Origin of the sequence: Lactiplantibacillus sp. B652, from assembly GCF_023806745.1 — a bacterium.
Taxonomy (GTDB): domain Bacteria; phylum Bacillota; class Bacilli; order Lactobacillales; family Lactobacillaceae; genus Lactiplantibacillus; species Lactiplantibacillus pentosus.
Map to the genome: position 1 here is coordinate 346,029 of NZ_JAMSKY010000002.1, position 57,671 is coordinate 403,699.

At 47.1% G+C, this 57,671-nt stretch carries 35 protein-coding genes, 4 tRNA genes, 1 pseudogene and 1 other annotated feature (1 of these 41 only partly in view); of the genes and pseudogenes, 13 read left to right on the forward strand and 27 right to left on the reverse strand.

Annotation, left to right across the window (positions count from 1 at the left end; genetic code table 11):
• Positions 1 to 79 precede the first annotated feature (79 nt).
• The gene (locus tag MZO40_RS04315) at positions 80 to 754 is read left to right on the forward strand and encodes a dihydrofolate reductase family protein (RefSeq protein ID WP_105961898.1); all 675 of its coding nucleotides are present in this window, start codon (positions 80 to 82) and stop codon (positions 752 to 754) included.
• A 185-nt stretch (positions 755 to 939) separates the two neighbouring features.
• Here the strand turns inward: MZO40_RS04315 and MZO40_RS04320 are convergent, their stop codons facing one another.
• From MZO40_RS04320 to MZO40_RS04355, 9 genes are all read right to left on the reverse strand, one after another.
• On the reverse strand, positions 940 to 1,920 hold the full coding sequence (locus MZO40_RS04320; protein WP_021336329.1) for a 3'-5' exoribonuclease YhaM family protein: 981 nt from the start codon (positions 1,918 to 1,920) through the stop codon (positions 940 to 942).
• Between the two features lie 10 nt (positions 1,921 to 1,930).
• Positions 1,931 to 4,426: an AAA family ATPase gene (locus tag MZO40_RS04325; protein ID WP_165861034.1), complete on the reverse strand. Its 2,496-nt coding sequence runs from the start codon at positions 4,424 to 4,426 to the stop codon at positions 1,931 to 1,933.
• Positions 4,413 to 5,633 (reverse strand): DNA repair exonuclease, encoded by a 1,221-nt coding sequence (locus MZO40_RS04330; RefSeq protein ID WP_252133123.1) that lies wholly within the window; start codon positions 5,631 to 5,633, stop codon positions 4,413 to 4,415. Before MZO40_RS04330 ends, MZO40_RS04325 begins: the two co-directional genes overlap by 14 nt.
• Positions 5,634 to 5,701: 68 nt before the next feature.
• Positions 5,702 to 6,046, reverse strand: a complete 345-nt coding sequence (locus MZO40_RS04335; RefSeq protein ID WP_050340010.1) for a YlbF family regulator — start codon at positions 6,044 to 6,046, stop codon at positions 5,702 to 5,704.
• Between the two features lie 90 nt (positions 6,047 to 6,136).
• Positions 6,137 to 8,266, reverse strand: coding sequence for a PBP1A family penicillin-binding protein (locus MZO40_RS04340; RefSeq protein WP_050340009.1), 2,130 nt, complete (start codon positions 8,264 to 8,266; stop codon positions 6,137 to 6,139).
• A 1,335-nt stretch (positions 8,267 to 9,601) separates the two neighbouring features.
• Complete coding sequence (locus MZO40_RS17380; protein ID WP_003638431.1) at positions 9,602 to 9,724, reverse strand: hypothetical protein; 123 nt, start codon at positions 9,722 to 9,724, stop codon at positions 9,602 to 9,604.
• Positions 9,725 to 9,792: 68 nt separating this feature from the next.
• Positions 9,793 to 10,254 carry an arginine repressor gene (gene argR, locus MZO40_RS04345; protein WP_050340008.1) on the reverse strand — a complete coding sequence of 154 codons (462 nt, stop codon included), beginning with the start codon at positions 10,252 to 10,254 and terminating at the stop codon, positions 9,793 to 9,795.
• A gap of 268 nt (positions 10,255 to 10,522) precedes the next feature.
• The gene (locus MZO40_RS04350; RefSeq protein ID WP_105961901.1) at positions 10,523 to 11,644 is read right to left on the reverse strand and encodes an aminotransferase; all 1,122 of its coding nucleotides are present in this window, start codon (positions 11,642 to 11,644) and stop codon (positions 10,523 to 10,525) included.
• Between the two features lie 65 nt (positions 11,645 to 11,709).
• On the reverse strand, positions 11,710 to 12,318 hold the full coding sequence (locus tag MZO40_RS04355; protein ID WP_050340006.1) for a LysE/ArgO family amino acid transporter: 609 nt from the start codon (positions 12,316 to 12,318) through the stop codon (positions 11,710 to 11,712).
• Positions 12,319 to 12,532: 214 nt separating this feature from the next.
• On the opposite strand from MZO40_RS04355, the gene MZO40_RS04360 reads away from it, so the two are divergent.
• From MZO40_RS04360 to MZO40_RS04375, 4 genes are all read left to right on the forward strand, one after another.
• Positions 12,533 to 13,984: a PLP-dependent aminotransferase family protein gene (locus MZO40_RS04360; protein WP_088769703.1), complete on the forward strand. Its 1,452-nt coding sequence runs from the start codon at positions 12,533 to 12,535 to the stop codon at positions 13,982 to 13,984.
• Positions 13,985 to 14,089: 105 nt separating this feature from the next.
• A complete protein-coding gene (gene dltC, locus MZO40_RS04365) occupies positions 14,090 to 14,326 on the forward strand; it encodes a D-alanine--poly(phosphoribitol) ligase subunit DltC (protein WP_003638426.1) in 237 nt (78 codons plus the stop codon).
• A gap of 302 nt (positions 14,327 to 14,628) precedes the next feature.
• Entirely contained in the window at positions 14,629 to 15,240 is a 612-nt protein-coding gene (locus MZO40_RS04370) for a L,D-transpeptidase (RefSeq protein WP_105961902.1), read from the forward strand.
• Entirely contained in the window at positions 15,240 to 16,391 is a 1,152-nt protein-coding gene (locus tag MZO40_RS04375; RefSeq protein ID WP_105961903.1) for an MFS transporter, read from the forward strand. Before MZO40_RS04370 ends, MZO40_RS04375 begins: the two co-directional genes overlap by 1 nt.
• 181 nt (positions 16,392 to 16,572) lie before the next feature.
• On the opposite strand, the gene MZO40_RS04380 is transcribed toward MZO40_RS04375, so the two are convergent.
• Complete coding sequence (locus MZO40_RS04380; protein WP_050340002.1) at positions 16,573 to 17,229, reverse strand: hypothetical protein; 657 nt, start codon at positions 17,227 to 17,229, stop codon at positions 16,573 to 16,575.
• 577 nt (positions 17,230 to 17,806) lie between these two features.
• A complete protein-coding gene (locus MZO40_RS04385) occupies positions 17,807 to 19,855 on the reverse strand; it encodes an ATP-binding cassette domain-containing protein (protein WP_105961904.1) in 2,049 nt (682 codons plus the stop codon).
• A gap of 178 nt (positions 19,856 to 20,033) precedes the next feature.
• Here MZO40_RS04385 and MZO40_RS04390 point away from each other — a divergent pair, with 178 nt between their 5' ends.
• Entirely contained in the window at positions 20,034 to 20,498 is a 465-nt protein-coding gene (locus MZO40_RS04390) for a hypothetical protein (protein ID WP_105961905.1), read from the forward strand.
• A gap of 254 nt (positions 20,499 to 20,752) precedes the next feature.
• On the opposite strand, the gene argS is transcribed toward MZO40_RS04390, so the two are convergent.
• The 13 genes and pseudogenes from argS to MZO40_RS04455 form a co-directional block, all read right to left on the reverse strand.
• Positions 20,753 to 22,441, reverse strand: a complete 1,689-nt coding sequence (argS, locus tag MZO40_RS04395) for an arginine--tRNA ligase (protein WP_105961906.1) — start codon at positions 22,439 to 22,441, stop codon at positions 20,753 to 20,755.
• A 273-nt stretch (positions 22,442 to 22,714) separates the two neighbouring features.
• A complete protein-coding gene (locus tag MZO40_RS04400) occupies positions 22,715 to 23,161 on the reverse strand; it encodes a GNAT family N-acetyltransferase (protein ID WP_088769708.1) in 447 nt (148 codons plus the stop codon).
• 153 nt (positions 23,162 to 23,314) lie between these two features.
• Positions 23,315 to 23,389 (reverse strand) — tRNA-Asp (locus tag MZO40_RS04405).
• Between the two features lie 52 nt (positions 23,390 to 23,441).
• Positions 23,442 to 23,512, reverse strand: a tRNA-Gly gene (locus tag MZO40_RS04410).
• A gap of 63 nt (positions 23,513 to 23,575) precedes the next feature.
• Positions 23,576 to 23,821, reverse strand: a complete 246-nt coding sequence (locus tag MZO40_RS04415; RefSeq protein WP_003638418.1) for a hypothetical protein — start codon at positions 23,819 to 23,821, stop codon at positions 23,576 to 23,578.
• 126 nt (positions 23,822 to 23,947) lie between these two features.
• Positions 23,948 to 25,339, reverse strand: a pseudogene (locus tag MZO40_RS04420) (MATE family efflux transporter).
• Positions 25,340 to 25,793: 454 nt separating this feature from the next.
• Positions 25,794 to 26,798 carry an SLC13 family permease gene (locus tag MZO40_RS04425; protein ID WP_252133124.1) on the reverse strand — a complete coding sequence of 335 codons (1,005 nt, stop codon included), beginning with the start codon at positions 26,796 to 26,798 and terminating at the stop codon, positions 25,794 to 25,796.
• Positions 26,717 to 27,571 carry an SLC13 family permease gene (locus MZO40_RS04430; protein WP_252133125.1) on the reverse strand — a complete coding sequence of 285 codons (855 nt, stop codon included), beginning with the start codon at positions 27,569 to 27,571 and terminating at the stop codon, positions 26,717 to 26,719. Before MZO40_RS04430 ends, MZO40_RS04425 begins: the two co-directional genes overlap by 82 nt.
• A gap of 508 nt (positions 27,572 to 28,079) precedes the next feature.
• Complete coding sequence (locus tag MZO40_RS04435; RefSeq protein ID WP_105961908.1) at positions 28,080 to 29,819, reverse strand: aryl-sulfate sulfotransferase; 1,740 nt, start codon at positions 29,817 to 29,819, stop codon at positions 28,080 to 28,082.
• A gap of 45 nt (positions 29,820 to 29,864) precedes the next feature.
• Positions 29,865 to 30,833, reverse strand: a complete 969-nt coding sequence (locus MZO40_RS04440; RefSeq protein WP_122217869.1) for a bifunctional oligoribonuclease/PAP phosphatase NrnA — start codon at positions 30,831 to 30,833, stop codon at positions 29,865 to 29,867.
• Positions 30,823 to 31,446 carry an adenylyl-sulfate kinase gene (gene cysC, locus MZO40_RS04445; protein ID WP_003638413.1) on the reverse strand — a complete coding sequence of 208 codons (624 nt, stop codon included), beginning with the start codon at positions 31,444 to 31,446 and terminating at the stop codon, positions 30,823 to 30,825. Before cysC ends, MZO40_RS04440 begins: the two co-directional genes overlap by 11 nt.
• Positions 31,447 to 31,449: 3 nt before the next feature.
• Positions 31,450 to 32,625: a sulfate adenylyltransferase gene (gene sat / locus MZO40_RS04450; RefSeq protein WP_003638412.1), complete on the reverse strand. Its 1,176-nt coding sequence runs from the start codon at positions 32,623 to 32,625 to the stop codon at positions 31,450 to 31,452.
• Positions 32,603 to 34,234, reverse strand: coding sequence for a sulfotransferase family protein (locus MZO40_RS04455; RefSeq protein WP_122217868.1), 1,632 nt, complete (start codon positions 34,232 to 34,234; stop codon positions 32,603 to 32,605). The genes sat and MZO40_RS04455 overlap by 23 nt, the downstream gene beginning before the upstream one ends.
• A gap of 1,186 nt (positions 34,235 to 35,420) precedes the next feature.
• Positions 35,421 to 35,660, forward strand: a binding site (T-box leader).
• 61 nt (positions 35,661 to 35,721) lie between these two features.
• On the opposite strand from MZO40_RS04455, the gene metE reads away from it, so the two are divergent.
• From metE to MZO40_RS04470, 3 genes are all read left to right on the forward strand, one after another.
• Entirely contained in the window at positions 35,722 to 38,022 is a 2,301-nt protein-coding gene (gene metE / locus MZO40_RS04460; RefSeq protein WP_252133126.1) for a 5-methyltetrahydropteroyltriglutamate--homocysteine S-methyltransferase, read from the forward strand.
• A gap of 14 nt (positions 38,023 to 38,036) precedes the next feature.
• Positions 38,037 to 39,893, forward strand: a complete 1,857-nt coding sequence (locus tag MZO40_RS04465; RefSeq protein ID WP_105920822.1) for a bifunctional homocysteine S-methyltransferase/methylenetetrahydrofolate reductase — start codon at positions 38,037 to 38,039, stop codon at positions 39,891 to 39,893.
• A gap of 72 nt (positions 39,894 to 39,965) precedes the next feature.
• Positions 39,966 to 40,325, forward strand: a complete 360-nt coding sequence (locus MZO40_RS04470) for a YisL family protein (RefSeq protein WP_181185403.1) — start codon at positions 39,966 to 39,968, stop codon at positions 40,323 to 40,325.
• Between the two features lie 113 nt (positions 40,326 to 40,438).
• Here the strand turns inward: MZO40_RS04470 and MZO40_RS04475 are convergent, their stop codons facing one another.
• The gene (locus MZO40_RS04475) at positions 40,439 to 40,918 is read right to left on the reverse strand and encodes a GtrA family protein (RefSeq protein WP_050339989.1); all 480 of its coding nucleotides are present in this window, start codon (positions 40,916 to 40,918) and stop codon (positions 40,439 to 40,441) included.
• A 146-nt stretch (positions 40,919 to 41,064) separates the two neighbouring features.
• On the opposite strand from MZO40_RS04475, the gene MZO40_RS04480 reads away from it, so the two are divergent.
• The 3 genes from MZO40_RS04480 to MZO40_RS04490 all read left to right on the forward strand — a co-directional run bounded on the left by MZO40_RS04480 (position 41,065) and on the right by MZO40_RS04490 (position 43,016).
• Positions 41,065 to 42,078 carry a hypothetical protein gene (locus tag MZO40_RS04480; protein WP_050339988.1) on the forward strand — a complete coding sequence of 338 codons (1,014 nt, stop codon included), beginning with the start codon at positions 41,065 to 41,067 and terminating at the stop codon, positions 42,076 to 42,078.
• Between the two features lie 159 nt (positions 42,079 to 42,237).
• On the forward strand, positions 42,238 to 42,663 hold the full coding sequence (locus MZO40_RS04485) for a hypothetical protein (RefSeq protein WP_252133127.1): 426 nt from the start codon (positions 42,238 to 42,240) through the stop codon (positions 42,661 to 42,663).
• A gap of 269 nt (positions 42,664 to 42,932) precedes the next feature.
• Positions 42,933 to 43,016: transfer RNA gene (locus MZO40_RS04490), tRNA-Leu, on the forward strand.
• Between the two features lie 338 nt (positions 43,017 to 43,354).
• Here the strand turns inward: MZO40_RS04490 and MZO40_RS04495 are convergent.
• Positions 43,355 to 55,870: a bacterial Ig-like domain-containing protein gene (locus tag MZO40_RS04495; protein WP_252133128.1), complete on the reverse strand. Its 12,516-nt coding sequence runs from the start codon at positions 55,868 to 55,870 to the stop codon at positions 43,355 to 43,357.
• 405 nt (positions 55,871 to 56,275) lie between these two features.
• On the opposite strand from MZO40_RS04495, the gene MZO40_RS04500 reads away from it, so the two are divergent.
• A tRNA-His gene (locus tag MZO40_RS04500) sits at positions 56,276 to 56,348 on the forward strand.
• Positions 56,349 to 56,416: 68 nt separating this feature from the next.
• Here the strand turns inward: MZO40_RS04500 and MZO40_RS04505 are convergent.
• A protein-coding gene (locus tag MZO40_RS04505) for an excinuclease ABC subunit UvrA (RefSeq protein WP_105961912.1) crosses the window boundary here: on the reverse strand, positions 56,417 to 57,671 show its 3' portion. Its footprint extends 1,013 nt past the window's final position; only the last 1,255 of its 2,268 coding nucleotides appear in the window; its start codon lies beyond the right edge, outside the window — the gene reads right to left on this strand; the stop codon is at positions 56,417 to 56,419.

The window sequence follows — 57,671 nt, forward strand, 5'->3', positions numbered from 1 at the left end:
TGACTTGCGTTAAAGTACACTTTAACAGTTATGATGAAAGCAACCTCAGATTTTAACCATGAATGGAGCGAACTTTAACATGAATAAACCTTACATTATTTGCCACATGATGACCTCAGTCGATGGTCGTATCGACTGCAACATGACTGCCCAACTTCGCGGCGTTGAAGACTATAACGCTAGTCTAGCAGCGCTGGATGCGCCCAGCCGTTTGAGTGGACGAATCACTGGTCAATTGGAATTAGCAGCGGGGCCTTTCAAAGCGACAAACGCGCAGGCAATCGGTCACGAAGCTTTTCAGAAAAATCGTGAAGCAGCTGGCTATGAGATTGTTGTTGATACGCATGGCACCTTACGCTGGCACGATGATCGTAATGCTAGTCGACCGCACCTTTTAATCGTCAGCACATCCGCCCCTCAAGAATATGTCGATTATCTTGATTCCAAGCACATCTCTTGGATTGCGACGGGTGAAACTAAAATTGACTTGAAGCGCGCCATGGCCGTAGTGGCAGACGAGTTTAACGTGCGACGGCTCGCAGTCGTTGGCGGCGGTCACATCGATGGCTCGATGCTTGAAGCCGGATTAATCGACGAAGTGAGCCTGCTCATTGGGGCTGGTGTTGATGGCCGTGCGGGGCAAACCGCTGTGTTTGATGGGTTGACTAAGAGTGACCAACCAATCAGCTTACACCTCAAAAGTGTTCGGCAGTTTGACTCCGATGCCGTTTGGCTCAAGTATTCAGTCGACTAACCGTATTGACGTACGCTGAACGGCATCATATTTAAATGTCAGTATGCCACAAAAAAGCGGCTTCCCAGATTTTTAAACAAATCCGAGAAGCCGTTTTATGCTAGTTTGCAATCAATATCAAGCGACAGGCGCCATCTTAACGAGGTGTAAAGAGCGCCCTGGCTAGCAATTAGTCACCGTTAAAATCAGTCATTATCTTCCGACAAATCGCCCTTAGTCTTGTCGCCAGTTGGTCGGTAAAAATTACGGCCATCCATCGCGAAGATGCGCTCCGTATACGTTCCCGGTTCAGCGTGGCCAATGGACGTTTGCATCATTTGAATTGAGGCGTCTAATTCGTCTAAGTCGTGGAGGATTTCAGCTTCCATAATATGCGGTCGTACGGGTGAGCCGTATTCCAATAACCCGTGATGGGCCAAAATCGTGTGGCGTAAGACCAGTACGGATTCTGATTGCTCATCAATTTTGAGTTGCTGGCACGTCTCAACGATTTGTTCATCAATCAACACGATGTGCCCAACCAAGTTGCCGGCCAGCGTATAGGTCGTGGAAACGGGGCCTGACATTTCAATCGTTTTACCCATGTCATGCAGAATCGCACCCGCGTATAGCAAAGCCCGGTTAACGTGTGGATACTGGTCGGCAACGGCCTTCGCCAGCTTCAAAATTGAAAGTGTATGGTACGCCAAGCCACCAGCAAAGGCGTGGTGGTTCTTCTTGGCTGCCGGATAACTAAAGAATTTATCGTGAAATTCAGTCAACATGTGCCGCACGATTCGATTCCAGTTGGGCTCGGTGATGCCAAAGACGAACTGGTTGATTTCATCCGCCATCGTGTCCGTTTTGATTGGTGCATGTTCGACGAATTGTTGCACTTCTTGCGGTTCGCCGGCATGGGTCAGCCGCATCTGTTGAATTTTAATTTGTGGATTACCCTGGTAGTTTTCGCGTTTCCCTTTGAGGTGCACGATCCGCCCCGCTTGAAAATTCTCAACGTCGGTATCACTGGCATCCCAGAATTTTCCGGAAATTTCACCCGAGGTATCTTGGAAATTAATGGCTAAAAACTTTTTACCATTCTTGGCAATGCGTACTTCCGAATCTTTGAGCAAAAAATAGCCGTCCACTGTTTCATCCAATTGATAGTCAAATAATTTTTTTGCCATATTGTCCCCCTTAGGTTAACTGCTGCACGGTCGCGGTTGGCAGCTGTGTTAAAGCCGCCGTCTCATTAGTAAAGTATAACACTTGATGCTGGCGCGCGACGGTGGCCAAGGTCTGCCAAGCCGCCCGTTTGCGCTGATCATCGAAATTAACGAAGCCGTCATCAATCATCAGCGGCAATTGAGCTTGTTCTGCGAGATGGTCAATCAAAGCCAGTCGCAATGCTAAATATAGCTGTTCCTTAGTGGCCGTTGACAACGCAGCGACCATGAAGGACGTGTCACTGGTTTTGACGACCATTTCATCACCATTTAAGTCAATCTCATTATACCGCTGTGCGGTGAGTTGCGCGAAAATGGTGGTTGCTGCAGCTAAAACGGTCGGTAATTGTTGCTGCGTCAACGCTTCTAATGAGGCGTCGATCCAGTTGGCTCCCAGTTGCCGCGTCAACCATTGACGGGCCATCACCGTAATCTCGGTCTGTAGGTTGGCTTGTTGTTGCCGCAAAGTTGCGTAGCGACCATCTTCCGTCAAATGCTGCAGCTGAGTCTGGGCGGTCACAATATCGGCTGCTAATTGGGTCTGTTGTTGATCGATCTGGGACCGTTGCTGCCGCAATTTGAGAATGGCGGCTTGCAAATCGTCCAAACTTGCATATTGTTGCAACGCTGCCAGTTCGGCCGCTGACAACTGTTGGGCCAACTGCTGAGCACTGGTTGCATTAGCCGCCTGCGTCTCTTGGTCAGCAACCGCTTGCGTTAACGCGTCGATATCCGCTAAACCATGAGTCGTCGCCAATTGTTGCAATTGTTCAGTCACTGCCCGCACCTGAGTCGTCAGCTGCTGAACTTGTCGTTGGGCAAAGGCAAAATCAGGCCCCGCCATGGTTTGTTGCTGCATCACCTGGTGCACGTGGTCGTAAAAATCCGCGATTCGCGTGACACTTTCAACCAGGTGCTGTTCGTCAACTGGTAACCAGTCCCGCGCAAATTGATACGCCTGAATATCATGCCACAACTTGGTGGCCTGCGCTGCCAAGGCTTGGTCAGCATTCGTAACGGCGGCCTGTGCACGTTGCAGTGATCCCACTAAGTCCAGCTGTTGCAAAGCATCACTGGCCGTTAAATCAGGTGCCAATCCAGCCGCTACCAACTGCTCGGACAATTGGTCTGCCGCCGTTTGCCCAGAAGTTTGTGCTGAAGATGAAGCGTGCTCTAGTCCGAACCAGCCCAGTAGGCCGACCCCAATCAGCATGAGGACCCATTTGAAGCCACCCAGCGGCAACCCGATGCCGGCAACGACCGCGACGCCCCCGGCAATCAAGCGCCAGTCAAGCGATGACGTCGAAGGACTTGGTGTCCGTTGCGTTCGCGTATTCGCCGTGGCCGCCAGCGTGGCCTTCAGCGTCGCAATCGCCGCCTGCTTGTGAGGTGACAAACACCCGAGCAACTCGGGATGAGCATTGCTTTGTGCTTGAAAATCGGCTTTGGCTGTCGCCGCCTGTTGCGTGAGTGCCTGATACTGGCCAACTGCCTGTTGCAGGGTCGGCAATTGCGCTGAAAGTTGATCAAACTGCGCTTGATGTTGCACGTAGAATCCGACTAATCCCTGTGATTGCGTATCGACAGGTTGTTGGCTCAACTGTTGCCGCGCACTCGCTAAGGTGTGTTGTAAGTCAGTCCGTTGCTGGCTCAGTTTGCGATAAGTTGCCACCGTCGCCGCATCAAGGGTGGTGGTCGGCTGACTCGTTTGTAATGCGGTTAATTGCTGATATACCGGCCATTGATTACGTAAATTAGCCAGTTGCTGTTGCTGATGTTCAAGGTCTGATAATTGGCGGTTGACCTGCGCCTGTTGCGTTTGCAACGCGGCTAATTGATTTTGTAAGCCCTCATATTCGGGATAACGTTGTTTAGCCGTTTTCACCTGCTCGTTTAACAAATGATAGCGCTGCAACGCTTGATTTAACTCTGGTTTACGGCCCCGTGGCTTGTATAACGCTTCTGCATCCGCACGCAAGGTTGCCGCCGTTTCGCGCCACGGCGCACTACCCACCAGCCCAACTTGTTGGAGTTGCACGTTCAAATCACTGGCGCGCAATGTCTTAAGTGCCGTCAATTCAGCTTGATTAAAAGTAAATAAGCGTAAGTATTGGTCACGGTCATAGGGCGCCAACCACTTCTCTAGCAGCGCCATCGGTTGGACTTCCTGAGTCGTCAAATTCGTCAAAGTAGCTGGCTGTTCACCCAACCGCGTCAGGCGATAAGTCGTGCCATCAACAAGCAGGTCAATCGAACCGCCATATTGGCTCGTGCCCTGGGGTTCGTAGCGTTCCAGCGGATGCCGTCGTGACGGGAACCCGAATAGCATCCCCAAAATAAACGCGCGCAAGGTGGACTTACCACTCTCATTCAAGCCATAAATCACTTGCAGCCCGTCGCCAAAGCTAAACTGACGTTGTTGGAACTTGCCGAAACCGGCAATATCAAGCCGTTTAATCTGCATCATCCGTTCCTCCCGTCGTTAAGTGATATTGGTCGTTCAGTAGTCGCGCGACCCGTTGTTGCCAATCAGCAGGCGTCGTGGACTCTAATAACGCCGTATTCAAGAAATCTTCGTCTAATAACTTGCCAGCGAGTGTGGCGACCTGCTCGTCAGTGACGACATTCTGGCCGACCCGTTGCCAAGTCGTCGCGTTGATGCCAAACAATGGCGCGACGGCTGGTGCCGCTTGTTGGGTAATCCCGACTGGCCACCAATGTTCACCGGTATGCGATTGGAGTTGGGCCAATAAAGCACCTTGATTCAACGCCAATTCAGCTTGTGCATTCAATTGAAGTGTCGCTGGTAGCACAATCGTCACGAGTTTTAAACCAGTCGTCATCGCCGCCATCAGTTGATCGGTCAATTGTTGCTGCAGTGCGGCCCGACTAAGCGGTGTCTTGGCATCCAACGTCGGTGTCCAATCCATCCATTCAATCTCAGTAAGCGCATGAAAGCTGGGTTGCAGCTGTCCATCTGCCTGACTCGTCACGATCAAACACCCCTTGGGCCCGGTCTCACCGCGATGGCGGCCTTGCAAATTCCCCGAATACACGATTGGGGGCTGCTGATTCAGTGTTTGACGTTGATGAATGTGTCCAAGTGCCCAGTAATCGTAGTGTTTTGACAGTAATTCCGTGACGTTAAATGGCGCATAATGGTCCCCCGCCGTCCCGGTTTGACCATGTAAGGTCCCAATCTGGTAATCAACAGTGGCGTCCTTAGTCGGGTAGTCGGCGCTGACGTCGGTCGTTACCCAGCGCTGTGAATAGCTAAAGCCGCTGACCGCGACCCGTTCTTGAGCCCGCGTCGTCAGAGTCACCGTGGTAACACTTGCATCAAAGACATGCACGTTAGCTGGAAAATGCCAGCGTGACAAGTCCGTCTGAAAATCATGGTTTCCAAAAGAAAGCAGAACCGGAATCTGTACGTCGTTGAGCCGTTCTAAAGCCGTCATCAGTGCTACTTGAGCCTGCACACTCTGGCCTTGTTGATCAAATAAGTCTCCGACCAACAGCACAAAGTCGACCTTTTCGGCAATGGCTAAATCAACTAAGTGCGTTAAGGCGCGCAACGGTGCTGTGACCAACCGCTCCTGTAATGCGGGCGTGACCCCGCTTAATCCTTGAAACGGGGTATCTAAATGTAAATCTGCCGCGTGTAAAAATTTCATTATTCCCTCCACGAAAAAGGGGCAATCACGAAATTGATTCCGTCATTGCCCCTCGACCCTTAATTTACTTAGTTCTGGTATAAATCTTGAACGGGCTTGGTGATGATTTGGTTCAAATCATTCATCAATTGGTTCAAGTTACGTTCTTTACCCATTAAGGACTTAATTTCGTCAACGTTACCAACTTTGTCAGCTAGCTCATGGGCTTTTTGGACTTCTTCATCCGTTAATTCTTCGCCGTTCATTTGCTTTTGTGACAGTTGCATCTGAATTTCTTGGAAATCCTTAAACAGTGAAAAGGCGCTGTCGTTGGTCTTCATTGTCTCATAAGCGACCTTTAATTCCTTAAATTCCTTCGTTTGACGTAATTCTTGTTCTAATTGGTTCGCAGTATCGTAAATGTTTACGGCCATCGTGAGTTCCTCCTCAAAGTATGTGTCGTCATTATTTTAGCATTTTTGACCGTGCTTGAATAGCATTAGTCTATTCGGTTGCTGACTTTACTAGTTACCGAGTAAGCTCTTGGCCTTCGAGAACCAGTCCTTCGCCTTATTTTTGACGGCATTAGCGCCCTTCTCGACGTTTTCCCAAACAGAAGAACCACTGTCAGAACTGTCTGAATCATTATTATCATTTTCAGTTGCCAAGGTGGCCGCGTCTTTGGTTCCAAAACTGGTATTAGCCGTATTCGGCAGAATGTTTTGCAATTCATTCTTCACTAACGATGACAGCTGGTTTTCGGACAAGCTCTTCAGATAATGGGTACTGTTGGTCGTATCAAACCCAATCCAAGTGGTCATGACAATATCTGGCGTATAGGCGATCATCCACTGGTCTTTAGTTCCGGAACCGGTGCTATAATCGGCCTGGGTACTCCCAGTCTTACCAGCCACTGAATACCCGTATGGCTTAGCGGTCGCCCCGGTCCCGCTATTGTAGGTGCCGAGCATCATACTCGTCATCTCTTTGGCGACACTGGCGGACATCAGCCGTTTGGTCTTAGTCTTCGTATTATCGACAATCACATTACCGCTGGCGTCAACAATTTTGGTAATAAAATGGGCGGTGGTCTTCTTCCCATTATTCGCAAACGCCGTGTAGGCACTCGCCATCTGCTCTGGTGAGACCCCGGTCGTCAAACCACCGAGGGCCAACGCCAAGTTATCATCGGACTTCGTAACGGGTAACCCGAACTTCTTGACGGATTGGTAACCCTTATTGACCCCAATCTTATTCAAGAGCCAGACCGCCGGAATATTCATACTTTGAGCAAGCGCCGTGTACATCGGCACCGACTTACTATAAACATTGTCATAGTTCTTCGGCGCATATTTGTTAGCACCAAACGTCTGCTTCTTATTAGAAAGTTTCGAATCATAAGTGTAGCCATTTTGTAAAGCCGGCGTATATACCGCGAGCGGTTTGATCGTCGAACCCGGTTGCCGTTTAATTTGCGTTGCCCGGTTGAAGCCACGGAAGACGTGCTTACCGCGACCACCAACGACCGCAAGAACCCCACCAGTGGAGGGATCGACCGCAATCGACGCACCTTGGACCTTAGTCCCATCGTCCGCATTCGCCGGAAACAAGGCCGAGTTCTTAAACGAATCCTGCATCTGAGTCTGGTCATCTTGATTCAATGACGTATAAATCTTATAACCCCGATTCATAATGTCCGATTCCGACAACCCATACTTATTAATGGCTTCATCGATGACCGCGTCGAAGTAATACGGATAATTATAGCCACTTTCATAATGATAATTATTGGTCAATGCCATCGTCTTTTTCGAATAGACGTTATATTCTGATTTGGTCAATTTGCCATTCTCGACCATATTATTCAGAACCACGTTCCGCCGCGCCGTTGACGCCTTAGGATGACTGATTGGGTCATAGCCGCTTGGCGAACTCAGCATCCCGGCCAGCGTTGCAGCTTGGTCGACCGACAATTCAGAGGCGTGCACGCCAAAGTAACGTTCCGATGCGTCTTCAGCGCCCCAGACCCCGTGGCCAAAGTAAGCGTTATTCAGATACATCGTTAAAATTTGCTTCTTAGAATAGACATTTTCAGTCTCAATCGCTAAGAAGATTTCACGGAATTTCCGTGAAAAGGTCTGCTGTTGCGTTAGGTAGGCATTCTTGACCAATTGTTGCGTCAAGGTACTCCCACCACCACTGATGTAGTCGCGGCCCAAAATCTTATTCATGGCATACAAGACAAACGCACGGCCAATCCCTTTAATCGAGAAACCATGTTCCTTATAAAAGTTCCGGTCTTCTGTCGAAATCACCGCATTTTGCAAGTTCTTCGAAATACTACTCAAATGGACGTAGGTCCCCTTTTGCGAATACAGCGACCCGGCCTTCTTGTTGTCCTGATCATAAATGACCGTTGTCTTTTCTAACTCGGCTTGCAAATTGCCAACTTTGGCTGTTTTTGCTTCATAAGTTAAGTAGGCACTCCCAACTAAGATGACCGACAAAACGAGTACAATCAACCACCGTGTCACTTGGCGGCGATGCCACTGATAGCCTACCACAGCAGCAAACCGCCGCCAATATGGTGCCAACCAGTGGCCAATGACTCGCAAGCCGTCTTTGATCGTGGCCCAAAAACCATTATTTTGCATAATCTTCCCCTTGTTCAGCGAATGGCCCTGTCACGACCACTCACGTTACTTGTTAGCTTTTACAATTGTATCATAAATCCTTCAACCGGCTAGAATTCGCACGAACCTTGAAAAAATCTTCAATAATGTTAATTTTTGTCATTGGTTAAGGACCATTCATGGCTAAAACGTGCCAGTTTAGATTCTTGTTAGTCAGCCGGTGAGCGCCATGGTCCGACCTCCGGCGCTGGCTGACAACGCTGGAACAGGGCGGACATCGATTTGAACTCACGCAGAAGTTCGCTGCGCAATTTCAAATACGAGTCTTCTTCTAGCCCGGGAAATTCACCCGGACAAGAAGAACTTCGCCCTTGAGCATTGTCAGCCAGCCCCTCCGGTCGGGAAGCCGTTCGAATGGCAGATGAACGGCCACCTATCTTGGCGCAATTGACCACTGATTATGAGATGACTGGTCCTTCAGGCAAACTTTTAGTTGGTATCGATAAAGACTTATAGCATCCGGCAAGACTTATAGCGTTTAATTATTGAGACGATTGCCTGAATATTAGTTACTTATCTCAATGCCACAAATTTCAATGGCAACTAGCCAAATTAGTCGATAAAAATGCAGCCGCTTAAAGTTCAAGACTTTGTTATCTCAGACGACTAGCAAAAGTCCTGACAAGTTCAATAAAGCCGTGTATCCGAAACATTAAAACATGGGTAAGAAAGTTTAGCGATTGTTAACAAACTGTCTGACACTTAAATATCAAGATGACCGTGTACAATGGAACCAACGACTAATCATACAAAAGGTTGGGTCCGCACATGTCCGCCTTTCGAATACCATCCCAGGCTGGAAGGTGTTCTGGGCAAGGCCAAGTGCTTTTAGAGTGTGAGTTTCAGACGGGTTGGGACTGAGGATTAGCCTAGCTAGAGCGTTAAGCGGCGAACTTCCGCTTGGCGTTCTGGCGTAGCTAACCGGAAGTCCCAGTCTGACCCGAACACGTTTCGGCTATATTGCATAGAACACGAAAGGCCAGTATTTAAGACGTGGGCTGTCGGCTTAAATCTGTGCCCACCACGCTCCGGCCATTGCCCAGAATGCCTGGAAGCCGGCTTAGGACGAACCTATCACTGCATGTTTACGGGTAACTCGCACTGTTTCCAGCGGGTCTCAGCTGGTTGCCTTTGAACTTATGACTTGGCACGTTTTAGCTATCTTTAATGTCGAATAATATATCAGAGATTTAGGTGAACGTCACACTCAACTAGTGATTAGGTAAGTAAGAAAAAAGCCTTCAAAAAAATCATTAAGATTCTCCTGAAAGCTCAACTGTTATGATTGATGTGCGCCTATTTGCGCCGAACGCCACGTCGATTGGCATTCAATTCATTCTGTTGTTGTTTGAATTTATCAAATGTCGCATCGCGTTGTTTTTGATTTTTTCGAGGCGTCCGTTTCTTGGTATATTTCATCTTTCCCACCTCTTCAATGTTAACATGATAGCGTGAACGGCTAATCGATGCAACCAATTAGTCCACCACTAGTCCTCATTGGATACGTGACTGGCAAATGAATCGTAGAGTTGCTTGGCAACCGTTGTGTTCGGACTGACGACAAAAATCGTATCATGACCGGCTAGCGTCCCGCTCACTTCGGGTAGATTTAAATCATCGATGATGGCTGCCAGCAAGTTCCCATTGCTAGGCAGCGTATGAATAATATTCATAAATTCGACCCGATCAATGCTCGTCACCACGTCATGTAAGGTTTCAAACAAGCGGTCTTGTTCATTTTTATTGTTTGCCTTAAAAATCGCATAGCGTGTCTGGCCGTGCTCATCCGGGGTCTTGACGATTTGCATCTCCCGGATATCCCGCGAAATCGTCGCTTGCGTGGCAGCGATACCCTCCGCCTTGAGCTTGGCCATCAATTCTTCCTGGGTGGCAATTGGATATTCAGTAATTAGTTGCGCAATAACTGCTTGACGCTCAGACTTTTTCATCTCGCGGAACCTCCCTAAATCGTATTAGTGAATACATTATACCAAATATTCAGGCTGTAAACTACGCGTGTGACGCCAAAAAGCACATTTTCCGCGTTTAACCAGAAAATGTGCTTGCTTGTTATTGTATATTTATGAATTTTCGCTAGTCAGCAGCTGTTGAACTAGACCGGCAATTACCACTAAAAATACGGCCTTAAAGTTTATTCGTACATCCGACCTGCCGACGTCAGTAAATTACGCCAGACACCCAGTCGAAAAAACAGGCCTAATCGAATCGGCGTAAATAATTGCCTAACAAGGCCAACCCTCGCTCCAAAGTCGTGGTATCCGTGCAATATCCCAAACGGGCATGACCGGGAATATCAAAACGTGAGCCAGGTACTAATAAAACGCCAGTATCTTTTAACAACTCACGACAAAAAGTCTCGTCATCAATTGGAATGTTGAGCTTGATACACGATACTGAAATACTATGTGGCGCAATCAAGTCGACCCGGGGTTCATCAGCGACCCAGTTCGTCAGGATTTTGAGGTTCCGTGCGACTAGTTCCTGATTGCGGACGCGCACCTTATCGCGATGACGCAAGATTCGGACCGCCAGTTGGTCATTGATGACGCCGCCTGAAATCATGGTATAGTCGCGGTACTTGCGAAAAATATCGGCCACTTCCTGACTAGGCGTTGCGGTCCACCCGATGCGAATGCCAGGTACCGAATAAGTCTTTGACAGACTATTGACCGCGATACCACGGTCATACAAATCAGCGATTGAGACAAATGGCGTCGCATCCAACGGTTCATACACTTCATCCGCTAAGACGTAAGCGCCAACCGACTGAGCCACTGCCACGACTTGTTCCAAGAGTGCACGGTCCAATAAACTCCCCGTCGGATTAATCGCATTGTTGAGCAAAATCATTTTGGTATTAGGTCGAATCAAGCGCTGCAATTCTTCAATATCTGGCAACCAGTCCGCTGATTCATGAATATGCCAATAATCGACAGTCGCACCCAACGACTTGGGAATATCATATAGCTGTTGGTAGCTTGGGTATAACGCAATCACGTGGTCGCCGGGTTCAATCAGACTGTAAATGGCCAAATGATTGGCGCCGGTTGCCCCGTTAGTTTGTAACACGTTGTCCGCGGGGACGTGTTCATATAAGGTACTGACGAGTTGTTTGAATTCCGGTGAACCTTCGATCCAACCATAATCCAGGCGCGCTGCCCCCAGCTCCTGGTAAAACTCCTGTGGTGCCTGTTGGTCGTCCAAAGCGGCAATTTCAGCCATCGTTAAGGCCGCAATCGAGCTTTGACTAATATCGGTGGTCGCTTCACGCTCATGTGCGTTCAGCCAAGCTTCCACCCCAAAACCAGCAATTTTCATGCGTATCGTCCCTCTCATTAAAAGTCCAATACGACTAGCATACCGATTGTCTGAGCGAACCGCAACTATATTTTAGTCACGAAGTTCGCGAGTAGTTTAATCCCGTATAAAATAATAATCAGCCCGCAGACACGGTTGATCCACAATAAGACGCGTGGCCGCATCAGGTGCTTGAATTTACTGATCAAACTCGTGAGGCCGATAAACCAAATAACGGACGCGATAATTACGCCTGCAATGAAAAAATGCGTCAGCGCTGCAGGAATCGACACCCGAAAGGCCGCGAGTAATACTGACCCATCGATTAAGGCTTGTGGATTTAGCCACGCCACTGAAAACGCCGTCAAAATCGCCGCTTTATAAGAAAAATCACTATCGAGTGTGTCCATCGCCGCTTCTGGTTGCCGCAACAATTGCCAACCAATGTAAAAGACCAGTAAACTGCCGACGAATAACACAGCTAATTCCAGCCACGGTGTTGTTTGTAATAACTTACCGATGCCATAAAAGCATGCGAGTGACAGTGATGTATCAAACGCAATGACAATCAGTGCGACACGCAAGGCCCGCTGTAATGGTTGCTCGATGGCCGTTGAGACCACAAATAGATTTTGCATCCCAATTGGTGCAATATAAACGATACCGAATAATAATCCTTGTAAAAAGACTTGCATAGTTACCCCCTGTTACCAGCCAATCCTGTCATCATCCCAACCAATTAATGATTAGTTGAGTGACCAAACTAGACTGGCTTTTAATTCAGAGATGATTATAATAGAGATAATCTCATTTGTAGCCAACCAATTTGAGCTTTTTAGCCCAACCACTAGCACTTGTTTCTGAGGGATAGGTTCAGCTGCTATTTTTGAACACACAGGAGGTCCGTCTATGGCCGTATTAACGATTAACTGGCAGCCAGATAAGCAAGCTACCACACCAATTTACCAACAAATCACTGATTATTTTCAGAAACAAATCTCGACCGGCAACTGGGCAGTCGGATCCAAACTGCCCGCACAACGCAAACTCGCGGAACAGTTTGGTGTCAACCGTAGTACCCTGATTACCGCGCTGGACGAGCTGATGGCAGTCGGACTGATTACCAGCAATCCGGGCTCGGGCATGGTCGTTTCTGGGAATCACTGGTCCAGCCTCCTTGCCGAACATGTCAACTGGTCCCAATACGTCAAAGCCGGGCAATTCAAGCCCAACTCCCACGCCTTGCAAAAAATCAACCAGTTTGAGACCGACGCCGTCATCCGTTTGAGCACCGGCGAACCCGCACCGGAACAATTCCCGCGGCCACTCTTTCAGCGGGCCTTCGCACATCTGGGCGAGCGACTCACCAGTCTCAATTACACCGAACCAGCCGGTATCTTAGCGTTACGGGAACAAATCGCGCGCCACTTACAAACGGTCGGCATTAAGACCCAACCCGAAAATATTCTGATTACATCCGGTTCATTGCAAGCGCTACAACTCGTTTCAATGTCACTATTTCCAAAGGACGCGACAATTTATACCGAAGCGCCGACCTACGTCAAATCCTTGCATGTATTTCAGTCCGCCCACACGCACTTGGCAGGCATTCCGATGGATAATCAGGGTCTAGCTTATTGGCAAATGGCCGCTCCCGCACCCGGGCAGCACGCCATTCTCTACACCATTCCGACGTTCAATAATCCAACTGGCATCGTGATGAGTGCTGAGCGCCGCCAACAAGTCCTGCAAACCGCTCAGGAACACCGTTTGCCAATATTAGAAGATGCCGCCTATCAAGACGTTTGGTTCGAACAGCAACCGCCACAGCCGTTGAAAGCACTTGATACGACTGGCAATGTGATTTATTTTGGCAGCATCTCAAAGTCACTGGCACCCGGACTGCGCATCGGTTGGACGGTGGCAGCCCAACCGGTCATCGATCGACTGACGGATGTGCGGATGCAAACGGATTACGGGGCAAGTTCATTGTCACAGTTGGTCTTAGCTGAGATTCTTGCGGACCCCGAATACGACACTTATCAGGCCAATTTTCGAGCCGTTTTAGCCCAGAAAGCCGCCACCGCGCAAGATATTTTGCGCCATTACTGGGGCGACTTTGCCACGTGGCAAGCTCCGACTGGCGGTTTTTATTTATGGGTACGCTTGGCAGACAGCATCAACATTCCCAAGCTCTTTGATCTGGCGACTGCCCATAACGTGTTATTCAATCCTGGTAGCATCTATGACTTCCAGCCTAATCAATACATTCGCCTGAGTTTCTCTTACGAATCGAGTGCGCGTTTCGAACAGGGTATCAAGATTTTGACTGAGCTGATTCACGCCAACTTCAATGTTTGACCCTGTAAAGATTTGGTTAACATCCCTAATTAACCATCATCTGATTACAAACTATGCTAAGATGATACTGTTCCATTAATTATGAATAAGGGGAGTATGTTAATCATGGACGATGTTAAAGCAACGGTATTATCGATTTTACAAGATCTAACTGGGGAAGATGTTTCAAGTAATATGGATGCCAATTTATTTGATGAAGGCATCTTAGATTCAATGGGTTCTGTGCAACTTTTATTGGAACTCCAAAATCAATTAGGGATTGAAGTCCCCGTTTCTGAATTCGAACGTTCTGAATGGGAAACACCGGCAAAAATCGTTGCCAAGGTCGCCAGCTTACAATAAGCGACCACACCGAAACTGTTATCATGAAATTAAGCGCATCAAGAGTCGCGTTGATTCTTGATGCGCTTTTTAGTATTGTCATTCAATCAGTGACTCAGTAAAAAGCCATTCAGCATCGGCGTTAGCCCGTCACATTAACATTCGGTCCCCCGCTTCATCCGAAATCCATCAGCATTTCGTCACTCAGCCAAAACTTTACGCAAACAATATGCAAAGTTTACACAATTTTGATAAACAAACGTTCGTTCGCTGAGTAAACTACATTATTATGATGCAATCGTTCATTTGCGGGGGGAATCGATTTGAAAACACGTGAAACACAATTCATTTGGCTGACCATTGCAGCCAGTAGTTTGACCATTTTGATTGGTTTTGGACAGCTCTTCATTAGCCATCATCAGCACGCTGTCCAGGCAAAATCAACCATCGCTGTGACTCGGCCCGCTGCTAAGCCTAAGGCACCGACGCCGATCAAAATCGACTGGCATCAGCCGTCCATGCGCAAGGCCTATCCAACGCTGAGCAACTATGCCGACTTGAACATTCAAGCCTCAATCAAACAGCAGCGCGTTTATTTAAAAAACAACGACCACGTCCTCTATACTATGCGCGCCTCAACGGGTAAACAAGGCTCTGAGACACCGCGTGGTCACTTTGAGATTCAGCCGGAACGCGGCCTACACTTCTTTAACGCCCAGTCCGGCGAGGGGGCCAATTATTGGGTCTCCTTCAAAGACCACGGCATCTACCTCTTTCACTCGGTACCCGTGGATGAAAATAACCACTATATTAAGTCGGAAGCCGAACAGCTCGGGAAAGTGGCCAATTCACACGGCTGCATCCGCCTGTCGATTGCCGATGCCAAGTGGTTGTACGAGAATATCCCGACCCATACACCCGTGGTGATTAGCTGATGGAACAGCTTGATACCGCTAGTGCCAGCGACCGCCACAACTTGGTTTGTTATCTCGGTAGCATGATCATCACGTTCTTTTGCTTTTACGGATTCAACTATCTGGTCACTTGGCTCACGATTCAAAAGACAGGTAATCCACAGACACTTGGTCACGTCATGGCTTTAATGATGTTACCTGCGATTGGTCTCAATTTGGTGGCAGGCCAAGTGTTATCCCACTATTCGGCAAAAACGATTATGTTTGTGACTGATATTTTGACTGCACTTCTGTTTATTGGTGCCTATGGCTGGTTCGAAATTAGAAACTGGACCATTACCGGATTAGTGGTGGTCGCGATTCTCAATAAGTCGATTGGTGTCTTTTATAAACTTGGCAATAAAACGGCGCTTCCGGAGCTATTTGCCAGCACACGGCTTAAAACCATCAACGGTTATCAAACCCAGATTCGTCAGCTGGCAATTGTTAGTGCCACCACAATCATTACGGGTGCGTTGTTGTGGCTTGACCCCGCGACGCTGATTCTGATCATGGGTGGTGCGTTCGGCTTTTCAACTTGGCTAGACTGGCAATTTCAAGTTAGCCCTAGTGCCCCATCACCTCAGGGAGCTAAGCATTCTAGCTATCGATCGGTCGCGCTACCTAAATGGGCATTAAGTTACGCGGTCATCGGTTATCTAATCGATGCTGTTGTTGCCGTATGTATTCCCTGGATTGCTGTCACCTACCTTCAGGGTCACTGGCAATTAAGTTGGCTACTGACGGCAAATGCACTCGGTATCTTGCTGGGGCCGGTTGTTTTCAGACGAAGTAAGCCAGACACATTACTGACTTTGACGTTATCAGCTGGTATCTGCTTGCTGTTCATGCGTGCATCATTATACCAGCTACTACCAATGATGCTGGTGCTCGGCGTCCTGCGTAGTCAAACGAACATTCAATTTTTTACGCATATTCAGCAGATGCCCACTAGCAACCGCCACGCACTCATGATGTGGGTCCTCACTATTATTGATACTAGTACCGTGATTGGGAGTTTACTGGCCCCCAGATTGATCTTGCACCTCGGGTCCTGGGCGTTACCAATGCTTGGTGCCGTGATCGTCGGATTTTGCCTCATCAAACAGGCCATTGATTATCACTATCGCTAATCAGCTCCCATACTAAATCGTGTCGCGTTATTACACCTGGTAACCGTGTCACGATTTGAATCGCGGCTGGTTCAGGCCACAGCTTCTTTTAAATACAATTTTTGGGGTACACCGACGCCCCACACGACACAAAAAAGCACCCGTTGCTCTTCACAGCGCGTGTCGTTTGGTTTTAAAAGGATTAAGCTACTAATTTGGTCAAAATCTGAGTGGCGTCTGCCAGGACCTGCTCTGGATGTTTGCGCGCATCCGCTAACATTCCTAGGGGTTGCAGGTCCAGGGCCGCAAATTCAGCGTGTCGGGTTTGAAACTGCCGGTGAAATGGGACTAACTCCGCCACAGGCCTCTGCCGCCGAACTGCCACTGGTGCCGGGTATTGGTTCAAAACCGTGTAGATTTTGGGATTGGTTACCGTGTATTCCATGCTGAATTGTAATGCGCCTAAATCTTGGTACAACAATGTATTAACGTCTGTTTCAGTAGAATAGGTCAAAATAATTTGTTGGGCTAGTGGTAACCAACATTCATTCCATAACCAGGTATAATTGTCGTGTGTCGGACCACTTGAAGCGAGATCAACTAGTAAATAGTCGCTTTGAATCCCTTGCAATGCCAACCAAAATTCATCAAGTTCCGCTGCCGTTTGGATGTCCGTTTGCCACTCGTGGCTCGAACGGCCATTGATCGTCGTCCACGTTGCTGTATGGTAGTCACATTGTACAACCGTGACCGTGGCGCCCCAATTCGTCAGTACATTTGCTAACGCAAGCGTCAGCAAACTTTTTCCGCTGGCTGGCTGCGTGCCACCGATAACCAGTGTATGCGGTTGTTTCTTCAAAGTAATAACCTCCCTCACTTAATTTACACCAACAGCATAACCGCAGCGACTTGTAATTGCTAGTATTTTGCATGTACAAATGGGGGAATTTCGGGCTTTTTATGAGAAGTCACTGATAAGTTTGTTGGCGAATTAATTCACTCGCTGAACAAGTAAAATCAAAACAACTGTTCCCGTCAGATTAGCTGTCAAGACACGGTTTTGCCTAGACTCTCAAATCTTCAAAATCAGCCGTACACAATTTAAACAATTGCAATTCAATTTATAAAATGTCAATATTTCGAGCAAAAATTAGTTTTTACTAATAATAATTTGTTCTATCAATTAACTAACTAGCAGCACAACCAGAGTCGTTCATTGACATTTAGCAACCACTGGTCACCTAATTTTAGCTTGATAAAGTAATGAAAACTCACGATAACCTGAGACGTTGTCACGTAAGATGCGAAAGATATCGTTAAAAAAATCAGCTCAGCCAGCAAGTCACACTAGTTGAGCTAAGATAACAATTTAATGTGAAAGCCATCATTTATAGAATAGCTTTGTGACATTCGAGCTGCACATTTCAATCGAAGCCTTATTCACTTAACAAGGCTTTGATTGGATTTGCCCGTGCGGCTCGCCGTGCTGGCAAAATAGCGGCTAACCAAGCAATGACGATAGCCAGAATAAAGACAACCACAATATTACTGAACTGAATTTGAACCAATGCATAGCCCCCTGTCAATTTGGCTAGCATATGATTCAAGCCCCGTGCAGCAACGTACGACAGGCCCGTTGCGATGGTGGCGCTAATTAATCCAATCATTAAGGCTTCACTGGTAAATAAGCGTCGAATATCCCGCCGTCGTTCACCCAACGACCGTAAAATACCAATTTCTTTCATGCGGGCACTGACCGACATGAACATAGTTACAATGATCATGAGTGCGGAAACAACCAATGAAATGCCTGCGATCGCCGCTAAAACGGCGGTGGCAATATTAACGTAAGTATTGAACGAATCCAGCGTTGCGGAAATACTCGTCGCGGCAAACGGCCGTTTACCATCAATCGTCAGATGATTAATTTCGTTGACCACTGCCTGGTTCTGCATCCGACTCGTAATTCGGGCCGTAACAAACGTTGGCTGGGTCGAAACCTTGGCAGCGGCCCGCATCGATTGCATCGTCTGGTAATTAAGCGCATTGATTCCGACTTCTGAGGAACTATCGACGATACCGGCAACAGTCAGTGTACGACTAATTGTCACTGGCTTTCCTTGGAGATTGAAGGTCTGATAACTAACCGATACCGGCTGGCCAACTAATTGTCGCCACTTGGTTGCCGACCACTTCTGGGCAATCGACGATTTATCGAGGACAATTTGGTTATTACCTGGAACGTGGCCCACTTTCAAATTACGGGTTGATTCATCACTCGTCCAAGTCGTGAGTTCTGGCGCCGCAAATTTCTGTTGATTAATGGCGATCGTCGCGTTCGTCGCTGAAATACCTGGTTCAATAGTAGTCACATGTTTTAGGTCCCGCAACGCAGTCAGCTGAGGCCCCGTAAACACTGGCATCCGCGCGGCGATTCCGCCAGCCACTGCGGGATCATAGACCGCCGCAGCTTGTTCTTCTTGATCCTTAGCATTATCGGCCTGATGCATGACCATGATTGACTGCGGATCCACTAATGCGTTCATCTCATGGTTGATATAGCCCTTGATTCCTGTTCCTAAACCATTAAAGAGCATCACGGCAAACAATCCAATCGCAGTCCCGATGACGATTAATGTATTCCACGTCCAAGTATGGCGCATGTGTTTAAATGCCATCATGACTGAGACGTGCCAAGGCAACGGTCGGGCGGGCAACTGTTGGCGAACTATCGGCTGGGCTTGCTTGGGTGAACCGGCGTCCGCTGCCGCACCAGCGCTCACAGGTGAAGCTTGCTGTTGTCCGTTTGCATTCGATTGTGGTTGAATGTGACCATCGTTGAGTTCGGCAATCCGACTAGCGGCGTGAGCCACCCGCTGAGAATGGGTGACGCAAATCACTAAACGGCCATCTTGGGCGATTTTCTGAAGCATCGCCATCACTTCGGCCGTGTTGTCCGCATCAAGCGCACCCGTGGGTTCGTCTGCAATCAGTATCTGCGGGTCGCCAGCCAGTGCCCGCGCAATCGCGACCCGTTGTTTTTGCCCACCAGAAAGTTGCTGCGGATACTTCCTGATTTGGGCGGTCAAACCAACTTGCGCCAGTAACTCATGTGCGCGTCGGAGTCGTTCCCCATGACTGAGCTTGGTCATGTCTAGCGCCAGCATCACATTTTCGAGCACCGTTAGATGGGCAATCAAGTTGTATGACTGCGAAATATAGCCGATCACCTCACGCCGATATTGGTCAAGCTGCTTCTCGTGGTGGTAATCCAGCAACTGTCCCGCAATCCGGACTGTCCCGGCGAAATCATGGTCCAAACCACTAATGATATTCACCAATGTCGTCTTACCGCCGCCGGACTCGCCCACGATCGCCACAAATTCACCCAGTTCAAATTGCAGATTGATACCTTTTAAAACGTCAAATTTTTGTTTACCGATTTGATAACTTTTATGAATATTTGTTAGTTCCAAATAACTCATCACCAGGCCCCCAATATGGCTTTTCGAATTATCCTTCAGAATACCACCCGGTCACTCGAAACGGTCGCAGAACTATTTGGTATCGAAACTTGCCTTATTAAGGAATTGAGGCAATCCAAGCGCCAATTATTCGCTATAATCAAGCCAAACACCAGATTAAGCAAGGAGATGACTCACAATGAAGAAATTAGTCATGCTCATAGGTGCTGACTACATTCGGTGTGCGTTATTTACGATTATCGCAGTGTATGCCGTGACGGCATCACCGACAGGTCAGTTTAAGTTTCATTGGACACTCGTCAATGGTTATCTGCTCAGTGCCTATTTCGTTGCACATCCCTTATTGATGGCATTAGCACCTAAACTCACCCGCCACCCGTTTCAACTAGTCTCCGCCGCTTCCCAATCACTACGCCAAACGACTGGCGACCATCAGAGTCTCACCGAAATCTATCACAACGCACTCAATCCGGTCATCAGCCGCGACATGTTACTGGCTAAAAATGACTATCAAGATGACTTGATGGGTATCACCGTCGCTTTCATTATTCACGGCTGCCTGCAACTACTGGCATGGCCGCTAGTCGTCATTATCAGCGCTTGGCGTGGCATCCGCTATTTGTGGCAGATCAGGCAGCGCTAACCAGTCGTTAATCAGCAACAGTATCACCTGTCCCCAAGCATCGCAACGACTCCGGCCACGTTCTACGCTAACTGTAGCTAATGCGAATGACCGTATCAAATACAAGCAACATCTGAACTTTACCAGAATGACACCCCAAAAGAGTGGTCACAGTCATCGAATTTAGCCCTACCAACTGCGAACCGTGAGCAAAAAAAGTCGCCCCAAGAATTTATTCCATTCCCGGAGCGGCTCGTTTAATCGTTAGTTATAATTTACATTTCGTCAGGCGCCTTAACCCCAAGTAAGCGCAAGGCTTCCTTCAAGACGATGCTGACACTCTTGACCAGTGCAAGCCGTGCATTCAAGTCATCATCTTCGACTAAGATCTTGGTGTTGGCATAGTACTTGTTGAAGGCCTTTGCCAAGTGGATGGCGTACTTGGCAACCACTGATGGTTCGTATTCTGTACTTGCCCGAACGACCGTGGCTGGGAATTCGCTCAATAATTTGAGCGTATCCCAGGCAGCAGGATCTGCTAACGCTTGGTCAGTCGTCGCAATTTCAGGACTACCGGCTTTGCGTAAGATACTTTCAGCCCGAGCATGTGCGTATTGCACGTAAGGACCAGTTTCACCTTCAAAACGAACGACTTCTTCCAAGTTGAAGTCAAAGCTGTTCATCCGTTCGTTCTTCAAGTCATGGAATACGACGGCGCCAATTCCGACTGCATCCGCAACTTCATCCTTGTTAGGTAAATCAGGGTTCTTGGCTTCGATTTGTTCATGTGCTAACGAAACGGCATCATCTAAGACTTTGTCTAACAAGATGACCCGGCCACTCCGCGTTGACAGCTTCTTACCACCAGAAGTAATCAAGCCGAATGGAATATGATGAATTTCATCCGCCCAGTCAAAGCCCATTTCGGTCAAGACGGCCTTCAATTGCTTGAAGTGGTTCGTCTGTTCGTTGCCCACGACGTAGAGGGATTGAACGAAATCATAAGTCCGCTTCCGGTAAATTGCGGCAGCTAAGTCCCGGGTGATGTACAGCGTCGCCCCATCAGACTTCTTGATCAGGGCTGGATTTAGGTCATATTTACTCAAATCAACAACTTCAGCACCTTGGCTTTCTTGCAACAAGTGCTTGTCTTCCAAGATATCGACAACTTCTTGCATCTTGTCGTTGTAGAAGGCTTCACCCTTGAAGGAATCAAAGTCAATGTCTAACCGTTGATAAATCTTCTTGAAAGCTTTCAGTGATTCAGAACGGAACCATGACCATAACTTAGTCGCTTCTTCATCGCCATTTTCCAACTTTTTGAACCATTCACGTGCTTCATCGTCCATTTCTGGGTGATCAACATCTTCCTTATGGAACCGCACGTAGTACTTCAACAAGTTATTGATTGGGTCAGCCTTGACTTCGGCTTCACTCCCCCACATCTTGTAGGCGGTGATCAACTTACCGAATTGCGTGCCCCAGTCGCCCAAATGGTTGATTTTAACGGGTTGGTAATCTAACTTACTTAAGATATTGGCTAATGAATTACCAATCACAGTTGAGCGTAAATGGCCCATTGAGATTGGCTTGGCGATGTTTGGTGATGACATGTCAATTGGCACTTGCCCCTGTTCACCTAATTTGCTATCACCAAAATGACATTCAGCGCTCAGTACTTGGCCTAAAATATCGGCCGCAAACGCATCCTTCTTGAAGAAGAAGTTGACGTAAGGGCCCATGGCAACGACCTTTTCAAAATCAGTGTCGTCAACCTTTTCGACGATGTCACTGGCAATCATCTGTGGTGCTTTGTGTAACGTCTTAGCCAACGTAAAAGTTGGAAAGGCCAAATCACCTTGTTTGGAAGTCTTTGGTTGTTCGAGTTTTTCGAAAATCGCTTCCTTAGTGAAATCTGGTAAGGCAGGCGCTAAGGCTGCCGTAACGAGTTGTTTGTAATCCATATTGTCCTCCTTGACTTGCGTGGCGGGACAAAAAAAGTCCCCTACATATTTTTATAACATGTAAGAGACGAGATGTTCCCGCGGTACCACTCTAATTGATATTGCATCCACTTATTATCGAATTGTCGTCTTCAAAAGCGCGCTTCCAATATGGCTCAGATTCGGCTTCCATCATCCCGAATTCGCTGTGCTGACCCGTTACTGTACTATTCTTTCTCATTAGACGTGTAAATTTTTACCATGCGTTAGTATAACAGAATTTATTGCATTTGACTAGCGTAACTTCAAAACCATGTCTTGGTGCGGAATACCGTCCTCCAGATAGACTGCTGAAACGGGTTCAAAGCCAAAGCGACGATAGAAGCGGTCCAAGTAGTGTTGTGCCTGGATATTGACCTGACTCGTTTCCGGCCATAACGCATTGACCTGCTCAAGCGCCCGCTGTACCAATTGCTTGCCGGCACCCTGACCACGAAAGTCCGGATTCGTCAACACTCGACCAATGCGGGCCTGATGATTCGCTTCCTGCATCAAGCGTGCGTATGCAATTAAGTGCCCCTGTTGATCCTGTCCCAGTAGGTGCCAAGCGGTCAAATCGGTATCATCGACCTCTTGATACGGACAGTGCTGCTCAACGACGAAGACTGCCACTCGTAGCTTGTAGATTTGATACAATTGACGCACCGTTAACTGATCAAAAGCAATTGTTGTAAAATTCATCGAGTTCTCCTCTTTTCATCCAAATTGGCCAGAATGTCAGTGCAAATCAGCAACCGACCGTACCAGACTTTTATAAATAAAGTGAGGCCAGCCATCAGAGATTGATTCCAACAAAAAAACGTGCCGTCAAACGACACGTTTTTGTCTAAATTACGGTCCGTACGAGACTCGAACTCGTGATCTCCTGCGTGACAGGCAGGCGTCCTAAACCAACTAGACCAACGGACCATAAGTGAGGAGCTTGTAGCAAAGGCCATTTCAACCTCGAAGTTAACTACAAAGCGGGTGACGGGAATCGGACCCGCGACGCAAGCTTGGGAAGCTTGAATTTTACCACTAAACTACACCCGCATTTAACAACAGAAATTAGTATAGCATACATTTTTTCTGTTGTCATGGTTATTTATAAATTTTTTAGTCTTCTTTTTGAGGAACAACCTTGGCTTTTGGTGCCGCCTTGATGAGCTTAGCGTCTTCCTTACGAACAACGGCCCGGTGGTTGTACTCATTGACGATTGGTTCGTCAGCTTTTTCAAATTCTTTAATGAGGATCAAAACTGAATTTTCATACACTTTTTCAATTTCACCCTTGAAATCGTGTTCTAGTGAAGCAAACTTTTTACCGGCGACATAATCGCCAATTTTTAATTCTACGGCCATGTGTTAAACTCCTTAACCCTTCTTGGTGTGCCGCTAGTTCACTGTTGCTAGCGACCTATCCAGAAACTTTTAAAATAAAATTGATAACAAATATTATCAAAAAATCTAGCTTGTTGCAAGTCTTAATTATGATTTGTCTGAATCTGCCAAAATAGGCGTCGGTTCTTCAGCGACCACGGTCGTCATGCGTTCTTGACGCCGCAAATCACGAACGGACTTAATGTACGCCGGCAAAAGTACTGCACACGAGCCCAGCCAGGCTAGTGGCTCCGAGCTACATGCCCCGGCGTAACCGAGCAGTCGAACCAAAATCAAAGCAGCGAACACCCGCATAAATAATTCCGCAGCCCCGGCCAGTGTCGGAATCGCACTGCGACCCAGACCTTGAAGCGTGTTACGCATAATGAAGAGCATCGACAGTAACAAATAAGTACTCCCAATGACGTTGAAATACGTCTGCGACAAGTTCAGGACGGCCACATCTTGATGACCAACGAAGAAGCCGACCAGTTGCTTGCCCCAGATAATTTCAATCAGACCAGCAACGACACTAAAGCTCCCCGACAGCCACATCGTTTGTTTGACACCAGTAATAATCCGTTCATACTTGTGGGCGCCGTAATTTTGAGCCGCAAAGGTCGCCATCGTGACCCCAAACGACATCAGCGGTTGCGTCGCCAATTGGTCAATTTTTTGAGCGGCAGTCGTTGCAGCCACAGAGTTCGTTCCGAGACTATTCAGAGCAGCTTGCAAGACAATCGTCCCAATCGCAATGATCGACATTTGAAACGCCATGGGTAAACCGACGTTCAAATGTGCCCGTACTTCTACCCAGACTAGCTTGAAATGGCGCCAGCCAATGTGCAGAATTGGCACCTTGACCATGATATACACCACGCACATCAAAGTCGCAATCGCTTGTGCCAGAATAGTGGCCCAGCTAGCACCGGCGATGCCCTACTTAAAGACCAGAATGAACAGTAATTCGAGGCCAATATTAATTAAGGCACTGATAATCAGAAACCACAACGGTGTCCGACTATCGCCGAGTGCGCGAATGATGTTTGACAACAAGTTAAAACCAATCGGGGCTAACATCCCGCCGAGCATGATTTGTAAGAAGGTTCGGGCGTCCGCGATAATATCCGTTGGCGTCTGCATCAGCAACAAAATATGGTCCACAAATATCAGTGACAGTACCGTCAAAATAATACCGACGATTAGACTGACCACGATACTGATGGCAAAACTCCGCCGAACTGCTTTAAAATCACGGGCACCAAAATGTTGCGCCGTTAAAATCGACAGCCCGGCCGTCAAGCCTTGCGCGAACCCGATAATCAAGAACTGGACACTCCCCGTTGACCCGACAGCTGCTAGGGCTTTGACCCCAAGTGTCTGACCAACGATCAACGTGTCTGACAAACTATAAAATTGCTGAAAAATGTTACCGATTAGTAATGGAATTGTAAACCAGAAAATTAATTTTAACGGTTTCCCCTTTGTTAAATCGTTCATTTCCGCACTCCTTTCGTTAATTAAGATGGCCTGCTTGTAATCGTTTTCCTGTTGACCAAACAATCAAGCAAACTTTGCTAGTATATCAACTTTGGTTTTAGAATACTAGTGGTTTGTTCCCTAAAAATTAAATAATTTATTTTCGCAATTATTTGGGGCTTCCGACTTGGGATAATCAAGTCAGCGACTGGCAGTCAGAACCGCCCCAGCTGCCATCATCGCATGGTACCCAGGGCCACTCGTTTTGGTATTCCTACCACGACATCCCCCGTCTTTCCACCGTGACACCCTATTCAACGCAAAAAAGCGTCCAGAAATTCTGCACGCTTGCGTTTAGTTTAGTTTCTCTGATCAACGCGTCATCCGCATCCAGCGAGCAACGCAATCAGATTTTATTCAATTAGTCACTTGTACTCGCGGCAGCCAAACTTCATGCCGCAGATTAACGTCAAAATTACAGTATCACCATATAATAGTAATACGAAACGAAGACACAGACGACCATACAGATTAAGTTCAGTGGAATCCCAACTTTGAAGTAATCAGTAAATTTATAATGACCAGGTCCATACACAATCAAGTTAGTCTGATAGCCGATTGGCGTCGAAAAGTCTGCCGTCGCCGCAATCGTGATCAGCATGACCAACATCATAACGGGCAGGTCCTCCAGTTTGGCGGCCGACACGACCACTGGAAACATTAACGAGAGCGCCGCCGCGTTGGATAAAATAGCTGTCAGGAAGTTCGTGACAAAGTAGATCAAAAACATGTAGATGATTGGTGATGCGTTACCGGTAATGGCAACTAGCGACTTTGCAATGAACTTATCGGCACCGACATTGGACATCGCTAATCCTAGACCATAACTACTTGCGACTAGGAACAGCACGTTCATATCGACCGCCTTAACAATGTCACTGATTGAAACACACTTCGTCAGGAATAACACCACACATGATGCGGCCAAACCAACGAATAAATCAATAATCCCCGTCGTTGAAACGACAATCGTCGCCACTAACAAGAAAATCGGTAAAAAGTCTTTGTAGGTATGTTTGCGGGACTGGACGGGTTGTGAGTTGAAGACGTGCAAGTCTTTCAAAGTCGCCAATTCATCCTGGTCACTCGTTGTAATCATGACCAGGTTGTCGCCACCTTTGAGCCGAATACAACCGAGCCGACCTTCCAGATTGACGCCATTCCGCCGAATTGCAACGACGACACTACCGAAGACGTTCCGGAAACGGGCGGACTTGATACTTTGGTTGACTAAACTCGAAGTGTCAGGAATCGAAACTTCGACTAACCGCGCCCGTTCGTTGGTAATATCTGCCAAATTAATTTTCTGAGTACTCGGGACCAATCCCTTAATATTCATTAAATCGTTGATGCAATCAAAGGTCCCAGTAAAGTACAGGCGATCGCCGAGTCGTAACACCGTATCATCCGCAACCGGCACGATGCCTGTCCACCCCGATTGATGGCGGCTAAAAAGGAGCGTGGCAAGTTCCGTAATTTGGCTTCAGCCACCGTTTCATTCAAGTGTTCAAACTCATCAGAAATCGACATTTCAATCAAATAATCATTCGGTTCAGCGGCCACATCATCGACACTGCTGCCATAATAGCTTGGCAATAGCCGGTAACCGACTGTTAGTAAGTAAATCAGCCCAATAATTGTGATTGGAATCCCCACAATTGCTAGGTCAAACGTCCCGAACTTAGCCAATTTATACTTCGATAATAAGCCCTGCGCCACCAAGTTGGTCGACGTCCCTAACACCGTCAACAACCCACTCAGAATCGTGGCGTACGATAACGGAATCAAAAATTTAGAAACCGCCATCCCCTTGCGCTTGGTCCAGCGCTGAACCATCGGCGTCAAGGTTGACACGATTGGCGTATTGTTCATGAAGGGTGAAATCACGCTGACACTGGCGAGCAGCCGCAGCAGCGACCGTTTTTCATTATGGCCATCACCGAGAATCCGGTCAAATAATCGAGTAATCAAATTACTCTTCGCGATGGCGTACGCGATAATATACATTAACGCGATTGTCGCGAGCCCATCATTGGCAAATCCAGATAAGGCGTCCGTTGGCGATAGAATCCCCACGAACATCAAAAATGCCAGGGCACAGAGGATGACCGCGTTAGGCGTGGTAATTTCCATGGCCATTAATACAAATGATACTAATAACGTAATTAAAACTATTGCAATATTGAGGGTCATCGTCATCGCTCCGCTTCAGCTAATTTCTATTCTTTCCAGTAATCTGAACATCCCCGGTACCACTTCAGAAACCGAGTCATTCATTAATACAAGAACCATTTTAGACTTGGAATATGAACTTAATTACGTTACGGTATGAAATAATTCCTGATTTTCAGATAATTTTGCGATGAATTTATGACTTTTTTGTTAACTTATTGGTTTAGACTAATTAACGTTTTCGGTATGGTGAAGATTACAAGCGAAGCACGGTGCTCGCCACGCCAGTCAGGGCTCACGTGGAATACTTCGGCTCAAACTTTGGCTCAAACTTTGGCTCAAACTTTGGCTCAAACTTTGGCTCAAACTTTGGCTCAAAAAAATAAGCCCCTCGCGCCAAAACCGCGAGGAACTTATTTCCATCTAAGATTTGTGTGACGAATGAACTTCACATCACTGCCAGTCACCTAGTGAACCAGGCTGCAATTCTGCACTTACTAGCTATATGATCAGTTCGTCAATCCTAACACTACTCATTGATCCCATAAGCGTGCTTCATTGGATACAATGAGAAACGTTCTGCCCGGTAGACGTAACCACCGCTTGGCAATCCTGTCAATTCAACGTTAAACACTTGTTGCTTGCTCTTGAGGTCGTATTCAATAATATTGGCCGACTTACCATTGTTCAACCAACCAAAGTCGATCAAGCGGTTGGAAGCACTCAAGTAACGGTTCGAACCAATGATATTCGCGAAGTTCTTCTTACCGAGTGACTTCCCATAAGCACCAACTTGTGAAATAGTCTTGGTCTTCTCGTTGATATGGTATTCGACACCTTCGGAATACTTACCAGAAGAGTCTTGCAAGGACTTCTTAGTCGTCCCGACCGCCACATTATTGTTGAAGATCATCACATTCAAGGAACCCTTGTTACCTAAGGTCGATGGGTCCACAATCGCCGCATGTTGACCACCTGGCCAGGCAATTTTACCCTTGGCCTTCAGCAAGTACTTGCGGTAAGACTTCGGCCATGCCGACCGTTTCTTACTGGAGAGAATCCACTTGATCTTTTCAGTCTTGTAGTCGATCTTCATGACTAAGTTTTGGTTCCGACTAGAAATAATCAGGCTCTTGTCCGTCTTGTCATAATAAACTGAGTTTTGATGGAACCAGTCCTTCTTACCCATATATTTATTCGACTTAGTGGCATTGTATTTGGTATAGAACTTGGCCGGTAACAGATTCTTCATGTTGATGACCTTGGTGATTTTACCGGTCTTATGCGAAATGACGATCATGGTATCTTCGACATAAGTCCGACCACCATCTGAAACGGTCGCAATCAAGTCACCGTTTGGCAACTCAGTCACATCATGGTGGACTTGGTTATGGTTCTGCTTCTTAGAACCCTTAGCCTTGCCCCAAGCCTTATGGTTAAACTTGTAAGTCTTGTAAACTTTACCCGTGTAGTCCATTTCCACTAACTCGTCGAAGTATGAATTCTTAGCATTCGACTTGGTCCAAATGAGTAAATGTCCATTGTTGAGTTGTTTGAAAATGTGTGAGGTTGGCCGCGTGGTGTACCACCGAATATTACCATCGGCATCGATCCCAAAGGATAAGTTCTTTGACTGCTTGCTACCAGAAATCGTTGTCCGAACCATGAAGGTCAACTTCGAATTTCCAGTACCGAGAACCATCTTTTGTTTGTTAGCCTTCTTAACGTTGATCTTGAAATCCGTTAACGCTGAAGGTAACTTGGCCGTCTTCAAACGAATCGTTTTGGTCGTTGACGTCCCATTCTTGTACGTTACCTTGATTTTAACTTGGTTATTCGTATTCGCATATAACCCGAGTACCGTCAAGTCATGGCTCGTCGAGTACTTACTGATGGTATTGGAGATTGACGTCTTGGCACTCTTACCTACCACGGTATAACTCACTTTAGCCGCCTGATCCGTGTGGAAAATCACCTTAGCCGAAAGTGGTGAAACGCCGTACGGATTGACTTTGGTATACATGTTATTGACCGTGTAATTCTTATTAGCGACGGCCTTCTTGAGCGTTGCCGTCTCACCCGCTTGGGCCTTGATTTCAGTCTTGACCAAACGCGTGTTGATATCCTTCTTCGTCTTACTTGCCGACCGGACCTTGCTAGTCGTCGTCGAATTCGTCGTAGATTGATGATACTTGTAATATCCCCAACCACCGCCGATTGCCACCACAATGACGACAATTAGCGCAATCAACCAATTTCGCTTTCGCATTTACCATTCACCAACCCTATTACTTTATTTATAATATTAACCTAATTATACTTGCTCTGATGCGGTTTGTGCTAACACTTGCGCTCGCATTTGGTCGACGACTTGCTCAGCCGAGGCTAAATCTGGCACAAATGCCCCACTCGCTAACGGATGGCCTCCGCCATTGAAGGCCTTTGCCACGCCGTTCACGTTGATGGCTTTCGAGCGGAAATGGACCCGATAATTGCCTTCTGGCGTTTCGATGAAAAACAGCCAGACTTTGACCGTTGTCAGATTCCCAGGCAGCGGTACGATCGCGTCCTCATCCCCGTAGTTAATGTCCCACTTTTCGAACAACTGGCGCGGCAGCACCACGTGAGCTAAACCGTTCGCTTCAACCGTTTGCTGACTCAAGACGTAACCGTACAATTTGCTCAACGCAGGTGTCAAATCCATCTCATGGTGACTTAAAGTAGCGATGTCGATACCAGTCGCAGCAAGTTCACTCGCAATCGCCAGTGTCCTCGCCGTCGTTTCCGGCGTTGAAAACCGCACCGTATCACCGATAATACCGGCGTACAAATCGGTTGCAATCGCAGTATCGATGTTAAAACGGGCTGGGTCACTCTTTGCGAGGTCAAAAATCATTTCCGAACAACTACTGTAACTTTCATCGACCCAGTTCAGCTGTCCATAAGGATCTCGATTGGGGTGATGGTCGATTTTAATCGTAAATGCGTCGCTCGGCAGATCACCGGCTAATCGCTGCTGGTTGGCACAGTCGACTGCAATGACCAAATCCGTCGACTGCGGCGTAATGGCTGGTTGGTCGTCGGCATGCAGCCACGCCAAATGGCCCGGAACTTGGGCCATCGCCACCACCGTTTTGTCTGGATAAGCCGCGCTTAATAGTGCGACCAGTCCAAACTGAGCCCCGATTGCGTCGGGATCTGGATTGGTATGACGATAGACCAAGATTCGGTCCATTTTAGCGATTGATTGCACGATAGCAGTCAAGATTTCGTTAGTTTTCATCGGCAGTCGCTAAGCTAACGTAGTTGTGATCAGCTAAGTAAGTCAGGACTTGCTTGACTGAATCCGCTAGCGGTTGTTTGGAAGTGTCGATGGTAATTTCGGGGTTGAGCGGTGCTTCGTATGGCGCATCAATACCCGTGAAGCCTTTGATTTCACCGCGACGAGCCTTGGCATACAACTGCTTAACGTCGCGTTGTTCGCAGACTTCCAGCGGCGTATCAACGAATACTTCGATGAATTCATCCGCTTCAAGGTTCTCACGAACTTTATCACGGTCGGCCCGATATGGTGAGATGAAGGCAGTCAAAGTAATGACGCCCGCATCAACGAACAGTTTGGCAACCTCACCGATCCGGCGAATGTTTTCTTCCCGGTCTTCAGCCGAAAAGCCCAAGTTACTGTTCAAGCCAAACCGCATATTGTCGCCATCTAAGACGTAACTACCAATTTGTTGGTCAAACAAGGCCTTTTCAACGGCATTGGCAATCGTGGATTTACCTGAACCTGAGAGCCCAGTAAACCATAGGACGACACTTTTGTGATGATTAAGTGCTTGGCGTTGTTCCTTGCTAACTTGTGAATGATGCCAAGTGATATTCTCTGACTTTGTCATTCATTAAACCTCCTGTTGCTGTTCGCGTTTCCGCTTCAAACCTTCGATTAAGACCTTGGCAACTTCTGGACGAGAAACTTCCTTTGGTGGCACGATCCCATCAGCCAACATCTTACGGACCTTAGTCCCACTTAATGAGATATGGTCTTCTTCGCCGTGTGGGCAGGTCTTTTGAGTGGCCATTGAACCACACTTCTTGCAGTAGAAGGAGTTATCAAACTTGAAGAAGTGCATGCCCATCTCATCTTCAACGGATGAAATCAATTCTTGGGCTTCGTATGTGCCGTAGTAATCACCAACGCCAGCATGGTCCCGGCCGACGATAAAGTCAGTACAGCCGTAGTTTTTCCGAACGATGGCATGCAAGATGGCTTCCTTAGGACCAGCGTACCGCATTGCAGCTGGATAAATGACTAACCGCACTCGGTCTTCTGGGTAGTAGTACTTCAGAATCGTCTTGTAGCTTTCCATCCGGACATCCGCTGGAATATCATCGGCCTTGGTTTCACCAACTAATGGGTTCAAGAATAAGCCGTCAACGTTTTCTAAGGCTAATTTTTGAATATATTCATGAGCACGGTGAATTGGGTTCCGTGTCTGGAAACCAACGATGCGCTTCCACCCTAAGTCGTGGAACATCTTGCGAGTCTCGATTGGTTCCATGTAGTAGTCACTAAAGGCACCGTGGTCTGGCTTGTGGAGCAACTTAATGGCGCCACCCAGATAAACGTCACCATTGGCGTATAGGCGTTTAACACCAGGATGGGCTTCTTCGGTCGTCTTATACACGTTCTGAGCTTCAAGTTCTTTGTCAGGAACGTACTTGTCTTCAACCCGCATCGTCCCGTAAATAATGCCATCTTCACCCTTTAAGGCGATTTCACTATTTAATTCGATCCGGTCGGCATCTGCTTGGCTGACACCGAGCGTAATCGGCACACTCCAAATTACCCCACTCTTCAGGTGCATCGTGTTGACAACTGAATGGTAATCGTCACTCAACATGAACCCCGTCAGTGGACTAAACCCACCAATCCCGATCAATTCCAAATCAGAAATATTCCAATTATTGATGGTCAAACTTGGTAATTGTTCGGCTGCTTGCCGTGTTTCATCGCTAAAATCTTCTAAGTTGATTAACTTACCACCATGGGCTTTAATTCCGTACACTGTTTGCATATTGATCACCTTTCACATTTAAAATTTCATCATAATTAACACTTACAAAATGATTTAACGTTGCTTGTTTGGTACTATCCTGACTGGCTTGTTCACATAGCGCAGTCAATGTGCCAGCGACTTCCTGGAAATCGATTGGCGTCCGTAATTTGAATGTTTCATCCGGTTTCGAATCAGTTGGCTGGTCCGCCTTAGTCGGTTCTGTGGCCACAAACGCCTTGAGCGTCGCCTGAGTCGCGGGAGCTGCTAACTGGTCAGCCATGATCACTTGGTACGGTGGCCGTTCAACGGCGTGTAGCGTCCGAATCAAGTGTTGGATGGCAATCCGCAGTTCTCGTGGATCATCGATTGCCGTCAAATCATCCGCAATCACCACGTTATGGGTGTCGGCACCCAGTTCGCGGCTGACATTGGTCAACATTTCGACAATTTCGTTGTTTTTAGCATCGCCAATACCCCAGAGTGCCTCGCGTTTGGCATTCTTACGCAAATAATTGTTGAGTTCTTCCTTCTGCTCAACGACTAAGTAATCTAACGGATAAGTTTTGACGTTCAACGTCTCATTATTTAACCGCTCGCTCAAATCTTCGGCAACGGCATGACTGTCGGCTTCAGTGCCGACCATTTTGACTTGGTTGGCGCGTAAAATGTCATTGACTTGGTCAACTTGGGCTTGGTCTTCACCAAAGACGAAGAACGTCTTACTGTTGATTTTGGCATTGAAATCCCGATATAACGCACCGTAATCGGCCAGATATTGGTCCGTCATCTCATCGATCTTTTGTTGGAATTCTTCTGAAGCAAAGAAGTCCGGATCTGCGGCAGCTTGCCGACCTAGTAAGTAAAGTGCCTTAACGTCGGGTTCCACATCTGTACGCGCTTCAAAATCCGCTAAGCTCTCACCGCTATCACTCTTTTGTAGGGCTGGATCAATGAAATCATCGATTTTAGCTTGCAAAGCGGCCTCATCGTCGGTCCATGGTAAATCAAATTGGGTGGCGATACGTTTGAGTGTCGTTAAGGTCTGACCAAACAAATCTTCATACGTCACAAGGATTCGGTGGGTCCGGTCACTGTCACGTAAAGATAACAGCGTCCGTACTTGCCATTGACGCATTGCTAAGGTCGTATCCCGGTGCCAAGCACGTTCGTTCGAATGAACCACGTCCATTGGATTCCGTAACAACACGATTTCGGCTGGTAAGACATCAACGTCGGCTAAGACATGCTGCCAGAGTTCGATGTAATCATTCATCCGTGGATCCTTGATCGCTAAATATTGTTCGTTTTCAAAGAAATTTTTGAGGTAGTTGGTTAAGTCCGCCCGATCTTTTTTGATCTTCGGACTATCGTAGTAACCCTTAAAAGCCGGTCGATAACGAACGCGACTTCCTAGGGACTTATGAATTTTGATAACGTCCTTATTTTCGAAGTAACCTTTAGGATTGATTTTCTTGCTTGGTGCCAATAAATTATCGGTTCCTAACGAAATACCCATCAAATTAATGCATTTCGTCATAACTGAGGTACCTGATCGGCCGCTCCCCAGAATCAGTACTGCCTGCTTGGGCTGTTGGTGGTGGTTAAATAATCGTTGCCACAAACTCATTAATTCATCATCCTCATCATTATTTATTTTATTTCTGATACTTCGCTAGTGGGCTCACCAACTATACTAGCAACTTTTCAGTAAAAATTAATAACCATAACCCGAAAAAAATGTGATGATTTCGTGAAGGTTGCAGCAGTTTGTATGTAGATGACTGGAATTGTCGTGATAGCTAAAAACGCTGATTTATCGGGGATTGTGGCACTTTTTCATTTTTATAAAACTGGCTGATTCAGTTTAGTTTCGAGACGGTCGCTGGCAAGCGTGAGATGTTCGGTATGAACTAATTAAATACGTTAATTAACCTAACAACCGGTCTAAATCGACGATAATTCTATTGATAATTAGCTCATTTGCGACCCCGTGGATTGCAGTTGATGTGGTTTGGATGATTAGCCTAAGTTCAAAAATCACCAGCTTAGAACCGCTGGAAAATAAGGCTACTTGCCGTAAACATTCCGTGATACCTGCGTCCTATGCCAGCTTCCAGACATTCTGGGATGGCATCCGAAAGGCAGATATGCACGGACTCAGCTTTTTATTGGAGTAGTCGTTGGTTCTTAGCATACGGTACTTTTAACAAGTAACTTCACTGAATTTGTCAGGATTTCCTCTGGTTACCTGAGATAAAAAAGGCTCAAGTTATAAACGAAGCCCATTTTATCGACTAGTTTCAAGACTAGTGTCCATTGAAATTATTAGCATTTAGAATAGTGAATCATATGCCACTGATCTTCCCAGTACTCATACACCATTAAGTACCATTGATTACAAATTGAAAGTTTTCCTGAAGGACCAGCCACTTAGTATTCAGTGGTCAGTTGCACCCAGATTGGTGGCCGTTCATCTGCCATTCGAGCGGTTTCCCGACTGTCCGGACTGCCGGACAATGCTCAAGGGCGAAGTTCTTCTTGTCCGGGTGGTCTTCCCGGGCTAGAAGAAGACTCGTATTTGAAATTGCGCAGTGCTTTTCTGCGTAAGTTCAAATCGATGTCCGCCCTGTTCCAGCGTTGTCAGCCGGCCCAGGAGGTCGGAATATGGCGCGCATCGGCTGACGAACAAGAATCCACAATTAGCACGTTTGAATCATCTTTAATGTCCATTAACACAAAATATGTTAAAAACATTAAAAAATAATTTGACTAAATGAGTAAACGGTGGTATTTTCTAATCAATCATAAAACACGTAAACGTCCCGAAGAGGAAAGTAATCGTCGCTACCCGTGCAGTGAGTTTGGAATAGTGGAAACCAAACCGGAAAACGACTGATGAAAAATGGCCTCCAAACGGCACCACTGAGCACTTGCTAGGTGATGACAGTTAGCTGCTGTTATTAAGCTACCGTATGAAACGTACGGGTTGAGGTCAACATCGTGAGGTGCTGGCGAATTAAGGTGGTACCGCGAACGGCAACTTCGTCCTTTAATGAGGATGAGGTTGCCGTTTTTTGTTTAAATTAATGAGCAAATGAGAAGGAGTGGTCAGCGATGACAATTATTAATAGCAATTTGGGGTATTCACGTTTAGGGGAACATCGGGAATGGAAACATCTATTGGAACATTTTTGGAAAGGTCAGCTTGACAACGCGACCTTCCACGCCAAGAAATTACGGTTGGCTAATTTAAAAAAGCAACGTGACTTAGGCGTCGACTACATCCCGGTCGCGGATAATTCCGACTACGATCACGTCCTAGACACCCTGGTCGCCTTCAATGCCATTCCAACGCGCTTCGGTCACTTTGACCAGGCGCTTGATTTACCAGATTATTACGCGATTGCGCGTGGTACGGATACGGCGGTCGCCGCTGAAATGACGAAATGGTTCAACATTAACTATCATTATATCGTGCCAGAATTCGACGATGTCACGTTTAAACTACTCGACAATCGTTGGTTGCGGTACTACCAAGAAGCCAAGCAAGAATTAGGCATTGATGGCAAGCCCGTCATCTTGGGCCCAGTTTCGTTTCTGAAACTCGGCAAACGAAACGGGCAGTACTTGGACGACGCCGCAGTCGCTGAATTACTCCCACAACTCCTGCCACTTTATCAGCAGGTTTTCCAGGAACTCGCGGACGCTGGGGCTAAATGGATCCAACTGGACGAACCAACCCTGGTCAAAACGACGCAGCCAGACGAACTCCGCCCCTACACCACTGCATTGACTGCCTTACACACAGCTGTGCCGGATCTAAAAATCGAATTACAAACCTATTTTGACAGTCTCGACCTGTATGACCAAATCGTTGACCTACCCGTCCAGGCCCTGGGACTCGATTTAGTCCACGACCACGGTGAAAACCTGGACCACCTGCGCCAACACGGTTTTCCAGCCGATAAAATCTTGGCCGCTGGGATTATCGACGGCCATAATGTCTGGGCCAGCGACCTGAACGCCAAACTCGAGCTGGTGCAACAACTGCGCCAAATCGTCAGTGACGACCAACTGTGGTTACAACCCGCTAACTCGCTGTTACACGTGCCAATCACGACCAAAAATGAAACGAAAGCCGATCCTGTTCTGCTCGGTGGTCTGGCTTTCGCCGACGAAAAGCTCCAAGAGTTGCACGTGCTGACGGAAGCCGCCAATCATGGCGTCGATGCAGTTCAAGCCTCATTTGACCGTAACCAGACCAACTTAACCGCGCTCAATCAATCCAGTCACCGGAATAATCAAGCCGTTCGAGCAGCTGAGGCCCAGCTCGAAAATCAGAAATTTGAACGGCAGGCCCCATTTGCGACCCGGATCAAGCTACAGCACGACCGCTTGCGGTTGCCACTACTGCCAACGACCACGATTGGGAGCTTCCCGCAAAGTGCCACGGTCCGCGCGAAACGCGCTGCATGGCGCAAAGGCAATCTTTCGGATGCCGACTATCAAGCCTTCCTCCACGCTGAAACTAAGTGCTGGATCAAGTTGCAAGAAGACCTCGGTTTGGACGTCCTGGTCCACGGCGAATTTGAACGGACTGACATGGTCGAATACTTTGGTCAAAAACTGACTGGGTTTTACGCCACTCAAAACGGCTGGGTCCAATCCTATGGGTCACGTGGGGTTCGGCCACCAGTAATCTTTGGCGACGTGGCTTACACCGAACCGATTACCGTCGCTGAATCCGTCTACGCGCAGAGTTTGACTGACCGGCCTGTCAAGGGCATGCTGACGGCGCCGCTGACGATTATCAACTGGAGCTTCGTACGCGATGACATCCCAAAGGCCCAGGTTCAAAATCAAATTGCCCTGGCGCTCCGGCAAGAAGTCAACAACCTCGAACAAGCAGGCATCAAGATCATCCAAGTCGACGAACCTGCACTTCGAGAAGGCTTGCCACTCAAACAGCGCCACTGGCAGGCTTACTTAGACGAAGCGGTCTACTCATTTAAGATTACGACAACCGGCGTCCAAAATGACACCCAGATTCACACCCATATGTGCTACTCGAATTTCGCCGACATTATCGACACCATCAAGGCATTAGATGCTGACGTCATTTCGATTGAAACGTCGCGGAGCCACGGCGAAATCATCAGTGCCTTTGAGCAAACGGGCTACGATAAGGAAATTGGCCTCGGGGTCTACGATATCCACAGTCCCCGCGTCCCAAGTGTGGCTGAAATCGAAGCCAATATTCAACGGGCACTGCGAGTCATCGATGCCCACCAGTTCTGGATCAATCCCGACTGTGGGCTCAAAACCCGTCAAGAACCAGAAACGCTGGCAGCCCTCAAGAACATGGTGGCTGCTCGTAACGCGATTCAAGCTCAGCTCACTAGCAGTGTCCATTAAAGGAGGTCGTGCGGATGAATCTCAGACAAGCCTTACAACAGCGAGTTCTCGTGGCTGATGGCGCAATGGGCACCCTTTTATATGGGAATTATGGCATCAATTCGGCCTTTGAAAACCTCAACTTGACGCATCCGGATACGATCTTACGCGTGCATCAATCCTATATTCAGGCGGGTGCAGACATTATTCAAACGAACACCTATGCGGCCAATCGGCTGAAATTGACGCGTTACGACTTACAAGATCAGGTCACGACCATCAACCAGGCTGCCGTCAGAATCGCCGTCACCGCCCGCGAGCATGCCGATCATCCCGTTTATATTTTAGGCACGATTGGTGGTCTAGCCGGCGACACAGATGCAGCTGTCCAACGCGCCACGCAAGCCGAAATTGCGGCCAATGTCACCGAACAACTGACCGCCCTACTAGCAACAGAACAGTTAGATGGGATTTTACTGGAAACTTACTATGATTTGAGTGAATTATTAGCGGTACTCAAAATCGTCAAGGCCCACACGGATCTACCGGTGATTACGAACGTATCAATGTTAGCCGCTGGTGTCCTGCGCAACGGGACGAGCTTCACGGATGCCATCGTCCAACTGCACGCGGCCGGCGCGGATGTGATTGGGACCAACTGCCGACTCGGCCCCTACTACCTCGCGCAGTCGTTTGAAAACTTGGCGATTCCGGCGGATGTCAAGCTCGCCGTTTACCCGAACTCCGGGTTACCGGGCACTGACCAGGACGGCGCAATCGTCTATGATGGCGAACCGAGTTACTTTGAAGAATATGCCGAACGCTTTCGCCAATTGGGCCTGTCGATTATCGGTGGTTGTTGTGGGACGACACCGCTTCATACCGCGGCGACCGTTCGCGGCTTAAGCAGTCGCAGTCTAGTACCGCATAACGCACCGACCCACGTGGCCCAAGCGCCAACGCTCGTCACGACGAAAAGTCAGCACCGGTTTTTACACAAAGTTGTGACTGAAAAGACCGTCCTGGTTGAGTTAGATCCACCGCGTGATTTCGATACCCGTAAATTTTTCCGGGGCGCTGAGCGTCTCAAAGCAGCCGGCGTTGATGGGATAACGCTGTCGGACAACTCCCTTGCGACGGTCAGAATCGCCAACACCGCAATTGCGGCGCAGTTGAAGTTGAATTACGGCATCACGCCAATCGTTCATTTAACGACCCGTGACCACAACTTGATTGGCCTGCAATCCGAAATCATGGGATTGCACAGTCTCGGCATTGAAGACATCTTGGCCGTGACCGGGGATCCGGCAAAACTCGGCGATTTTCCGGGTGCGACTTCGGTCGGAGACGTCCGTTCTGTTGAACTGATGAAGCTGATCAAACAATTCAATAGTGGGATTGGCCCTACTGGGAAGTCGTTAAAAGAAGCCAGTGACTTTCGGGTCGCCGGTGCCTTCAATCCGAACGCGTATCGGACCGATGTGTCGACTAAATCGATCAGTCGCAAACTCAGCTATGGTTGTGACTACATTATTACGCAACCCGTCTACGACCTCGCTAACGTCGATGCATTAGCCGATGCGCTGGCAGCCAATCAGATCGACGTGCCAGTCTTTGTTGGCGTGATGCCCTTAGTTTCGCGTCGTAACGCTGAATTCTTGCATCACGAAGTCCACGGCATCCGGCTTCCTAAGTCAGTGCTGGAACGGATGCAACAGGCTGAATTGGACGGCAACGAACGAGCCGTCGGAATCACGATTGCCAAGGAGTTAATCGATGGCATTTGTGCCCGCTTTAACGGCGTGCACATCGTCACCCCGTTTAATCGCTTCAAAACGGTGCTCGAACTTGTCAATTACGTCCAGCAGAAAAATTTAACGAAAGTCCAATAAAAGAAACCGCCGCCAGCAGTTACTTTCATGCTAAAATTAGACATGAATTGTAAATGCGGAGGCGGTTTTACTATGTACTTATTCGGACACATTTTTGGTTGGCTGTGGCTGATGGTGACGGTCACATTAGGCCTGAGTCGTCATTCAATCAAAGCAGCCAATCGTTACTTGATTCTCAGTCGTTTGGGTTACTTACTTATTATCATTACCGGCGTCGTCTTGGCGACCAAAACCTTTGGCGGCAATTGGTGGTTGACGCTAATTAAAGCGGTGCTGGGACTCGGCACGATTGGCTTAGTGGAAATTACGTTTGCACGCAAACAGGAAAGCCACTTGAATCGCGGCCTGTTGACGTTGCTCGTCAGCTGCACCGTCATTACCATCGTTTGTGGCGCCCTACTGCACTGGCAGCTGACGGGACATTTGATTTAAGGGCGACCGTCCGCCTTTGCTGACTAACGAATATGAAGCAAGCACTTAATTAATGCGATTAAAAAAGCAAGCCGCCATCCCTGACCACTTGCTTAATACGCTTATTCACATTATTAGTTATTACGATTATTTAACCGTTTCAGCAGCATCCTGCGCATCCGCATTTTCTGATTACTTTCCATAAAAATCAGGCGCGAGGTGCCATAATTGAACAATCCGACAAGTACCTGATCAATGATTTTCACTAACATCGCTGGCCATATGAGGACTGAGATGCCGAGAAACATCAGGAAGGTATCAAAAAAGTAAGACAGTCCGCGCGTTAACATGAAGCTCACGAACTCGCGGCACCAGTGCCAAAAATTTTGTGATTTTGATTGAAAGACCACCGCTTTGTTGGTAAAAAAACTGAACAAAGTTGCGACGATCCACGCAATCGTGTTGGAAAATAGGTAGTGTTCAGCCAGGACAGCGTGTAGTAGCCAGAATGCCAACACGTTGATCAACGCGGCCATGAAGCCAAACACGGCATATTTCCAAAAATATTCACCTCGATGGTAGATTTTAATCAACCATTGCACGCTGTTCGCCACCGTTTCTTATCAGTCAAAATTATTATACAATAGCAATATCATACCTTGTTATCGATTCGCTGACAAGCACAGCCGTAAAATTGGCGCTCTGCGTGCTGGTCGACTATACTTAAACTAATCTGCAATTCTTCTTGGAGTGAATTATTATGAGAATTTATTTAATTGTTGCTGGGCTGATTGCTGCCTGCCTAGTCTTGATCACGATTTTAATCGCGGTGTTGGTCCACCTACACCATACAAACCAGGCAGCGGCCAAACAAGCCGAGTTATTGAAGTCGATTCGCCAACGACTCGTTCACCAAACCTTAGCGAACCAGGAACAGGACCGGCAAATCGTCAAATTGCAGACACAAAATAACGGTTTTCGTAACCGGCTCAACCAGACGGCACCCCGGCCCGTGTCCGTTCCGCAGACGCGTCGCATCAATGCGAACTCACGCGCGATTTTTCGTTCGTATGTGATTGGCCTCGATTACTATCAAAAAGAATTCGAAGCAGCGTTAGCGGATGCCAGTGAGCGGGGCTATTTCAAGCCCTATGGCGGTTATAACGATTCGGGGCTCAAGGCGGATTATTTGTACGCTAAGAAATATCGGGTCGATGCCAACGCCAACATTGGGGAAATCCAATTAGTCGAAGAAGTCGATGGACCACAGCGGTCGGTGCGTGTTGAACTCAAAGTTGCGGAACACGGCTATACGATTGGGTATTTGCCAAAGAAGCAAGTTGACGAAGCCTTCAATGTCATCGATATTTATGCTAATTCCGTGATGACGCTCTCCTCCAAGACTAATTTGACGGGTGGCGAATGGAAGATGGCCATTGATGCCGTTGACGAAATGCAATACATGAACGATCCGAACGCTCAGAACCGGGCCTTGCCTGATTACGGCGCTATCGACACGCCGCTTAAAATCAAGACCGGTAAAAAATCGTACTTCCTCCAATTCACGCTCTATGAAATGGAAATCAGCAACGATGAGATTCCGCTCTACAGTCTGGTCGATACGGTCGACGGTCAACGCGGTTCAATCATCGAAGTTGATGCGGGTCCTATCTCCTACGTTATCGATGTTCAGGATGGTCCGCAGACTGGGTCTAAGATTACGGTCATTCCGGAACAGATCGACCGGGTCATTTGGGTGCCAAACTGGAAATAAGTCATCTAATGAAGTGGGGTTACCGTCATGAAAAAGTTTTTGCTAGCCGTTGTTTTAATTTTAGCCATTGGTGTAATGACGATTGTTGATATGAAAATTATCCGACAGACCCCCTATCCGAGTCTGTCGCAGGAACAAACGAAATAAGGAGGACCACGCGTGACTCGGGGAATCATTATCGGAGGCTGCAGTCTATTGCTATTAGCCGGCTGCACCTCACAAGCTGAACCAAGTATCTCAACCAAAACGGCCAGTTTGGTCGCTGCATCAGACCGCGCAGAACAAACTCGGCGCGACAATCAAGCGGCCGACGCGAGTGCCAAAAAGCGTCTCGGCAATAATTATCAAGCTACGAATGACCATATTACCAGTGCCACCGGTGCCGCCCAAGCAGTTGCCCAGGTACTCCATGAACCGAAGTCGCAGACATTTGCAGTCATCCCCACCGCTAATCGCGATGGCCAGGGGCACCACTATTATCAAGTGGATGCCTACCGCAAGAAGACGGATGGTGGCCGCGGTCATTATTTGAATAGTTACTTTGTTTATGCAAATGGTAATATTACGACAAAACAGACGAATTAATGGAATTTAGATACAAACGACAACAGCTTTTCCCTGCCATCATTGAAGTGTATGATAGCAGGGAGGAGCTGTTTGGGGTTCAAAGCATCTGGTTGTTTGTTAACCATGTTTCATCATAGATTAAAGATACTTAGCTGATTTGAAATGCCCACAAACTTACTTATTGTCGTTGTTACCTCATCAGTGATGAAAAATTACTGCATAAATATAGAAAAAGGTTTATTTTTTCGTGACTTTTCGCTATAATGAATATTGTTGTTAATTCAACTGCCCCAGTGGCGGAACTGGCAGACGCGCAGCGTTCAGGTCGCTGTATTGGAAACAATGTACAGGTTCGAATCCTGCCTGGGGCATAATTAGTCATAAGAGAACATTTCAAAAGTAGGAATCCCGTTAAATCAACGTTTAGCGAGATTCCTATTTTTATATTGCATGAAAAATACTAGTACAAAAATAGTTTTTACACGTTCAACACCGGATTGCATCAATGAATAGATAATGTAAGATCAAGAGTTGTAAGCATCCATCTCTTTTTAGCATCACTGATTTGCTTCACTTTCTTGCCTTAGATAAATGGTTTGTGATTTAGTCTCGCCCTTGCCTAGCAAACAGTCAATAAATTGTATAATAAAAGTCGCAACCCTGAATGCGCAGGGTTGCGACCTCTTGTACTAATACAGATTAAAGTGAATTACTTTTTCTTCTTCTTGGTTGGTTTGACCATTGTAATCAGTCCGGCAAGCGCAATGCCCAACCAAGGCCACCAATTCGTGTTACCTGCATTGTGTTCATCCGTTTGTGGTAATTGTGTGGGTGAACCGGTGCCCGGTTGCCCAGTCGTTTTGGTGTTAATCGTTGACTTCGCACTGTCAGTAGTTACTGATTGGTGTTTTGCGACAGCTGCTTTAACCGTTGCATTAGCACCGTTCTCATGGCTCACAGTATTTGGCTTTGCGACCTCTTTTTGCCCTGAGTCGTTGTCAGCATCATGGATCGTATCAGTATCAATTTGATGATTTGTATTCAAATTATCATTGGATACTGCATCATCATCAGACTTGGTGCTTTGGTTGTCAGAATTAGTGTCGGTATTGCCGTTACCGTCTTGATTACCTGAACCATTGTCGGCATCACTATTACCGCCTTGGTTGCCCGAACCATTGTCCGTGTTACCATTACCACCTTGGTTATCTAAACCATTGTCCGTATTACCATTGCCGCCTTGGTTGCCCGAACCATTGTCCGTATTGCCGTTGCCGCCTTGGTTACCCGAACCGTTGTCCGTATTGCCGTTGCCGCCTTGGTTATCGGAACCATTGTCCGTATTACCATTGCCGCCTTGGTTATCTGAACCATTGTCCGTATTTCCGTTGCCGCCTTGGTTACCCGAACCATTGTCCGTATTACCATTGCCGCCTTGGTTGCCCGAACCGTTGTCGGTATTGCCATTGCCGCCTTGGTTGCCCGAACCATTATCCGTATTGCCATTGCCGCCTTGGTTACCTGAACCGTTATCCGCATTACCATTGCCGCCCTGGTTACCCGAACCATCGTCAGCAGCAATCAACGTAATCATTGTTTTCGCTGAATGCAGTTTACCTTGTTGGTCCACAAGCTCGTAAGTGAGCTGGTAAATTCCTGAGCAGTGCCAATCGACATCACCAGTAATAACAACTGCTTCGTTGATTGAACGACCATCCACATCGGTTGCTGCTAAAATATTAGCAGTTGCATCCCACTTCTGGCCGACTTTCAGCGTGACTGCTGTCGTCCGCAATTTAAGACTGGCCTCATTTTCCAATACAATAATCGTGGCCGTTGCACTATGGTCATGACCAAGTTGGTCTAAGAAATGATACGTTAACAGATATTTGCCGGCTTGATTCAACTCGACAGTGCCCTGCACGCTCACTTGCTCACTCGTCTGGGCGCTACCGTCAGAATCTAGCACTTCAGCCACGTTTGATAATGGCGCCCAAGTTGCGCCAGCACGTAAAGTCACCGTTTCCGCGTGTAAACGCAATAACGCCTGATCGACAACAATTGGTTCAACGACTGTGACCATCGCGACTGCTTGTTGCTCATGGCCTCGCATATCCGTGAAATGATAACGGACTTGATACGTCCCTGGAGCTGCTGTGTCAACCTGCCCATCGATGACTAAATCAGTTGACGCAATTTCGTGCCCATCCACATCACGGGCCAGTTGTAAGTTAGCTAATGGCTGCCACTCATCACCGACCGTCAGTGCGACCTGATCATGTTTTAGCAAAAGTGCCGCCTGGTTAGCTAATACGTTTACGGTCGTCACGGCCTGCTGCAGCTTATTCTGCTGATCAACGAAGCTGTATAAAACGCGATACTGACCGACGACGTTTGAATTAACGCTCCCAGAAATCCTGAGCTGGTCTGCCATTACGGGTGTCCCGTCAACATTCGTCGCTTTGACCACGTTTGCCATTGGCTGCCACTCATCACCAGCATAGAGCGTGATATCGTTTGCAGCTAACTTCAGCGCGGACTCGTTTGGTAACACAGTGACTGTTGTGGCTAATTTTTGCAAGTTCCCGTTACCATCGATGAACTGATAACTGACCTGATAACTTCCGGCCACCGTTGTATCAACGATTGGTAGTGCGCGTGACCGCATCATCATCAAACGCAAGCGCTGATTTAATTTTGTCACATTCACCGAAATGCGATCTTCAGCTATCGCCTGGCCATCCATGTCAGTGGCACTCACGAAGTTCATCATCGGTTCCCAAGTATCACCAACATGCAATGTAACCGCTGTCTTCTCAACCACAATCGTCGCCTGATTTTCAGCAACTGTCACCGTGAACTGGGCCGTCCGCAAATGGTCTAACTGGTCAGTGAATTGGTACGTTAATTCATAATCACCGACTACCTTTAAATCATAGTGACCGAGAACTTGTAGCAGGTCAAACGTGATTGCACTGCCATCGACGTTTTTAGCACCGCCAAAGTTATCTTCCGGTTGCCACTGACGATTGCCCAGGTAAAGTGTAACGTGTTGTTGCGTCATTGTTAGCGCTGCTAAGTTGTCCAAGACCGTTACCGTCGCTGTTGCACGATGCGTCTGATTGAATGAATCCGTGAAAGCATAGTTGACCAAATACGTCCCAGGCGTTGTTGAATCAACCGCATTCGTGATCTGCATGGTGGCTAAATCAATGGCACGACCATCAATATCACTTTCTGCCGCGATATTGCTTTCAGGTTGCCAGCGATTATCTCCTGCACGAAAACTAAGTTCAGTCTGGTTAAGTCGCAAATTGGCATAGTTTGCCAACACATTCACTGGTACGATTACTTGTTGCACTGTGCCTTGCTGGTCCGTGAAACTATATGTGACCTTGTATTGACCGACTGCCTTTGAGTCAACCGTGCTGGTGATGTCTACATCAGCCAAATCAACTGGTGTACCATCGACATTTGTCGCACGATCAAAGTTGTCTTTTTCAGACCATTTTGCACCGATTCGGAAACTTTCAGCTGTGGATTTGACCTTAATACCTGCTAAGTTTGCTAGTACCTCAACTGGAACTTCAATACTTCGAAGCTTACCTTGTTGATCAGTGAAACTATATGTGACAGTATACTGCCCAACCACCTCTGGATTTACCATGCTCTCAATATCAACATCAGCTAAATCGATTGGCGTCCCGTCGACATCGGTCGCACTATCAAAGTTATCTTCTGCTGACCATTTTGCACCAATGCGGAAACTTTCAGTCGTTGATTTAACCTTGATGCCGGCCAAGTTTGCCAGGACATCAACCGTAACATCAGCTTTCCGAAACTGGCCTTGTTGGTCTGTGAAACTGTACGTAACCTTGTATTGACCGACTGCTTTTGAGTCAACTGTACTGATAACATCCACATCAGCTAAATCGATTGGCGCCCCGTCGACATCTGTCGCACCATCAAAGTTATCCTTCTCCGACCATTTTGCACCAATGCGGAAGCTTTCAGTCTTGGATTTAACTTTGATGCCAGCCATGTTCGCTAGTACATTAACCGGAACTTCAACGCTTCGAAGCTTACCTTGTTGATCAGTGAAGCTATATGTGACCTTGTATTGACCGACCACTTCTGGATTTACCGTGCTCTTGACATCAACATTAGATAAGCCAAGCGCAGTACCATCAACATCGGTCGCACTATCAAAGTTGTCGTTCTCCGACCACTTTGCACCGATTCGGAAGCTTTCAGTCGGTGCTTTAGCCTTGATACCAGCCAAGTTCGCTAGTACATCAACCATAACATCAGCTTGTCGGAGTTGGCCTTGTTGGTCTGTGAAACTGTATGTGACCTTGTATTGGCCAACTTTTTTCGGATCAACCGTACTAGTAACGTCCACATCAGCCAAATCGATTGGCGTCCCGTCGACATCTGTCGCACTATCAAAGTTATCCTTCTCAGACCATTTTGCACCGATTCGGAAACTTTCTGACGTTGACTTAACCCTGATATCGGCCAAGTTTGCCAGCACTTCAACTGGAACTTCAACGCTTCGAAGCTTACCCTGCTGATCAGTAAAACTGTACGTAACTTTGTATTGGCCAGCCACCTCTGAATTTACAGTACTCTTGATATCAATATTAGATAGATTAATAAGTGTCCCATCAACATCTGTTGCGCTATCAAAGTTGTCTTCCGCCGACCATTTTGCTCCAATACGGAAACTTTCAGTCGTGGATTTGACTTTAATATCTGCTAAATTTTCCAGGACCTTAACCGTAACATCAGCTTTTCGGAGTTGGCCTTGTTGGTCTGTGAAACTATACGTAACCTTGTATTGGCCAACTTTTTTCGGATCAACCGTACTAGTAATGTCCACATCAGCCAAATCAATTGGGGTCCCGTCGACATCAGTCGCACTATCGAAGTTATCCTTCTCAGACCATTTTGCACCGATTCGAAAACTCTCAGCAATTGATTTAACCTTGATGCCGGCCAGGTTTTCTAGCACCGTCACCGTAGCACTCGTACTGTGATCTTGCCCGAGGCTATCCTTAAAGCTGTATGTTAGTTCATAATCGCCAGGTGTAGTCGTATCCACTGATCCACTACGCTTGATTCTCGCATCCTCGACCGTGGTACCATCAACATCAACTGCGTTTACGACAACGCTATCTGGATTCCAAACGCCGTGGGCATAAAGCTTGTCACTGAGATTATCAGCCTTAATGCCCGCTAAGTTCGCCAGTACATCAACCGTAACTTCAGCCTTTTGAAGCCTACCTTGTTGGTCTGTGAAACTATACGTGACCTTGTATTGGCCAACCACCCCTGAATTTACCGTACTCTCAACATCAACATCAGCTAAATCAATTAGTGTCCCGTCAATGTCTGTCGCACTAACAAAGTTATCCCTCTCAGACCATTTTGCACCAATCCGGAAACTTTCAGTGGGCGATTTAACCTTGATGCCGGCCAGGTTTTCTAGCACCGTTACCGTAGTGCCCGTACTTTGTTCTTGCCCAAGGCTGTCCGTAAAGCTGTAGGTTAATTCATAATCGCCAGGCGTGCTCATATCGACTGTTCCACTACGCTTAATCTTCGCATCTTCGACCGCTGTACCATCCACGTCAATTGCTGTGACGACAACGCTATCTGAGTTCCAAACGCCATGTGTATACAGCTTATCACCGGAAGTCTTCACCTTAATATCTGCTAAGTTTGCCAGTACCGTTACCGTTGTGCTCGTATTTTGTTCATGCCCAAGACTGTCCATAAAGCTGTAGATCAACTCATAAGCGCCTGGTGTGTCCATATCAACGGTTCCACTATGCTTGATCTTCGAAGCTTCGACCGTGGCACCATCCACATCAATTGCTTTCACGACAATGCTATCTGGATTCCAAACGCCGTGTGCATAAAGCTTGCCGCTGCTATTATCCACGTCAATCAAAGCATGATTTTCCAGCACCGTTACCGTAGTACTCGTGCTTTGCTCATGACCAAGACTGTCCATAAAGCTGTAGATCAACTCATAAGCGCCCGGTGTGGTCATATCAACGGTTCCACTACGTTTGATTTTTGAAGCTTCGATCGTGGCACCATCCACATCAATTGCTGTGATAACAATGCTATCTGGATTCCAAATACCGTTGGCATACAGCGTGCCACTGTTATTATCTACGTCAATCGACGCATGATTTTCTAGCACCGTTACCATAGCACTCGTACTTTGTTCGTTCCCAAGGATATCCTTAAAACTGTAGATCAATTCATAGTCACCAGCTTTAGTGACATCTACTGTTCCACTACGCTTGATTCTCGCATCTCCGACCGTGGTACCATCCACATCAGTCGCTGTAACGACAACACTTTCTGGATCCCAAATACCGTTGGCATACAGCGTGCCACTGTTATTATCTGCGCTAATTGCCGCTTGATTTTCTAGCACCGTTACCGTAGTACTCGTGCTTTGCTCATGCCCAAGGATATCCTTAAAACTGTAGATCAATTCATAGTCACCAGCTTTAGTGACATCTACTGTTCCGCTAATCTTGATTTTGGTATTTTCGACCGCGTTGCCATCAACGTCAACTGCTGTTACGACAACGCTATCTGGATTCCAAATACCGTGTGCATAGAGTTTGCCACTGTTATTATCGACGTTAATCGACGCATGATTTTCTAGAACTGTTACCATAGTACTCGTGCTTTGTTCATGCCCAAGACTGTCCGTAAAGCTGTAGGTTAATTTATAATCACCAGGTGTAGTCATATCTACCGTTCCACTACACTTGATTTTTGAAGCTTCGACCGTGGTACCATCCACATCAGTCGCGTTTATGACAACACTTTCTGGATTCCAAACACCATGTGCATACAGTTTGCCACTGTTATTGGCTGCGTTAATTGCCGCTTGATTTTCCAGCACCGTTACCGTAGTGCTCGTGCTTTGTTCACGACCAAGGCTGTCCGTAAAGCTGTAGGTTAATTTATAATCACCAGGTGTGGTCATATCTACTGTTCCACTACGCTTGATTTTTGAAGCTTCGATCGTGGTACCATCCACGTCAGTTGCTGTGATAACAATGCTATCCGGATTCCAAGCACCCTGTGCATAGAGCACGCCACTGTTATTGTCGACGCTAATTGCCGCTTGATTTTCCAGCACCGTTACCGTAGTACTCGTGCTTTGTTCACGACCAAGGCTGTCCGTAAAGCTGTAGGTTAATTTATAATCACCAGGTGTGGTCATATCTACTGTTCCACTACGCTTGATTTTTGAAGCTTCGACCGTGGTACCATCCACGTCAGTTGCTGTGATAACAATGCTATCTGGATTCCAAATACCGTTGGCATACAGCGTGCCACTGTTATTATCTACGCTAATTGCCGCTTGATTTTCTAGCACCGTCACCGTAGTGTTCTTGCTGTGTTCTTTTCCAAGGCTATCCACGAAACTGTAAGTTAACTCATATTCGCCAGGTGTGGTCATATCTACTGTTCCACTACGCTTGATTTCCGAACCTTCAACCACAGTACCATCAACATCAGTTGCATTCACGACAACACTATCTGGATTCCAAATACCGTGTGCATATAGCGTGCCACTATTATTGTTGACATTAATTGCCGCATGATTTTCCAGTACCTTTACCGTAGTACTCGTACTTTTTTCGTGACCAAGACTGTCCTTAAAGCTGTATGTCAATTCATAATCGCCAGGCGTGCTCATATCGACCGTTCCGATGCACTTGATTCTCGCATCTTCGACCGTGGTACCATCCACGTCAGTCGCGTTCACGACAACGCTAGCTGGATTCCAAACGCCATGTGCATACAGCGTGCCACTGTTATTGTCTACGCTAATTGCCGCTTGATTTTCCAGCACCTCAACCGTAGTGTCCTTGCTGTGTTCTTTTCCAAGGCTGTCCACGAAACTGTACGTTAGTTTATAGTCACCAGGTGTAGTCATATCTACTGTTCCACTACGCTTGATTTCCGAACCTTCAACCACAGTACCATCCACATCAGTTGCGTTCACGACAACACTCTCTGGATTCCAAATACCGTTGGCATACAGCGTGCCACTGTTGTTATCGACGTTAATCGCCGCTTGATTTTCCAGCACCTCAACCGTAGTGTCCTTGCTGTGTTCTTTTCCAAGGCTATCCACGAAACTGTAGGTTAATTTATAATCACCAGGTGTGGTCACATCTACTGTTCCGACGCACTTGATTTTCTTAGCTTCGACCGCTGTACCATCCACATCAGTCGCGTTCACGACAACACTCTCTGGATTCCAAATACCGTTGGCATACAGCGTGCCACTGTTATTCTCTAAGCTAATTGCCGCTTGATTTTCTAGCACCGTCACCGTAGTGTCCTTGCTGTGCTCTTTTCCAAGGCTATCCACGAAACTGTAGGTTAATTTATAATCGCCAGGTGTAGTCATATCTACTGTTCCGATACACTTGATTCTCGCATCCTCGACCGTACTACCATCCACATCAGTTGCGTTCACGACAACGCTAGCTGGATTCCAAATACCGTTCGCATACAGCGTGCCACTGTTATTATCTACACTAATTGCCGCTTGATTTTTCAGCACCTCAACCGTAGCTTGTCCCGAATGAGCGACGCCGAATTGATCAGTGAACTGATAGGTGATAGTGTATTTTCCGACCTGGTTCAAGTCAACCGTACCAGTAACACTCAGAGCCGAGATATCCAGCGTTTCGCCATCGGAATCCATTGCCGATACAAAATTGTCCGTTGGGGTCCAAGTGCCGAATTGATAAACGCGACTATCTTTAACCTGCAAATCAGCATGATTCTCATCAGCCTTAACGTTAACCGCTGCGGTCGCAGTATGTTCACCATGCGCATCCGTAAAGTGATAGTTGAGTTGATAAGTTCCCGGTTTCTTGATGTTAGCGACTTCTGCATCAGTCGAATCAGTAATTGTGAGTTCAACCGTAGCTTCATTACCCTGATCATCAATCGCCTTGTCGATATTGGTCAGCGGATCCCACCGGTCATCTGTTGAAACGTTGACCTGGGTTTCTTTAAGAGTCAGCCCGTTGACAATCACAGTAGCCGTGGCTGTCCGCACCGTGCCAGTACTGTCAGTCATTTGATAGTCAATTTGATAGACGCCTGGAATCGCCGTGTCAACGGTACCGTTTTCAATTCCATTAACACTAACAATCCCATTGACCTTGGTTAAATCAGTGACCGACCCGTCAGCGTCCAATAGCGAAGCAATGTTATCGGCCGCAGTCCACGTCGTCCCTAGTTGTAAGACCGAATCCTTAGCGGTGATGAGACTCTGATTAGCAACCAATGATAGTGTAACGGGTACGGAAATCTGTTTGGTCCCATCACCATCAATATACTGATAAGCAACTTGATATTCACCCGAATGAGCTGGCTGTTGCAATAGCGCATTTAACTGACTCGACGTTAAAGTTTGATTAGTCGTTGCGTCCGTGACCGTGGTTGTTAAATCATCAATCGTCTTATTCGTATCAATCAAACCAGCGAGACTATCTTTAGGTGCCCAAGTACTGTTCGTCCCACTAATCACCTGCAAATCCTTGCCCAGAATATTTTGCCAGGTCCAGGTGGCAGCAGTTGCAAGCGGGTTGGTCCCATCGTAACGAGCCATGAGCTGTTCTGAGGTGAGCGTCTCGGCGGTGGCATTGTTGATCCAAACACCATCGAATCCTTGAGACGGTGCTAAATATGCACTTACAAGTAAATCCGGCTTTAGGCCACTCGCTACAAGTACTTCCTCAAAGGCCTCAGCTGTAGGATAAGTTGCAAGTATTTCCTGTATTTCCTCTTTACTAGCTTTAGATGAATCAAACCAACCCAAGACACTTGTTGGCTTAGGCAATGAGAGTCTTGTTTTACAGCCAAGTATCAATGTGCTTAAATACGTCTGATATTGCCCTCCTTGTATATTACCATCACTATCCTCAACCAATAGCAAATTAAACAATCCAAACATGCTATACAGCATCTCATAGTTAAACTGCAGTTTTTCACCACTGAACGATGAAAGATTCAAATTTTTGAGCGCACTATCCAAATAAAACATTTTGTACATGTGCTCGACATTACTGGTATCGAAACTGGTCAAGTCCAGTCTTTCCAAGCGAGTATCACCACTGAACATCGCCGTCATGTCCGTCACTTGGCTGGTGTCAAACTGGTCAAAATCGACATGAGCTAAAGCGATGTCATTTGCAAACATCCCTTGCATGTCTGTAACTTGATCCATACCTAATTGTTGCTTCCAGACAAACGTTTCCATATCCGGTGAGTCACTAAACATATAAGCCATGGTTGTCACGCTGTGCGTGTCTAAATTATTAGACCAAGCAAATTGAGTATGATTGACGAGGCTGCTTAACATATAGGACATATCCGTCACATTGCCCGTTTGCAGATAACCTAAATAGTCATCTTTGAAATTAACATAACCTTTGAACATTCCTTGCATATTCAACACTTTACGAGTATCAAAATTAACAAGGTTCAACGACATTGCAACTGGCAAAAAGAAACCTGCGAACATATAGGACATGTCTGTCACGTTGCTCGTATCCAACTTTTCAAGCCCCGTAAATGATTGCACTTTCTGATCTGCAAACACATCTTCGAACATGTGACTCATCGTTGTGACCTGACTAGTCGCCAATTTACTAATGTCTAATGAAACAAGTGCTCGGTCTCCTTTAAACATCCCTGACATGTTGGTCACAGTAGTTGTCTTCAATGGCGTTGTATCCAGTGCGCTTAATGCTGCACAGCCAGCAAACATATTGGCCATATTCACGACCTGGCTAGTGTCAAGACTTGATACATCTAACACAGGCAACGAGGCACAATTATTAAACATGTTGGCCATCGTAGTCACCCGACTGGTCTCAAAGTTTGACAGGTCAAGTGCCGTTAACGAACGACAATTACTGAACATATTGGCCATCGTTGTGACTGCAGCCGTGTTTAGATGTGTAAGACCCTCAATATTTGTTAAGGATTCACAATCATTGAAGAAATCTGCCATGTTTGTTATATGGCTCGTATCAAGTTGACTGACATCTAGGCTGGTCAGCTTTTGACAACCAGAAAACAATTGATCCATGTTGGTCACATTACGGGTATCAAAATCATCTACAAGATCAATACTTGTGAGTGTCGCACAATTAGTGAACATCTGCTTCATACTCGTCACTTGCTGATCCACAAAGTGCGTTGGTAATAACAGGCTAGTTAAACTTTCACAGTTTGTAAACATATTATCCATATTAGTGATCAAATGTGTATCAAAGTTACTCAGATCTAGTGTCTTCACATGGACTGCACCATTGAACATTGCTTGCATATCAGTGACCTGACTGGTATCAAAATTTGCAACGTCTAATGTGGTCGCATAACAAAAGTCAAACATATGAGACATATTAGTCACCTTGCTGGTGATAAAGCCGCTAACATCTAAGTTGCCTAATGCATCGCACCGCGTAAACATGTGCGACATATTAGTGACATTACTGGTATCAAAAGTCTGGTCAGGATTATTGGGGGAATAGGTACTAATCACCAGTTTCCCCAGATTTTCATCGCCATTAAACATATAGGACATATCTGTAACATTGTGCGTATCAAATTTGCTTAGGTCAAGTGACATTAGTTGCGTACAATTATTAAACATGTACGCCATGCTCGTCACTTGACTCGTCAGTTTAGAAGCATCAGAGGCATCTGACGCCATAGCAATACTTGAAAACCCACTATTATTAAACATGTAAGACGTATCAGAATACGCGTTCGCGAGAAATGGAAGTGCGACTAACACTCGTTTATCATACTGACTAGCATTCGCAATACACTTGACGTTTTCAAACATATGTGAGGCATTGACCGAGTCAGCCAGACTATACCAATCATTTAGAAACACCCCGGACGCCATAAACGTCACTCGCTCAAACATATAGGACATATCCGTCGTTTGTTTGACACTTATCTGAGAAAAAAACGATCTCGGATACTCTTCATTACTCAGGTCAAAAGTTAACCCATTAAATAGCCCACGTGCATTAGCCCCAACAGCGACACTGCCTTCAAACAGCAGCGTCAACTTTGCATTATGCGCTTCTACATATTGGCCCCAGCCCACATTGCCCCAATCTGTCACTTCGGCATTATCATCAAACTGAACATTAGCATCCGCCAATTGCCCAGCCCCTAAGTGCAACGTATTATCGCTGTCATCGATCCACCATTCAGAAGTCCCCATAATGCCTTTGCGACTCGTATCAGTGATTGCATCCCAGGCGGCATAATCCTGCGCTACGGTTGGCGTTGCATCCACGGTATCCAACTGCAACGAACTGGCTTGAACTTGGGCTAACCTTGGCTGTAGGTTGCTGAGTGAATCCGCAGTGAGTCCCGCACTGGTTTTCTCATCAGTCACAGTCTGCGAGTCGATTCCATCAGTGGACGATTGTGTCTGATCAGTTCCAGTCTTGTCGGTTTCACTAGGCTGACTGCTATTGACGTCTGTACCAACCGCGTCATAACCATCGTTAGACAGGCTTGTATCGTTAACTCGATCAGCTTTCGTGGCTGAATCAACTGGCACTGAATCGCCGGCAGAAACAGCTTTATCGGTTTCAACAGATTGTGCTGGTGTTGTACCGGTTTCAGTAGTCGACTGTGACCCGGTTGCTGATTTGTCTGCACTTGTTGTCACAGTGGTGGTATTTTGCTTATTTTCAACAGCGTTACTACCATCTGTATACGGTGTTGTACTTTCGCTTTTAGCACGATTATCCGCATTCGTGGTCAAGTCTGAAGCAGCCTGACCAGACGCGACAGTCTTTGCGGCCGAACTAGCAGTCCCACTCGCTGACGTGGCTTGAGAATCACTGCCAGCCTGTTGTGGACTCGTTGACTCGGACTTAGTTGTTTCAGCTGTCGGTGTCGCCTTCGTGCTAGTCTTAGTGCCACTCTGCAATTGAACGACATTCGACACGGCTGTCGCATTAGCTGTGACAACAGTCGTATCAGCACTACTCGTTGGCGTCTGTTGGACTTCCGCCTGAGCTGTTTGATTGTTGACTTGCCATACTAACAACGCCGTCCCCGCCGCAAGCCAAAAGCGCCGATTTTTACGCGCCGCCATCATTACATATTCCTGATTATTCTTCATGAATTGCCCCTCCAAAGGTTTACCATTATCAAAACATGATGTTCATATAATTCTACCCACTGATAGTATACCGCGTTAATCGATGAATGAAAACGATTCCAGCGATTATTATTTATATTCTTATTATTTAACACAAACATTATTGACCGGTGACAACTACTCACTCATTTTTCATCAATGATTACGCCCCATTTTGAGCACGCTCACTTAGATTTGAAGGTCTTAGAATCGCGGCATCACGGGCATGGAATCATTGGCTCATTCAATCAGTCCCAGACTCACCACCGTATGCTCATCACTTGGCGCCACTTCCATTTACATTAATTTTCAAAAATCCAGAAAAAACACTATGCACCCCAGCATTTTAGTGTATACTAGATATGTTGGCGAAAAGTTAACGTGATGGCGGTAGTGGCGAAGTGGTTAACGCACCGGATTGTGGCTCCGGCACGCGTGGGTTCGATTCCCACCTACCGCCCTTCTAAAAAAGCACGCGCAATTTATTTTGCGCGTGCTTTTTGTTTACATTTATTTTCATGAGTCGCTTCAAGCTTGCATCCAAGCCTTCAAGGCCGCGCCGGTCCGTGAGTCGCTGACTGCTACGGCGTCTTGCGGCGTGCCGCTATACTGAATCTGACCACCATACCGTCCAGCATCTGGGCCGACGTCAATCAACCAATCTGCCTGACTGATGACTGCCAAGTTGTGTTCGATAATAATCAGACTATTGCCTGCATCGACTAACTCAGCAAATAATTTCAATAGCCGTTGTGTATCCTGCAAATGCAGTCCGGCGGTCGGTTCGTCTAATAGATAGACCGTCCCCTGTTTGCCAAGCTCAACTGCCAGCTTCAAGCGCTGTAGCTCGCCACCTGACAAGGTCGTCAGTGGCTGTGCGAGTGTCAAATAGCCTAAACCGACGCGCACCAAATTGTTCAACGGCGCGGCAACTTTGGCCGTATCCGCAAAGAATTCGAGCGCCTTAGTCACGGATAATTGCAGTACTTCCGCAATTGTTTTGCCCAGATAGGTGTAACTGAGCGCAGTCTCATTATAACGTTGCCCATGACACAACTCACAGGTCTGAACGACGGGATCCATGAATGCCATATTGGTGATCGTCACACCCTTGCCTTTACACCGCGGACAAGCGCCCTTACCATTGTAGCTGAACCAGCTAGTCGCGACGCCATTAGCCTTACCGAACAATTGGCGAATCGCGTCCAAAACACCTAAATACGTGGCGGGCGTCGAACGAATATTGAGGCCCACGGGGGTTTGCGCTAGGTCAATGTAGTCGGTCTTTAGCTGCCGCTTCAAAGCAGTCACTAACGAACTCTTACCTGAGCCCGCCACACCTGAAATGACCGTCATCACGCCCAACGGCACGTCAACGCTGACATCTTGCAAGTTGTTTTCGCTCACATGCGTTAAGACCAGTGTTGACTTGACCGGCCGTTCAATGCCCCACTGATGTGGCTGACGCAACCAGTGACCAGTCAATGTATCCGAAGCCAATAATTCTGGGTACGTCCCAGTAAAGGTCACTTGTCCACCGGCACTGCCAGCTTGTGGGCCCATTTCGACCACGTAATCCGCTAAGGCAAACATCGCGGGGTTGTGCTCCACGATTAGAATCGTGTTGCCCTTTTGTTTGAGCTTATTGAGTGCCTGTTTGATTAGTTGAATGTCGTGCGGATGCAGCCCAACACTCGGCTCATCTAAAATGTAGACCATGTCGACGAGTGCACTGGTCAGGTATTTGGCAATCTTGATGCGCTGCGCCTCACCACCCGACAAC

What these genes read in the sequence shown, in the direction of transcription:
- MZO40_RS04330 (WP_252133123.1), bottom strand. Translation starts at nt 5,633, where the DNA reads ATGAAATTTTTACACGCGGCAGATTTACATTTAGATACCCCGTTTCAA.
- MZO40_RS04400 (WP_088769708.1), bottom strand. Translation starts at nt 23,161, where the DNA reads ATGAATTTTACAACAATTGCTTTTGATCAGTTAACGGTGCGTCAATTG.
- MZO40_RS04355 (WP_050340006.1), bottom strand. Translation starts at nt 12,318, where the DNA reads ATGCAAGTCTTTTTACAAGGATTATTATTCGGTATCGTTTATATTGCA.
- cysC (WP_003638413.1), bottom strand. Translation starts at nt 31,446, where the DNA reads ATGACAAAGTCAGAGAATATCACTTGGCATCATTCACAAGTTAGCAAG.
- MZO40_RS04390 (WP_105961905.1), top strand. Translation starts at nt 20,034, where the DNA reads ATGAAGAAATTAGTCATGCTCATAGGTGCTGACTACATTCGGTGTGCG.
- MZO40_RS04325 (WP_165861034.1), bottom strand. Translation starts at nt 4,426, where the DNA reads ATGATGCAGATTAAACGGCTTGATATTGCCGGTTTCGGCAAGTTCCAA.
- MZO40_RS17380 (WP_003638431.1), bottom strand. Translation starts at nt 9,724, where the DNA reads ATGAAATATACCAAGAAACGGACGCCTCGAAAAAATCAAAAACAACGC.
- MZO40_RS04385 (WP_105961904.1), bottom strand. Translation starts at nt 19,855, where the DNA reads ATGAGTTATTTGGAACTAACAAATATTCATAAAAGTTATCAAATCGGT.
- MZO40_RS04440 (WP_122217869.1), bottom strand. Translation starts at nt 30,833, where the DNA reads ATGAAAACTAACGAAATCTTGACTGCTATCGTGCAATCAATCGCTAAA.
- MZO40_RS04465 (WP_105920822.1), top strand. Translation starts at nt 38,037, where the DNA reads ATGAATCTCAGACAAGCCTTACAACAGCGAGTTCTCGTGGCTGATGGC.
- sat (WP_003638412.1), bottom strand. Translation starts at nt 32,625, where the DNA reads ATGCAAACAGTGTACGGAATTAAAGCCCATGGTGGTAAGTTAATCAAC.
- argR (WP_050340008.1), bottom strand. Translation starts at nt 10,254, where the DNA reads ATGAAAAAGTCTGAGCGTCAAGCAGTTATTGCGCAACTAATTACTGAA.
- MZO40_RS04470 (WP_181185403.1), top strand. Translation starts at nt 39,966, where the DNA reads ATGTACTTATTCGGACACATTTTTGGTTGGCTGTGGCTGATGGTGACG.
- MZO40_RS04315 (WP_105961898.1), top strand. Translation starts at nt 80, where the DNA reads ATGAATAAACCTTACATTATTTGCCACATGATGACCTCAGTCGATGGT.
- MZO40_RS04455 (WP_122217868.1), bottom strand. Translation starts at nt 34,234, where the DNA reads ATGAGTTTGTGGCAACGATTATTTAACCACCACCAACAGCCCAAGCAG.
- MZO40_RS04320 (WP_021336329.1), bottom strand. Translation starts at nt 1,920, where the DNA reads ATGGCAAAAAAATTATTTGACTATCAATTGGATGAAACAGTGGACGGC.
- MZO40_RS04430 (WP_252133125.1), bottom strand. Translation starts at nt 27,571, where the DNA reads ATGACCCTCAATATTGCAATAGTTTTAATTACGTTATTAGTATCATTT.
- MZO40_RS04415 (WP_003638418.1), bottom strand. Translation starts at nt 23,821, where the DNA reads ATGGCCGTAGAATTAAAAATTGGCGATTATGTCGCCGGTAAAAAGTTT.
- MZO40_RS04350 (WP_105961901.1), bottom strand. Translation starts at nt 11,644, where the DNA reads ATGAAAATTGCTGGTTTTGGGGTGGAAGCTTGGCTGAACGCACATGAG.
- MZO40_RS04480 (WP_050339988.1), top strand. Translation starts at nt 41,065, where the DNA reads ATGAGAATTTATTTAATTGTTGCTGGGCTGATTGCTGCCTGCCTAGTC.
- dltC (WP_003638426.1), top strand. Translation starts at nt 14,090, where the DNA reads ATGGACGATGTTAAAGCAACGGTATTATCGATTTTACAAGATCTAACT.
- MZO40_RS04340 (WP_050340009.1), bottom strand. Translation starts at nt 8,266, where the DNA reads ATGCAAAATAATGGTTTTTGGGCCACGATCAAAGACGGCTTGCGAGTC.
- MZO40_RS04335 (WP_050340010.1), bottom strand. Translation starts at nt 6,046, where the DNA reads ATGGCCGTAAACATTTACGATACTGCGAACCAATTAGAACAAGAATTA.
- MZO40_RS04375 (WP_105961903.1), top strand. Translation starts at nt 15,240, where the DNA reads ATGGAACAGCTTGATACCGCTAGTGCCAGCGACCGCCACAACTTGGTT.
- MZO40_RS04495 (WP_252133128.1), bottom strand. Translation starts at nt 55,870, where the DNA reads ATGAAGAATAATCAGGAATATGTAATGATGGCGGCGCGTAAAAATCGG.
- MZO40_RS04360 (WP_088769703.1), top strand. Translation starts at nt 12,533, where the DNA reads ATGGCCGTATTAACGATTAACTGGCAGCCAGATAAGCAAGCTACCACA.
- metE (WP_252133126.1), top strand. Translation starts at nt 35,722, where the DNA reads ATGACAATTATTAATAGCAATTTGGGGTATTCACGTTTAGGGGAACAT.
- argS (WP_105961906.1), bottom strand. Translation starts at nt 22,441, where the DNA reads ATGGATTACAAACAACTCGTTACGGCAGCCTTAGCGCCTGCCTTACCA.
- MZO40_RS04435 (WP_105961908.1), bottom strand. Translation starts at nt 29,819, where the DNA reads ATGCGAAAGCGAAATTGGTTGATTGCGCTAATTGTCGTCATTGTGGTG.